The organism is Lacticaseibacillus jixiensis, from assembly GCF_042847315.1.
Classification (GTDB): Bacteria; Bacillota; Bacilli; order Lactobacillales; family Lactobacillaceae; genus Lacticaseibacillus; species Lacticaseibacillus jixiensis.
In genome coordinates, this window is sequence record NZ_BAAFPR010000010.1 from 57,672 (window position 1) to 100,679 (window position 43,008).

34 protein-coding genes (1 of these 34 cut by a window edge) are annotated in these 43,008 nt (G+C 53.1%); 23 read left to right on the forward strand and 11 right to left on the reverse strand.

Features of this window, described 5'->3' with window-relative positions; translation table 11 throughout:
- Both purB and ACGG90_RS08270 read left to right on the forward strand, forming a co-directional pair.
- Positions 1–280, forward strand: the end of a protein-coding gene (purB, locus tag ACGG90_RS08265; protein ID WP_390408151.1) for an adenylosuccinate lyase. Its footprint begins 1,019 nt before the window's first position; 280 of the gene's 1,299 nt are visible here — the last part of the coding sequence; its start codon lies beyond the left edge, outside the window; the stop codon is at positions 278–280.
- 206 nt (positions 281–486) lie between these two features.
- Positions 487–1,788, forward strand: coding sequence for a 3'-5' exonuclease (locus ACGG90_RS08270; protein WP_390408153.1), 1,302 nt, complete (start codon positions 487–489; stop codon positions 1,786–1,788).
- 197 nt (positions 1,789–1,985) lie between these two features.
- Here ACGG90_RS08270 and ACGG90_RS08275 read toward each other — a convergent pair whose 3' ends face one another.
- The 4 genes from ACGG90_RS08275 to ACGG90_RS08290 all read right to left on the reverse strand — a co-directional run bounded on the left by ACGG90_RS08275 (position 1,986) and on the right by ACGG90_RS08290 (position 5,800).
- Entirely contained in the window at positions 1,986–2,825 is an 840-nt protein-coding gene (locus tag ACGG90_RS08275) for an alpha/beta hydrolase (protein ID WP_390408246.1), read from the reverse strand.
- A gap of 37 nt (positions 2,826–2,862) precedes the next feature.
- Positions 2,863–4,029 (reverse strand): PTS transporter subunit EIIC, encoded by a 1,167-nt coding sequence (locus ACGG90_RS08280; RefSeq protein WP_390408156.1) that lies wholly within the window; start codon positions 4,027–4,029, stop codon positions 2,863–2,865.
- Between the two features lie 144 nt (positions 4,030–4,173).
- Positions 4,174–4,494 carry a hypothetical protein gene (locus ACGG90_RS08285; RefSeq protein WP_390408158.1) on the reverse strand — a complete coding sequence of 107 codons (321 nt, stop codon included), beginning with the start codon at positions 4,492–4,494 and terminating at the stop codon, positions 4,174–4,176.
- A gap of 67 nt (positions 4,495–4,561) precedes the next feature.
- Entirely contained in the window at positions 4,562–5,800 is a 1,239-nt protein-coding gene (locus ACGG90_RS08290) for an MFS transporter (protein ID WP_390408161.1), read from the reverse strand.
- A gap of 855 nt (positions 5,801–6,655) precedes the next feature.
- Here ACGG90_RS08290 and pcrA point away from each other — a divergent pair.
- From pcrA to msrA, 11 genes are all read left to right on the forward strand, one after another.
- Positions 6,656–8,902 (forward strand): DNA helicase PcrA, encoded by a 2,247-nt coding sequence (pcrA, locus tag ACGG90_RS08295; protein WP_390408164.1) that lies wholly within the window; start codon positions 6,656–6,658, stop codon positions 8,900–8,902.
- A gap of 826 nt (positions 8,903–9,728) precedes the next feature.
- Positions 9,729–11,756 (forward strand): NAD-dependent DNA ligase LigA, encoded by a 2,028-nt coding sequence (gene ligA, locus ACGG90_RS08300; protein WP_390408167.1) that lies wholly within the window; start codon positions 9,729–9,731, stop codon positions 11,754–11,756.
- A gap of 6 nt (positions 11,757–11,762) precedes the next feature.
- Positions 11,763–12,965 carry a CamS family sex pheromone protein gene (locus ACGG90_RS08305; protein ID WP_390408170.1) on the forward strand — a complete coding sequence of 401 codons (1,203 nt, stop codon included), beginning with the start codon at positions 11,763–11,765 and terminating at the stop codon, positions 12,963–12,965.
- 1,103 nt (positions 12,966–14,068) lie between these two features.
- The gene (gatC, locus tag ACGG90_RS08310; RefSeq protein WP_390408173.1) at positions 14,069–14,365 is read left to right on the forward strand and encodes an Asp-tRNA(Asn)/Glu-tRNA(Gln) amidotransferase subunit GatC; all 297 of its coding nucleotides are present in this window, start codon (positions 14,069–14,071) and stop codon (positions 14,363–14,365) included.
- Between the two features lies 1 nt (position 14,366).
- A complete protein-coding gene (gatA, locus tag ACGG90_RS08315; RefSeq protein WP_390408175.1) occupies positions 14,367–15,815 on the forward strand; it encodes an Asp-tRNA(Asn)/Glu-tRNA(Gln) amidotransferase subunit GatA in 1,449 nt (482 codons plus the stop codon).
- Positions 15,812–17,242, forward strand: coding sequence for an Asp-tRNA(Asn)/Glu-tRNA(Gln) amidotransferase subunit GatB (gene gatB, locus ACGG90_RS08320; protein ID WP_390408178.1), 1,431 nt, complete (start codon positions 15,812–15,814; stop codon positions 17,240–17,242). The genes gatA and gatB overlap by 4 nt, the downstream gene beginning before the upstream one ends.
- A gap of 1,256 nt (positions 17,243–18,498) precedes the next feature.
- Positions 18,499–19,515: a diacylglycerol kinase gene (locus ACGG90_RS08325; protein WP_390408180.1), complete on the forward strand. Its 1,017-nt coding sequence runs from the start codon at positions 18,499–18,501 to the stop codon at positions 19,513–19,515.
- 209 nt (positions 19,516–19,724) lie between these two features.
- A complete protein-coding gene (locus ACGG90_RS08330) occupies positions 19,725–20,081 on the forward strand; it encodes a hypothetical protein (protein ID WP_390408183.1) in 357 nt (118 codons plus the stop codon).
- Positions 20,074–21,159 (forward strand): HigA family addiction module antitoxin, encoded by a 1,086-nt coding sequence (locus ACGG90_RS08335; RefSeq protein ID WP_390408185.1) that lies wholly within the window; start codon positions 20,074–20,076, stop codon positions 21,157–21,159. Before ACGG90_RS08330 ends, ACGG90_RS08335 begins: the two co-directional genes overlap by 8 nt.
- A gap of 180 nt (positions 21,160–21,339) precedes the next feature.
- Positions 21,340–22,701, forward strand: coding sequence for a 23S rRNA (uracil(1939)-C(5))-methyltransferase RlmD (gene rlmD, locus ACGG90_RS08340; RefSeq protein ID WP_390408188.1), 1,362 nt, complete (start codon positions 21,340–21,342; stop codon positions 22,699–22,701).
- Positions 22,702–22,936: 235 nt separating this feature from the next.
- Complete coding sequence (msrA, locus tag ACGG90_RS08345) at positions 22,937–23,746, forward strand: peptide-methionine (S)-S-oxide reductase MsrA (protein WP_390408191.1); 810 nt, start codon at positions 22,937–22,939, stop codon at positions 23,744–23,746.
- Positions 23,747–23,749: 3 nt separating this feature from the next.
- On the opposite strand, the gene ACGG90_RS08350 is transcribed toward msrA, so the two are convergent.
- A complete protein-coding gene (locus ACGG90_RS08350; RefSeq protein WP_390408194.1) occupies positions 23,750–24,202 on the reverse strand; it encodes a hypothetical protein in 453 nt (150 codons plus the stop codon).
- A gap of 130 nt (positions 24,203–24,332) precedes the next feature.
- The gene (locus tag ACGG90_RS08355; RefSeq protein ID WP_390408196.1) at positions 24,333–25,181 is read right to left on the reverse strand and encodes an aldo/keto reductase; all 849 of its coding nucleotides are present in this window, start codon (positions 25,179–25,181) and stop codon (positions 24,333–24,335) included.
- Between the two features lie 212 nt (positions 25,182–25,393).
- Here ACGG90_RS08355 and ACGG90_RS08360 point away from each other — a divergent pair, with 212 nt between their 5' ends.
- From ACGG90_RS08360 to ACGG90_RS08370, 3 genes are all read left to right on the forward strand, one after another.
- Entirely contained in the window at positions 25,394–25,912 is a 519-nt protein-coding gene (locus tag ACGG90_RS08360; RefSeq protein ID WP_390408199.1) for a nitroreductase family protein, read from the forward strand.
- 229 nt (positions 25,913–26,141) lie between these two features.
- Positions 26,142–26,291, forward strand: a complete 150-nt coding sequence (locus ACGG90_RS08365; RefSeq protein WP_390408202.1) for a hypothetical protein — start codon at positions 26,142–26,144, stop codon at positions 26,289–26,291.
- Between the two features lie 214 nt (positions 26,292–26,505).
- Positions 26,506–26,715: a hypothetical protein gene (locus ACGG90_RS08370; RefSeq protein ID WP_390408205.1), complete on the forward strand. Its 210-nt coding sequence runs from the start codon at positions 26,506–26,508 to the stop codon at positions 26,713–26,715.
- A gap of 524 nt (positions 26,716–27,239) precedes the next feature.
- On the opposite strand, the gene ACGG90_RS08375 is transcribed toward ACGG90_RS08370, so the two are convergent.
- Genes ACGG90_RS08375 through ACGG90_RS08390 form a run of 4 tightly spaced genes read right to left on the reverse strand, consistent with a single transcriptional unit; the run spans position 27,240 to position 33,886 of the window.
- Positions 27,240–28,067 (reverse strand): class C sortase, encoded by an 828-nt coding sequence (locus tag ACGG90_RS08375; protein ID WP_390408207.1) that lies wholly within the window; start codon positions 28,065–28,067, stop codon positions 27,240–27,242.
- Positions 28,068–28,117: 50 nt separating this feature from the next.
- Positions 28,118–29,713, reverse strand: coding sequence for a SpaH/EbpB family LPXTG-anchored major pilin (locus tag ACGG90_RS08380; RefSeq protein WP_390408210.1), 1,596 nt, complete (start codon positions 29,711–29,713; stop codon positions 28,118–28,120).
- A 25-nt stretch (positions 29,714–29,738) separates the two neighbouring features.
- Entirely contained in the window at positions 29,739–30,947 is a 1,209-nt protein-coding gene (locus tag ACGG90_RS08385; protein WP_390408213.1) for a pilin N-terminal domain-containing protein, read from the reverse strand.
- A complete protein-coding gene (locus ACGG90_RS08390) occupies positions 30,944–33,886 on the reverse strand; it encodes an MSCRAMM family protein (RefSeq protein ID WP_390408216.1) in 2,943 nt (980 codons plus the stop codon). Before ACGG90_RS08390 ends, ACGG90_RS08385 begins: the two co-directional genes overlap by 4 nt.
- 570 nt (positions 33,887–34,456) lie before the next feature.
- Here ACGG90_RS08390 and ACGG90_RS08395 point away from each other — a divergent pair.
- Together ACGG90_RS08395 and ACGG90_RS08400 are read left to right on the forward strand one after the other, a co-directional pair.
- Positions 34,457–34,606 (forward strand): hypothetical protein, encoded by a 150-nt coding sequence (locus ACGG90_RS08395; RefSeq protein WP_390408219.1) that lies wholly within the window; start codon positions 34,457–34,459, stop codon positions 34,604–34,606.
- A 229-nt stretch (positions 34,607–34,835) separates the two neighbouring features.
- Entirely contained in the window at positions 34,836–35,045 is a 210-nt protein-coding gene (locus ACGG90_RS08400; RefSeq protein WP_390408222.1) for a hypothetical protein, read from the forward strand.
- A 520-nt stretch (positions 35,046–35,565) separates the two neighbouring features.
- Here the strand turns inward: ACGG90_RS08400 and ACGG90_RS08405 are convergent.
- Positions 35,566–36,783, reverse strand: coding sequence for an MFS transporter (locus ACGG90_RS08405; protein ID WP_390408225.1), 1,218 nt, complete (start codon positions 36,781–36,783; stop codon positions 35,566–35,568).
- 263 nt (positions 36,784–37,046) lie between these two features.
- On the opposite strand from ACGG90_RS08405, the gene ACGG90_RS08410 reads away from it, so the two are divergent.
- The 5 genes from ACGG90_RS08410 (at position 37,047) to pelF (ending at position 42,901) form a co-directional block, all read left to right on the forward strand.
- Positions 37,047–37,829 (forward strand): endo alpha-1,4 polygalactosaminidase, encoded by a 783-nt coding sequence (locus ACGG90_RS08410; protein ID WP_390408228.1) that lies wholly within the window; start codon positions 37,047–37,049, stop codon positions 37,827–37,829.
- Between the two features lie 430 nt (positions 37,830–38,259).
- A complete protein-coding gene (locus ACGG90_RS08415; protein ID WP_390408231.1) occupies positions 38,260–39,204 on the forward strand; it encodes a hypothetical protein in 945 nt (314 codons plus the stop codon).
- A gap of 3 nt (positions 39,205–39,207) precedes the next feature.
- A complete protein-coding gene (locus tag ACGG90_RS08420; protein ID WP_390408234.1) occupies positions 39,208–40,122 on the forward strand; it encodes a hypothetical protein in 915 nt (304 codons plus the stop codon).
- Positions 40,109–41,938, forward strand: coding sequence for a DUF2194 domain-containing protein (locus ACGG90_RS08425; protein ID WP_390408237.1), 1,830 nt, complete (start codon positions 40,109–40,111; stop codon positions 41,936–41,938). Before ACGG90_RS08420 ends, ACGG90_RS08425 begins: the two co-directional genes overlap by 14 nt.
- Before the next feature lie 12 nt (positions 41,939–41,950).
- Positions 41,951–42,901 carry a GT4 family glycosyltransferase PelF gene (gene pelF, locus ACGG90_RS08430; protein WP_390408240.1) on the forward strand — a complete coding sequence of 317 codons (951 nt, stop codon included), beginning with the start codon at positions 41,951–41,953 and terminating at the stop codon, positions 42,899–42,901.
- Positions 42,902–43,008: the final 107 nt, after the last annotated feature.

Here is a 43,008-nt window from a genome sequence, read left to right on the forward strand (position 1 = left end):
GATGATCGCCAACATGAACAAGACCCATGGCTTGATCTTCTCCCAGCGCGTGATGTTAAAGCTGATCGAATCCGGCTTGTCGCGTGAAGCCGCTTATGATCTGGTGCAGCCAAAAACTGCGCAAGCTTGGGATGAACATCGCGACTTCCGCGCTTTGTTGGAAGCTGATCCCAAAGTCACCGACCGTTTGGACAAAGCGGCCATTGATGACGCCTTTGATTATCATTACCACCTGCGCCATGTCGACGAGATCTTCGACCGCATCGGCTTAGGCGATTAAGGAACCAGGCTGGGACATAAAGCGGTTGCGCCAATAACGCAAACGGCTCTACTCCACGATTCTGCACTTTGAATCGCGGAGTAGAGCCGTTTGCGTTACTTGGCGTTGCTTTATGGCGCGCGACTATGCGAATGGTGTCCCAGCACTATTTGTATGGGCTGGTGATTATGCGGTAGAATGGAGCCATTGGGAAACTGGAGGATAACATGGATCACTTGGCACAAGCGCTACAAGCAAAATATTCAACGGACTGGCAGACTGAACTCACCAACGCCTTAGTCGACTTGGCCCAAGTGGCCGGCGGCACCCCCAAGCAAGTGGCGGTGGTGGACTTGGCTGTCGACTTGCGCGGCTTGTGGCCGCAAACCTTGACCCTGGACGGCGTGGCCCATGTCACCGCCAGTTTGTGGCCGGCGATCACCGCCACGGCGGCGCTTGAAGCCATCCCACCAGTGGGCAAACCAGTGGATTGGCTGATCCGTAAATTTATCCGCGCCTATACCGTGGCCTTGCGCGATCCGGCACAATTGCCGCAAAGCGTCTTCGTGCGCTGGCCTGTGGTGCGGGCGTTAGCCAATCATTTTGCCGCGTTAGGCGCGGTGGTGCATGCCTTGCATCTGGATGAAGAGGCCAAGCCGGTGCAAGTGACGTTGTATGGGCCGCTGGCTGATGAAACCAAAATGCTGATGGACAGGTTTGGCGTCGCGTATCACGAAGCGGCGATGACGCCGCCTTGGCAGCGTGCTTTTGGCACCAAGACGCATATGGACCCGCTGGCGATCGTGACGGCGCGTCCGCGCATGGGTCAAGCCGAAGCCGGTTTAGCCAACGATGTCACCAGCCGTGCACGGCATCTCATCAAGCGCCATTGGACGCGCACCCCGGCGCCGGCTTTCACCAAGCAAAAGCCGCAGCTGATCCAAGTGTCCGGCCGCCCGGATGCCTATACCGTGTTTGATTTGGAATTCTCCAGCGGCAACAAGCAAGAAGGCCAGTTTGCCACGGAAATCGGCGCGTTAAAAGTGCGCAATGGCCAAATCGTCGATACCTTCGATTGCTTCGTGCAAGTGCCGCAAGGGTCGCATCTCAACCGCCGCTCGCAAGCGTTAACCGGCATTCACGCCGGGTTGTTGGCGCGCTTTGGCCGCCCGGCGACCACGGCGTTAAACGAGTTTCAGAATTTCATCGGCAAAGATCCCGTGTTAGGCTTTGCCGTTAAAGGCGGCGACTTGTTGGTGATGCAGCGTCAGTTTGGCTTGTATGCCACGCCAGGGCGGCTGTTGGATGTGTCTGATTTGGCCAAAGCCGGCGGGCCGATGCCTGGCTTGCCTGATGTAGGCTTGGCCAAGTATCGCCGGTATTTGGGATTGGATATCTTGGCCCATGGGGCGGTGTATGATGCCGTGACCACGTATGCGCTGTATGCGTATTTGCAAGGCACGCCGCTTGAGCCGACAGCGTTAATGGCTGATTTCAACCGGGTGTTTGCGCAGACGTCTTTGCGTTAGTCGCGGCAGCTGGCGGGGCCCGCAACGGCGCAAGGCGGCGGCGAGTCGGCGCAGGCGGTGCTGCACCTCTCCTAAGCGGTGTGATTTAGGTGATATTATCTGCAATCACCAATCTTTACTCAATTGTTGCTTAATAATCAGTTTAGTTAATAAAAGCGCGCAAACTCAGTGCCTCACCGAGTTTGCGCGCTTTACTTTTAAGGTGCAGTCGTCGTTATCTGGCGCTGGCTGTCAGCCGGGTGACTGTTGCCAGGCGTTTGGTTGGGCGCTGGCAACATGTATTGTTGAATGTAGTTGATAATTTCGCGGTTTTGCGGCAGCTGGCTGTGGCTGGCGTTATCGCCAGAAACGGTGATCTGGGTGTAGTGCGCGACATGATTTTGATAGATGTATTTGCCGCATTCGACACTATCAAGCGGCACGGTGCCGTCGCCATCATAAGTTTCCGTGCCAGCCAGCGAATACACGGTCAGCGCTTTTGGTAAAGCCTTGCGTTGGGCGATCAAGTCGTTGAGCATTTGGGTGCGGTTTTGCGGATTGCTTTCTTCAAGATTATATGGCGTCCCGATCGTCATCAGCCGGTCGATCGAGACATCGGCGCTTTGGTAATATTTCTCCAAGAACAGACTCAACACTAAGCCGCCGTTACTGTGGCCGATCGCGCGGAAACGGTTGAAATGATAAGTCGCAGTGAGGTGAGTCAGTGCCTGGTCAAACCAGCGGGCTTGTTTTTTGATGTTGTGATAGCCATCGTGATTGTTCTCAAAAGCGATCACGATATACGGTTCGTTATCTCGTGCGGCGATTTTGCCGGATTTGACCAAAGTGCCATTGGTTTTGACCGTGATCTTTAATAAACTGTGGCCGGTTGTTTGGTGATTCAAGGTCGTGATGAGGCTATTGAAGCGCTCTTGGGTCGCAGAACTTCCAGGCACAAAGATAAGCGGCTGCATCTGCGAATTGTGCACCACTTTTGCATCGCGGACTTGCTGACGCATCCAAATGGTCGATGTGACAAAAACACCGATCCCAGCCATGACCAGTATTGCGTCTAACACGAAGAATTTAAGCCACTTAGGCATGAGCGCCACCTCCTGTCAGCTTCTTGACAAAAGGCACATAAATAGCGACAGCAACCGCCAAACCCAGCAATGAAACCAATAAAGCTGGCCAATTGCCATTGGTGGTGAGCCAGGCGAGCAAGGGCCCAGGCGTCGTCGGTGGCACTTGATAAACCGCCGGCGTCATCAAATGTAAATGCAAAGCCAGCCAAGCAATGCTGGTTGCGGCCAATGGGGCCAAGACAAACGGCACCAGCAATAGCGGCTCAAGCACCACTGAGTACCCTAACATTAGCGGCCAATTCAGGTTGACTAAGCTGGGCCCCAGGCTGATATATGCCAGCCGACGCTTAGCTGCGCGATGGTCGACCAATAAGATCGCAATCACCAAGGCCAGCGTCATCCCCACGCCGCCCATCAGCGCAAAGGGCCGATACAAAGTCCCTAGGGTGTCGAGATGCGGTAACGTTTTGTTCGCCAAAGCGGCGTTTAAGTTAGCCTCAGCAGTGGCGCTGGTCAGCATTGGAGTTGATGCAGAAATCGGCGTCGGCAGGCCTAGCCAGCCTAAGCCGCTGTTAATCAAAGCCACCAGGCCAATGTGCAGTGTCCAGTGGTTGGTATTGCCGGGTAATACCGTCGGCCATGTGGTCGCCAACAGCGTGCTGCTGGTTTTGGCCAAGGTGGTCATCCCGACGCGAATGGCCGCCATTAACGCCAACCACCCTGTGGCCAGAAACTGCGGCTTGTGAACGCGGGCAAACAGCCAACCGCATAGTGCGCCAAATAAGAGCCCAGTCAATAACCCGTCTAACCCCAAAGCAGGTCCAAAGCTGATCAGCGGGGAAGTGTTTAAGATCAACCAGCCGGCGCCGCTGCTTAAAGCGGCCCAATGCGCCATGGTTGCACCGGCAGCGCGGGCGGCAAATACCGCCGCCAACAGCCCAGTTAAGCCCAAGGTGTAAGTGACGATCAAGCCTAAGCCAATATGGATCTGCGTAAAGCCTGGCCACCAGTGGGCGAGTTGAAAAATCACTGCGAAGAACCCGTCGCGGCTGAAGACACTCAGCAACAATGCTTGCGCCCAAGTACCCACAATAATCAGCGGCATCAATGCGGCAAAAGTTGCAGTCACAATTTGGTAAAAGCCGCTATGATAATAAAGCTGGCAAAATTTGCGCACAACGACCGCCTCCATCAATTCAGCCATTTTACCAGAAGAAGTAATATATTGTTTACGCCAAGGCAAAGGTGTTAAGGATAAACAAGCCCGGCACCTGAGAATTCACTGATTCTCAAGGGCCGGGCTTGTTTGATTGCCGTCATGTTAACGCAGCTTGCCAGTATCGAACAACTTGCGGATCTGGGTTTGAATCGCCAGCATTGTCGCGTGCGGCTCGTGTTCAAAGCGCGTCGTCAAACTGGTGGTTTGTAACGCCTCCACCGTTAACATCAACTTGTGATCGATGTCATAGATATTCAAACCCGTATCGGTGAGTTCAGCGGTTAAATACCCGCCTTCGACACCTTCATCCAACAGCTGTTGCGCCCAGTTCTGCAAGCCCTTGTGGATCACTTGTGACACTGGTTGATGAAGTTGCACAGCCAAGGTTTGCGCTTGGCTCATTGTTTCAGGAATCTCATGCATGATCAAACACCGCCTTTGTGCCTTAAATGTACGCCGCAAAGCAGAATTTGTCACGCATTAACCGGGCCTAATTCACCGCTTTGTGCCGCAGCCAACCGGCAATCATTTGCCGATTCAAGATGATGACTGGAATCAACAAGGCCAATGCCACAAAGCCCCCTGATGGAAAGCCCCACACGCCGCCAGCCACATCCATCACGCCGCCGACCAGCAAGCTGCCTAAAGGTGTGGTGCCTTGATTGAGCAGCACATATACGCTCATCACCCGGCCGCGCAAGTTAGCCGGAATGCCGAATTGAAAGCCGGCGTTGGATTGATTCAAGAAGATCATATTGCAAAAGCCCACCAGCACCATGATCGCCATGGCCAGCCAATATTGATGAATCACCAGCATCAGCGCCTGCAAGCTGGCGGTGCTTAAGGCAAAAATCAAACAAAAGTCCCGCCGCAAGCCAAAGCGCGACAAATAACTCATCAAGAATGCCGCCACCAACGAACCGATCCCGGTGGCTGACAACAAATTGGCGTAGACCTGCGCGCCGGCGTGCAGCACTTCTTTGGCGTAAATGGGGATGATGACGTTGTTGTTATAATTCAAGGTGCACACGATCAGCATCAACACCGCACTTAAGCGAATATCCGGATGCGACCACACATAACGCAAGCCTTCCACGACGTCTTGCCACACGCGCTGCTTAGAAGGGGTGGCCACCACATGATCGAGCTTGATCAAGAACAACCCAGCCAGTACGGCCAAATACGACACCGCGTCGATCAAGAAACAGATGCCCACGGAAAACTGCACCATTAACAATCCAGCCAGACTTGGGCCAGCAATTTTGGCCAGGTTAAAAATCGTCGAGTTCAAGGAGATGCCGTTGATCAAATCCTTGGGGCCGACCAGTTCCACCACAAACGATTGGCGCGTGGGGGTATCGATACTTTGCAAGACCCCATGGGCCAAAGCGATCACCAATACTTGCCAATACTGGACGATGCCGGTCATCACCAACACCGTCATGATCACGCCTAAGAGGCAATAGCCGCTTTGGGTGATGATCAAGATGGTGCGCTTGGGGATGCGGTCAACGAAAGTGCCTGCCACCAAAGTCAGAAACAAGATCGGCAGAAATTGACAAGCCGTCAGCAACCCTACCAGCATCGCCGAATCGGTCATTTGATACACCAACCAAGTCTGCGCGGTGCGCTGGATCCACGTGCCCATGGTGGAGATGCACTGGCCGATCCAGAAATTGCGGAAATTGCGATTATGTAAGGAACTAAACGTGCGTGACAACACTTGCATAGGCGCCAACTCTTTTCTATGCAGACCCAAACTTAATGATAACGTTTTCCTATTAATAAATTACCGCACTGGCCAAGAAAGTCAACCGGCGAAGTGCACAAGAATGGGGATGAGGAACTTCGGCATAAACCAATCCGAGGTGGTTTGCCACTCAAATGGATGAAACATATACCAGCTTTAAATTGTCCGCAGCTTAAGCGTAGGATATAATGGCATAAAAGCTTTGCTGGCAGATTTTACGCGTATTTTTCTAACAATTAAGGTGAGTAAAATGAAATATACCAAAGCTATCAAGCAGATGCTTAAATCGCTGATCGTCACGTGTGTATTCGCCGCCTTAGCATGGATCGTACTATGTTTCATTCTTAAGAAAGACGTCCTATTTACCCCAGCAGTCGTCGGATTTAGCTGTGCGCAAATCTATATCCTCTACGTCCAATTGACCCCTGCAAAGAAACACTGAGGATAGACCAGAACAAGCGCACAGGCCCTTGTTCCCGTTATTAGGTTCAGCATAGAAATAGTCTCTGCCTCCACGGCCACAACCGTGGGGGTATTTTTTTCGGCTAAGTACGTGTCATGCCGCGCTTTCGTTAAGTTCAGGTGCTTCGCTCGTCAGACAAAAAAACCGTTCCCCCACAACAGGTAACGGTTTTTGGTGACAGTATGTCCTAATTTGATATCGCCTAATTATTGCATGTTCGCCCAAAGGTTACCATCAAATCTGATCGTCCGGCTGGTTGTTGTCAAGCCTGTGCCGAACGGGTGTTTTGTGATATAATTTTCAGAGGTTTCCGCTGGCATTTTCACAGCGGAGTTTGACGCAATGCGCTCACGAAAGGACGATAGAATTCCATGGCGACTCCCTTACTCAAAGGCATGAATGACAAACAATCAGAGGCGGTGTTGGCGACTGAAGGGCCAGTGCTGATCATGGCCGGCGCCGGCTCCGGCAAGACGCGGGTGTTGACCCATCGCATCGCGTATTTGATCGAAGACAAAGGCATCAATCCCTGGCGCATCTTGGCCATCACCTTCACCAATAAAGCCGCGCGGGAAATGAAAGATCGCGTCGGCGCCTTGTTGGATGCAGAAGAGGCCCGCGACGTGTGGGTTTCGACGTTCCATGCCTTGTGCGTGCGCATCTTGCGGCGCGACATCGAGAAGCTCGGTTACAATCGGGCGTTCACCATCGCCGATCCTGGGGAACAATTGACCTTGATCAAGCATATTGTGGCGGACTTGAACCTTGATCCCAAACAATATGACCCTAAGACCATTCTTGGTACGATTTCCAACGCCAAGAACGACTTGATCAAGCCTAAAGACTATGCCGCCACAGCCGCCAGTCCTTTTGAGAAGGCGGTCGCGCAGGTTTATCCGGAATATCAGAAGCGCTTGCGCGGGGATGCGGCGCTGGACTTCGATGATTTGATCATGATGACGATCGAATTGTTCCAGCAAGACCAAGAAACGCTTGAATTCTATCAGCGCAAGTTCCAATACATCCACGTCGATGAATACCAGGATACCAACGAGGCCCAATACCAGCTGGTGCACATGCTGGCAGAAGGCTATCGCAACTTGTGTGTCGTCGGCGATGCTGATCAGAGTATCTACGGCTGGCGTGGTGCCAACATGCAAAACATCTTGGACTTCAAGAAAGACTACCAAGACGCACAAGTGATCCTCTTGGAACAGAACTACCGCTCCACCAAGAACATCTTGGCCGCCGCCAATGACGTGATCAAGAACAACAAGACCCGCCAAGTGAAAACGTTGTGGACAGAAAATCAAACTGGCGACAAGATCACCTATTATCGCGCCCAATCCGAACAAGACGAAGCGTACTTCATCATTCGCCAAATCGAGGCCCAAACCGCCAAAAGCAAGCGCCAGTATGGCGACTTTGCCATTCTGTACCGCACCAACGCTCAAAGCCGGGCGATTGAAGAGGCTTTTGTCAAATCCAACATCCCGTACAAAATGATCGGCGGTCACAAATTCTACGACCGCAAAGAGATCCGCGACGCCTTGGCGTATTTCCGCCTGCTGGTCAACCCAGCCGACGACATGAGCTTCGCACGCATCGTCAACGAACCTAAGCGTGGCATCGGTGCCACGTCGGTAGAAAAGCTGCAGGACTTTGCCAACCAGAATGGCTGGGACATGTTAGAAGCCGCCGCCAACGCCGAATTATCGCCAGTTAGTGGCAAGGCGCGCAAGTCTTTGGCCGAGTTTGGCATGCTGATGCAAAAGCTCACCTTGCAGAAAAAAGACTTGTCCATCACCGAAATGATGAAGCGCCTGCTGGAGCAAACCGGCTACTTGCCGGCCTTGCAAGCGGCCAACAACATTGAAGCCGAAGCGCGTATCGATAACTTGAACGAATTGCTGTCAGTGACCAAGCAGTTTGAAGCGCGCTATGAACCTGAAGAAGAAGACAGCGACATTTACGTCGACTTCTTAGCCGACTTGTCGCTGCTGTCTGATCAAGACGATGTCGATGATGACGCGCAAGAAGTGACCTTGATGACCTTGCATGCCGCCAAAGGGCTGGAATTTCCGGTCGTGTTCTTGGTGGGGATGGAAGAAGGCTTGTTCCCGCTGAGCCGCGCGGCAATGGATGAAACCCAGCTGGAAGAAGAGCGCCGCTTGGCCTATGTGGGCATCACCCGCGCTCAACAGCAGCTGTATCTCACCAACGCCTATGGCCGCATGCTATATGGCCAGCGTCAGAACAATCCGGAAAGCCGCTTTATTGATGAGATCTCGCCGGAGTTGTTGGAAACTGCTGGCCAGACTCAAGTGAAGTCGGATATTCCATTTATCAACCGCACCCAGCGCGCCGTGACCCCGACTTACAGCAAGCATCCCACCGGTACCAAGGCCAAAGTCGTGGCCAACCATAGCGCTGCGCCAAGCAGTGCCGCTGGTAAAGTCAGCTGGACGGCTGGCGACAAGGTCGAACACCGCAAATGGGGTGTGGGCACTGTGGTCAAGGTCAACGGTTCTGGTGATGATCAAGAGCTCGACATTGCCTTTGCATCCCAAGGCGTCAAGCGTTTGCTTGCGGCTTTTGCGCCGATCAAGAAAGCGTAAAAGGTTTGCGTTTTTGGCTGGGGCCGGGCTGGTGGTGCTGCGCGGCGTGAAGCCAGCAAGCCGGCGCAGGCGGCGCGGCCGGTTCCAACCACGCCAAGTGCGCGTGTTTTCCACCTAAGTTCTGAGCCCGCATTGCTGCGCTCAGCGCGGTCTCAGAACTTGCCGCAATCAGCAAAGCGAGCCAAGCATAAACCGCTTGTCTCACTATGCTGATTGTTTCGCGGCCTGACCGGCTTGCTGGCTTCACGCCGCTTCGCGCCACCAGCCCTACGTTGTGGGTAACGGCTGATATTTTGGTGGCGCAACACTTGCCCGTTCGCTAAGGGAACGATTATCTTGGTAACAGCAATGGTGAGGTAAAACGATACGGTGTCCAATAGGTAAAATCAGCAGATGTGTTGCATAGACGTTGACTGATTTGGACAATTAACCATTTGCTCGCGGCAGAATTGAACAGTACTTCACTGATCGTCTTGATATAGGTAAAATTACCGATGTTGTCGCTAATGATGGTTATCGCAAGTTTTGCAAATTCGGATGCAAGTAAGTATTCTGGAGGAAACGGTAACCGAGGGCAGCTGGGGCGGAGGCGCCTAGAACAAGGCGCGCGGCAGAGATCCACTTTGCGTACGGAGCGAAGCGCAGACGCAAAGTTAGCTCTGCCGCCGCCCACCACGTTCCACGCCATTTGGCCGTAGCGCCAGCTGCCCTCGGGTACCGTTTCCGGCCGCACCGCCTGCGCCACCGAACTAGCCCCACGCCGCGCAGCAGCCCTGGCCCGGCCTTTAGAACTTTTTGTGAGTCATATCTCAAGGAGGAATTCCCTGTGGCACAACAACCTGTAACAGCCTACACGCAAGAACAAGCCGCACCAGTCGTGGCTGATTTGGTACGCCAGCTCAACCAGTGGCGCGAAGAATATTACACCAATGACGCGCCAAGTGTCGAAGATCACGAATACGATATCCAATATCGCCGCCTGCAAGAATTCGAAGCGGCGTTTCCGGCACTGGTGCAAAGCGACTCGCCCACCCAAAACGTTGGCGGCGACTTAAACGCCGACTTGCCCAAAGTCCCGCATCCGATCCCGATGCTGTCAATGGGCGACGTGTTCTCGCTGGCAGAACTGCAAGCGTGGGCTGCGCGGCTGCAAGCCGATCAAGCCGAGCCTTTGGCCTACAACGTTGAACTTAAAATCGACGGGCTGTCCTTGTCGCTGGTTTACGAACAAGGCAAGCTGGTGCAAGCTTCCACCCGCGGCGATGGCAACATCGGCGAAGACGTGACCAAGAATGCCCGCACCATTCCAGACATTCCGCAAACGCTAAGCCGGCCCCTGGACATCGAAGTGCGCGGCGAGTGTTACATGCCTAAAGCCGCTTTTGCCAAGCTCAATGCCCAACAAGAACTTGCCGGCGGGAACCTTTTTGCCAATCCGCGCAACGCCGCAGCCGGCAGCTTGCGCCAGTTGGATGTGCAAGTAACCAAAAAGCGCGAATTGGCGACATTCATGTACACCGTGATTGAACCTGAGCGTTACAACTTAACCACCCAGCACGATGCGATCAACTTCTTAAGCGAACTGGGCTTTGCCACCAATCCTTCCAGTGTGCATCTCACGGATATCAACGCCATTGATGATTACATCACCACCCAAACCGCCGACCGCGACCAATTGGCTTATGGTATTGACGGCATCGTCGTTAAAATCGATGACTTGGCTTTGCAACAAGCGCTAGGCAACACAGTGAAAGTGCCGCGGTGGGAAATTGCTTATAAGTTCCCGCCGGAAGAAGCGGCGACGGTGGTGCGCGACATTGAATGGACCATCGGCCGCACCGGTGTGGTGACGCCTACTGCTGTGATGGATCCGGTGCAATTGGCCGGGACCACCGTCAGTCGGGCGACGCTGCACAATGAAGCGCAGATCCAAGCCAAAGACATCCGCATTGGCGATACGGTGATGCTGCACAAAGCCGGCGACATCATCCCAGAAGTGTCGCGGGTGGTGGTCGACTTGCGGCCGCAAGGAACCAAGCCGGCGCCGATCCCAACGGCGTGCCCGTCTTGTGGTGAGCAATTGGTGCATTTGGATGAAGAAGTCGCTTTGCGCTGCATCAACCCGCGCTGCCCGGCGCAAGTGGCGTCGCAGCTGACGCATTTTGCATCGCGCAACGCAATGAACATTGATGGGTTGGGGCCGAAGATCATTGCGCAGCTGATGAGTCATGATTTGGTACATGATGTGGCGGATCTGTATCGGCTGACTGCTGATCAATTGGCACAGTTGGACAAGTTCAAAGCCAAAGCGATTAATAATCTGTTAAATGCGATCGATAACAGTCGGCAAAACTCGGCAGAACGCCTAGTATTTGGGTTAGGGATCCGCCATGTCGGCGCCAAAGCTGCCACATTGTTGCTGCAGCGCTTCGGCTCAGTTGATGCATTAGCCAAAGCTGATGCTGAGGAGGTGGCGGCAGTTGACGGCATCGGCCCGATCATCGCCGATTCGCTGGTGGCGTGGCTGGCGACGCCTGGCGCAAAGTTATTACTTGACGAATTGCGCCAAGCTGGCGTTAACTTGAAGTACACCAGCGGCGTGGTGCAAGCCACCAGTGGGCCTTTTGTGGGCAAAACAGTGGTGATCACCGGCAAGTTTGACGCGTTCTCGCGGCCGGAATTAGCCAAGCGCTTGACGGCTTTAGGCGCCAAAGTCACCGGCTCGGTGTCAAAGAAAACCGATCTCTTAGCGGCAGGTGAAGCCGCCGGCAGTAAGTTGGCCAAGGCGCAAAGTTTAGGCATTGAAATTGCAAACGAAGCGCAACTAATCGAAATGATGCAAAGTGAGGATTAACACGCAATGAAGAAAGTATTGGCAATAGTGGCGGTGGCGGCATTCACCGTCGCCTTGGCTGGGTGCGGCAAGCTGAGTTTCAGCTCGGATCAAACCAGTTCCACCACCCAAACCGGGACCAGCACCAGCAAATATCAAACCACCGGCACGGTGGATGCCAACATGTACCAAGGCGTGATCAAAAACGGCCGTTATCAAACCAGTTCCGCGCGCGGCTTAACGATCAGTGAAAACACCCAAGGGTCCAATACTTACAACATCAAGTCCATGGAAAGCGGCTTGCAAAGCATTGCCATGAGCCATTTTCCCACCAACAAGTATTCATTCGAAGAAGGCCAATACCTGTCTACCGCCACGGCACAAGACTGGCTGATGCGCAAAGCCGCCAAACAAGACGAGAAAGGCACCGAAGGCCCAGACGGCTTGAACCCGTCGAAGTATCAAAACGGCGAATCCGGCAAAACCATTGCCAATTACCAAACCGCGGCGCCGAAGTATTTGGCCACAATGCTGGAACAAGACTACATGCAAACTTCCGGCAACACCATGAAACTCGGCGGCATCACTTTGGCCTTGGGGCTTAACCAGTATTATTACTACCAAAAGCAAACTTATGGCGCAACGTATTCCACCAAGATCCCAGACGCCACTTTGGAAAAGCAAGGCAAAGCCATTGCGGCCAAAGTGATCGCACGCTTCCGCAAGCTTTCCGGCGTGGGCAACAATGTGCCGATCGTGATCGCTTTGTATAAGAATGCCGATCGCGATTCGCTGGTTGGCGGCACGTTCTTTGCCAGTGCCACCAGCAATTCCGGCACCAGCTTAGACGCTTGGAAGAATATCGACGAGAAGAATCAAGTCCTGCCGGTAGTTGAAAACGAAAAGGCGATCAACTCCACGGTAGCCAACGACTTCACCAACTTCACCGACCAAATCGAGAACTTCTTCCCAACCTTGGCCGGGGTGACGGCGCAAACGCATTATAAGTCTGGCGAATTGTCAGGGATGAACATCACCATCAACACCCAATTCTATGGCGAAACCGAAATCGCGTCCTTTACGCAATACGTGGCCACCAGCGCCCAGAAGTATTTGCCAAGCGGCGCCAAAATCGAGATCCAGATCCAATCCACTGCCGGCATTCAGTCTTTCGTGGCGCGTGAAGCAGGCGAAAAGAGCTTCTACACCCATGTGTTTGGCAGCTACTAACTCGTAATTGAGCAGGGACTCCGTGTGAGTTCCTGTTTTTGTGTGTTAGGGAAAGGCCGGGTCAGGGCTGCTGCGCGGCGTTGGAGGAGGCCGGAAATGGTAACCAGGGGCAGCTGGGGCTACGGCCAAATGGCGTGGAACGTGGTGGGCGGTGGGCGAGCTAACTCGACAACTTCGCTGCGCTGCGCCTGTCGAGTGGATCTCGCCCGCGCGCCTTGTTCTAGGCGCCTCCGCGCTTTGCGCTCCGTTGCCAAGAACAACGACACCACTGACGCCATTTGGCCTCCGCCCCAGCTGCCCCCGGTTGCCATTTCCTTCTGAAGTCGGCTCAGGTTACCTCTATATCACGATTGCACCAGGATCTGCCTAGGAAGCCGTGCATGAGTCCAGCCCACACCGCTGCGCAGCCCTTGTCCGATGTTATCTGAGAGGGGTTAAGCGTTAGTCAGGTCAATCATTGACTGCGCGATGGGCAGGGGTCTGCACAGCCAATCAACCGCGCGGTTATCGCGGTTTGTGGGCTGGTTCTGCATACGCTTCTCCGCGCGATTCTGAAAGGTGTGAAAACTGTATGATCGATGGTTAACTCATCTGATCAATCGAAAAATATTAGCTGTGCGAGGTCATTTGCACTTGATGTTTCGTGACATTGGATTAATCGTTTTCGTGGCAGTTACTGTTGATCACATATCGATGCGCCAGTGCATCTTTTGATACGAACAACCTAGGACAGGTGTTGCGAAGCGGCGTGGGGCCAGCAGGTCGGTCAGGCCGTGAAACGATCAACGCAGTGAGACAAGCGATTTGTGCTTGGCTTGCTGCGTTGTTCGCGGCAATTTCAGAGACGGGCAAGTGAGCGCAGCGAACGCCTGGCTCTGAAATTAGGTAGAAAACGCGCGCTTCTCAGCGCGGTTGGAACCGGCCGCACCGCCTGCGCCGACCTGCTGGCCCCACGCTGCGCAGCGACATCTGTCCGGCCTGCTGCCAATTTTTATTATGGTCACTGTCAACAACTTTTGGCAGGCAAGCTGACATGGCCGCTACCCGCAGTGGACAAACAATGGTAAACTAATGAGTAGTTTAAGTAAGAAAGCGGGGATTCGATGATTACGAAGCAAAGCGTCGCCCATGTCGCAGAACTGGCGCGGCTGTCTTTTACCGAAGACGAACTGCAACAATTCACAGCGCAACTCGACGACATCTTGAACATGGTGGATCAGCTTGAAGAAGTGGACACCACAGGCGTTGCACCAACGACGCAAAGCATTCACCTGCAAAACGTCATGCGCCAAGACGTGGCCCACAACGACACACCAACTGAAGACTTATTCAAGAACGTCCCAACCAAGAAAGGGACTTTGATCCAAGTACCAGCCATCATCGACAAGGAGGAAGACTAGCGTGGATTATTTTGCAACGGATATCGACACGCTGCACCAACAGCTTGTTGACGGCACGATCACAGCCAGCGACTTGACCAAAGCGACCTTGGCCAACATCAAGCGCATCGATCCTGAAATCGAAGCGTTTCTGACCTTGAACCCTAACGCCCAAGCCCAAGCTGATGCGGCGGACATCGATGCGGATCAGCCATTGTCTGGGATTCCGATCGGGATCAAAGACAACATCGTCACCAAAGACCTCACCACGACCGCCGCTTCTAAGATGCTGGAGAACTTCGTGCCAGTGTATGACGCCACAGTGGTCGAAAAGCTCAACGCTGCCGGCGCCATTGATGTCGGCAAGTTGAACATGGATGAATTTGCCATGGGGTCTTCCACGGAAAACTCCGCCATGCAAACCACCAAGAACGCTTGGGATCACACTAAAGTCCCTGGCGGCTCCTCAGGCGGCTCAGCAGCTGCCGTGGCTTCTGGCCAAGTCTTAGTCGCTTTAGGTACCGATACTGGCGGCTCGATCCGCCAGCCAGCGGCATTTAACGGCATTGTGGGCTTCAAGCCAACGTATGGCCGCGTTTCTCGCTGGGGCTTGATCGCTTTTGGCTCCAGCTTAGACGCCATCGGCACCTTGAGCCGCTCAGTTAAAGATTCCGCGCGTGTGTTGAACGTCATCGCCGGCCACGACGAGAAGGATTCGACTAGTGCAGAATTGGCTGTGCCTGACTTCACCGAGAAAATCGGCCAAAGCATCAAAGGCATGAAAATCGCTTTGCCGCAAGAATACTTAGGCGAAGGCGTTGACCCGAAAGTCGCTGCGGCGATTCAACAAGCTGCTGACCAATTCCGCGCGCTTGGCGCCACGGTGGACACGGTATCCTTGCCGCACACCAAATATGCGGTGCCAGCTTATTACATCATTGCCAGTTCCGAAGCCAGCTCCAACTTGCAGCGCTTTGACGGGATCCGCTATGGCTTCCGCGCCAAAGATGTGAAGAACTTAACGGATGTTTATGTGCGTTCGCGTTCTGAAGGCTTTGGGCCGGAAGTCAAGCGCCGCATCATGTTAGGGACCTTCTCCTTGAGTGCCGGCTTTTATGACGCGTACTTCAAGAAGGCCGCGCAGGTGCGCACGTTGATCTCAGATGACTTCAACAAAGTCTTTGAAGATTACGATTTGGTGATGGGTCCAACCACGCCAACCACTGCGTTTGGCATTGGCGAGAATGTCACCGATCCGTTGACCATGTACATGAACGACATCTTGACCATTCCGGTGAACTTGGCAGGCTTGCCTGCTGCATCGATTCCGGCGGGCTTTGTCGATGGCATGCCAGTGGGCTTGCAATTGATCGGCAAGCATTTTGACGAAAGCACGATTTATCAAGCTGCGGATGCATTCGAAGCGCAGAATGATTATCTCGATCAGATCCCGGGAGGTGCCCAAGCATGAATTTTGAAACAACGATTGGGCTAGAAGTCCATGTTGAATTAAAAACCAAGTCCAAAATGTTCTCCCCGTCGCCGGTATCTTATGGCGCCGAGCCTAACACCATGACCAACGTGATCGACTGGGGCTTTCCTGGCGTCTTGCCTTCCATCAACAAAGGTGCTTACAGCTATGGCATCATGGTGGCGTTAGCGCTGCATGCCAAAATCAGCGAGTATACGCATTTTGATCGGAAGAACTACTTCTATCCGGATAACCCGAAAGCTTATCAAATCACGCAGTCTGAACAGCCGCTGGCCACTGATGGCTGGGTGGAAATCGAAGTTGATGGCAAGAAGAAGAAAATCGGCATTGCCGAATTGCACGTCGAAGAAGATGCCGGTAAGAACCAGCATGAACCAGACGGCTATTCTTACGTTGACTTGAACCGCCAAGGCACACCATTGGTCGAAATCGTCTCCAAGCCTGATATCACCAGCCCGGAAGAGGCTTATCAATACCTCGAACAACTGCGCCAAATCGTGCAGTTCACCGGCGCGTCTGATGTCAAGATGGAAGAAGGTTCCATGCGGGTGGATACCAACTTGTCTGTGGCGCCGATCGGCAGCGACAAGTGGGGCACCAAGACTGAAATCAAGAACTTGAACTCTTTCAACCACGTGCGCGACGGCTTGGCCTATGAACAAAAGCGCCAGCAGGAAGTCTTGCGTGCTGGCGGTGTGATCCAGCAAGAAACCCGCCGTTGGGATGTGGATAAGAAAGAAACCATCTTGATGCGGGTCAAGGAAGGCGCAGATGATTACCGCTACTTCCCAGAACCAGACTTGCCGCCAGTCCATGTGTCGCAGTCGTGGATCGACGAAGTCAAAAACAGCCTGCCGGAAGCACCGGCACAGCGGCGTGCCCGTTACGTTAGCGACTGGGGCATTCCCGAATATGATGCCGGCGTGTTGACGCAGACGCTTGAAATGTCTGACTTCTTTGAAGCCACCGTGAAAGCCGGCGCTGATGCCAAGCAGGCGTCTAACTGGTTGATGGGCGAAGTGTCCGGCTACTTGAACAGCGAACACTTGGAACTTAAAGACGTCGCCTTGACGCCGGAACATTTGGCAGGGATGATCAACTTGATCGCTGATGGCACGATTTCCAGCAAGATCGCCAAGAAGGTCTTCCAAGAGATCATCAAGAATGACACCGATCCTAAGGCCTTTGTTGAGAAGAAGGGCATGGTGCAGTTGTCTGATCCTGCCGTACTGACACCAATCGTTACTGAGATCTTGGATAACAATCAGCAAAGTATCGATGACTTCAAGGCCGGCAAAGACCGAGCAATCGGCTTCTTGGTGGGTAACATCATGAAGCAAACGCGCGGCAAAGCCAACCCGAAAGTCGTTAACCAGATCTTGATGACTGAAATTAAAAAGCGTTAGTTAAATGCTGGGCCTGCCGGCACCACCGGCGGCCACAGCTACGACTACAGCCCCAAGGACCAGCCATATAGGGGGTGCTCGACCAAGCTAACTCGCAAAAAGCGCGAGTGGATCTTGGCTGCGCCTCGCTGTAAGCGACAAGTCGCTAACAGCGATCCCAATATGGTTGGTCCTTGGGGCTTTCGTCTCCGCCGTGGCCGCCGGTGGTACCTGCTGTGTGGCGGATTTCATGGTTACGAACCGGTCAAGTTAGTCAAGACGAGCAGGGTAAGCGTTGCGCCACGCAGCTCGACGATCATCAACGCAACGTCACGGTTCTCATACTGTGGCGTTGTTTTTTTGGTTAGTGCCGGACTGATGAGGCTCCGGCGCGTGGGGGCAGCCAGACGGCGCAGGCGGTGCGGCCGGCTTCAACCACGCCAAGTACGCGTGTTTTACGCCTAACTTTTGAGCTTTGCACTCGCCTGCGGCTCGCCTTGCAAATCTCAAAAGTTGCCGCGAAGCGTACAACAAGCCAAGCACCACCCGCTTGTCTCACTGTGCGCTTCGTTTCACGGCCTGACCGTCTGGCTGCCCCCACGCGCCTGCGCCTCACCAGTCCTCCTGCTTTCGGGATCGGATAGGTTGTCCGCACTGGCAGTAACAGAGTGTTGGGCAGTTGACGTTACCATTTGAAACCGGGTTTGTCTAAATCATGTGGTTAGCTGCCGTAAAAGCCGACGCAGCGACTTTTACGGCTATTTGCTTTACCCACGTTTTCCATATTTGGATGTTTCACGTGAAACATTTGCTCAGAAGTCACAGTAGTCAGATGTCGTTAACGTTACCAGTAGAAATAGCAGGTTATGCACGTTATGTGGCAAGCGGCGTGCCTTGCTGGCTTTGCTAGTTTCAGGATAAGTAGGACACTAACGCAAACCACGTTTATGGACAGTTGTCCAACGCGGCGCCAATTACAAGCGACTAAGGTAAGCTTAGCAACGGTGATGGCCACAGCGCAGACGCAAGCCGCCAGGGCCAGCCATATTGGGATCGCTGTTAGCGACTTGTCGCATACAGCGAAGCGCAGACCAAGATCCACCCGCGGGCTTTGCGGGTTAGCTTGGTCGAGCACCCCCTATATGGCTGGCCCTTGTGGCTGAAGGCGAAGCTGTGGCTATCACCGTTGCGTTGCGCACGTGCGGTTATTGTGGATTTTATAGTTCGTTTGACGCATAATAAATAGCGTATGATTACGCTTGAAAGGACGTGCCCTATTGACTCAACGTGCACGATTGATCTATAACCCAACTTCTGGTAACGAAGGCATGAAGCGCAGCGTTGCCGACATTTTGAATATTTTGGAACAAGCCGGCTATGAAGCCAGTGCGTTTCAAACCACGCCGGAGCATTTTTCCGCCAAAACTGAGGCTTCGCGGGCCACGCTGGACGGTTTCGACTTGATCGTCGCGGCAGGCGGCGATGGCACCATCAACGAAGTGGTCAACGGCATTGCGCCGCATCGCCACCGGCCGAAGATGGCGATCATTCCTGCCGGCACCACTAATGACTACGCGCGCGCCTTGGCGATTCCGCGCGAAGATCCGGTGGCCGCGGCGAAGGTCATTCTCAAAGACCAAACCATCCGCATGGACATCGGCAAGGCCAATAACCATTATTTCATGAACATCGCCGCTGGCGGTTTGCTGACAGAGCTGACTTATGGTGTGCCCAGCGAATTCAAGTCGATTTTTGGCTATTTTGCTTATTTGATCAAAGGCGCGGAGATGCTGCCGGCGATCAAGCAATTCCCGATTCACTTGGAATATGATGATGGCGTGTATGATGGCCCGGCGTCGATGTTCTTGCTGGCGATGACCAACTCCATCGGCGGCTTCGAGCAAATCGTGCCGGATTCAAGCCTAGGCGATGGCAAGTTCTCCTTGATCGTGGTCAAAACGGCCAAGCTGCCGGAATACTTAGTCTTGATGGGTAAAGTCTTAAACGGCGGGCGCCATGTTGACGACCCGAATGTCATTTACACCAAGACCCAGAACTTGGTGGCGACGCGCGAAGATGGCGAAGAGCTCAAGATCAATCTGGATGGCGAATACGGCGGCAGTGCGCCGATGACTTTCCAGAACTTGCGCCAACATATCGAAATGTTTGCCAATGTTTCGGAGATCCCATCGCAGAAAATCGCTGACAGCGCCACGAAACAAAACGATTACTTGCAAGAAGTTGAATCGATTTCCGAAACGGACCTGAATGGGAACGGGAAGATCGGCAAGTAAACACAATGGATATACACTGCGCTTAAGTTAACGCCGCGTCATCAAAGTTTGCACGAGTTGCAAACCTTGATGACGCGGCGTTTTCTGTGCTTAGGGGTCATATTGAGTTGCGATGGTTTGTGATGACAACTTGCTTTTATTTTATAAGTAAGTTGACGCAGAATTCAGTATCACGTATACTTAAGTTACCGATATGGTAATTTGACTTCATGGCGGTGACAGAACGCATGCACGTATCGTACAAGAATAAGCGCATCGAGAAACAGTGCACGAGCCTCCGAGAAGCCAAGAAAGCCTATTCGGAGAAGGTTGCGGTCAAGTTATTGCAACGTGTCAATTTTTTGGTGGCAGCGGATAACCTTGCGTCGGTAATTGATAACCCAGTCCTGCATTTCCATGATCTGAAGGGGAATCGTGAAGGCATTTATGCAATCGATATTGACGGTCGCAGAGGGTCATATCGGTTACTGATCAGAATCGATGGTTTTAGCAAGGAAGAGGTTTTTGCCATCGCAAACGTCATTGAAATCATCGAAATAACGGAGGTAAGCAATCATTATGAGTAATGTAGTTGAATATCAAGATCTGATTGCTTTTCATCCGGGATCCTATCTTGAAGAGATCATCGATGAATGGAATGTTACGCAAGCTGATTTTGCCAAGCGTATTGGCGTGTCGAGCAAGACGATTAGTAAGATCGTCAGTGGACAGGATAATGTTAGTGCTGCGACAGCTGACAAGTTGGCTAAAGCGACCGGGATTTCGATGGCGACTTGGCTTCGACTGCAGGCGCAATATGATACCAAGCTGGCCGAGATCCAGGATGCGCAACAAATCGCAGATGAGGCACAAGTCGCTAAGCTGCTTGATTTGAAGTATCTGAAAAACAATCAATTCATCGAAAATAAGCGCTATTCGACTGTTGAGAAGATCCATGTGCTGCGCAAACTCTTTAAGATCTCCTCATTGACCCAGTTGCGGATCTTTGATTCTGCGGTCAGCTATCGCAGATCGGCTTCAGATAGCGAAGAGAAGTCGATCGTGTGCTCTAATGCGATGCTTAACCTGGCGACGAATTTGGCACGTCATGCAACAGATAACAAGTACAGTAAAGAGAAGCTTGAACAAGCACTTCCGAAAATCAAGCAAATGAGTTTAGATTCGCCGGAGCATTTCTATCCTAAACTGGTGGCAGTACTGGCCGCATGCGGCATCGTATTAGAAGCCTTGCCGATGCTGCCAGGAGCCAGGTTGAATGGCGCAACCAAACGATTCAAGAATGGCAGCGTATTGTTGCTGGTGACGGATAAGAATCGCTATGCGGATATTTTCTGGTTCTCGCTCATGCATGAATTAGGGCATATCTACTATCAAGATTTTCATTCTGATTATGAGGATAAAACGGCATACTTTAAGAAAGAGGAACAAGCTGATAGGTTTGCTTCAGAATTCTACGTGCCGTCGGTGAAGTTTACAGAATTTGTGTCGAAGCACGAGTTTACTAGGCAATCAATTAGTGCCTTCTCACGTGAGCTGAATATCGATCCAGGAATGCTGGTTGGCCGTTTGCAGAAGCATGAGTTGATCGATTATTCTCACTTCAATGAGCTAAGAACGAAATATGAGATGCAGATTGTTGGCTGATTTAAAGCGATAAGTAGTGAATTTAACGCATCACGCAATCGTCAGCGTGGTGCGTTTTGTTTGTACGCAACGCTAAAAAGACTGGTTGTGAGCCGCTGCCTGCTATTGCTTTGGCCGTCGTTTTCTGGTAACGTCAAGTGTTGAGACAATATTGCAACATCGTATATAAGGAGATTTAATTTGGCTAAAACGCCTGTCACCAAGAATGAGAAACTCACTGTTACTATCGAAGATTTGACCTATGAAGGCATGGGGGTCGCCAAAGTCGACGGCTATCCGCTGTTTATCGAAGGCGCCTTGCCCGAAGAAGTGGCTGAAGTCGTTGTGGTCAAAGCCGAGAAGAAATACGCTTTTGCGCGCTTGTTGAACCTTGTACAAACTTCGCCTGACCGCGTGGCACCTAAGGCCAAAGCCTATGCGCAAACCGGCATCGCGCCGCTGCAGCATTTGGCTTACCCGGCGCAGTTGCGCTTCAAGCAAAATCAAGTGGCTCAACTCTTCAAGAAGGCCCATTTGGATATCGATGTGTTGCCAACGTTAGGGATGGACAAGGCTTATGGTTACCGCAACAAGGCGCAGATCCCGGTGCGCAATGTTGATGGCCAATTGACCACCGGCTTCTACAAGCGCCGCAGCCATGAATTGCTGCCGCTGGAGGATTTCTACATCCAAGACCCAGCCATCGACCAAGCCATCATTGTGGTGCGTGACTTACTGCGCAAATATCAGATCCCAGCATACAACGAAGCCCAAAACACCGGCGTGATCCGCCACATCATGGTGCGCCGCGGGTATTTCTCCCATGAATTAATGATCGTGTTGGTATCAACCACTTGGGCGGTGGAACACCTGGAAGAATTGGTGGCTGACATTTCCAAGGCTTTACCAGAAACGGCCAGCATCATGTTGAACTTGAACAACCGCAAAACCAACGTGATTTTAGGCAAGAAAACGCGCACGCTTTTTGGCCATGACTACTTGGAAGACAAGCTGCTGGGCTTGACTTTCCGCATCAGCCCGCTGTCGTTCTACCAAGTCAACCCGCAACAAACTGAGGTCTTGTACCAAACAGCCATTGACGCTGCCGGCTTGACCGGGGATGAAACGGTGATCGATGCGTATTCCGGTATCGGGACGATTTCACTTTCGATGGCCAAACACGCCAAGCGCGTGATCGGCGTCGAAGTGGTGCCTGAAGCCGTGCATGATGCCGCCGTCAACGCGCAGTTAAACAACATCAAAAACGCCGATTTCGTGATCGGCAAAGCCGAAGAAGTCATGACTAAGTGGGCCGAAGAAGGCCAACACGCCGACGTTTTGATGGTGGACCCGCCGCGCAAAGGCTTGGCACCAGAGTTCACTGCTGCTGTGGGCAAGATCTTGCCAGACAAAATTGTTTACGTGTCTTGCAACCCGGCGACCTTGGCGCGCGACATCGCGGCCTTAGGCGAGTTTGGTTATGTGGCCAAGCAGACTCAGCCAGTGGATATGTTCCCGCAAACCACTAGTATTGAAAGTGTTACGGTACTGACCAAAGCGTAGCAAAGCGCATTTAGCGGTGGATATAAGGCGGAATGACGCAAAGGCGGTTTGTGCCTTGGCGGCGTCACGACTTATATCACGCCGCGTTGCTTTGCGTAGCTCGACGATGACCAAAGCGTAGCAAGTCAGCAACAGGCACCACACTCTAGAAACGAGTGTGGTGCCTGTTTGTGTTTCAGCGCTGGCTTGTGTGCCTTTGCTGAGCTTGAGATAATAAGTCAAGGAGGTGTGTGCCATGCCAACTACAACGATCCAGTTGACCATCGAGAATTTATTGACTAGCCTTGGCATTCGCGACTTTGAGCGCATGCAGCTGCAGACTGCTCACACAGCGTTGCAACAAGGCCAACGTGCCAAGACAGTATTCGCCAAGCTTGAAGCAGCCCTGCGGCCGTTAGCGCTGCGGGATAATTTGACGCCTGATGTGGCTGATTTGTATGACTTGTTGCAAGGGCAGACGCCGGCGCGTTATGACTTGAGCATTTTCCATGCGGCAGACGGCGTGCACCAAGCGCGGGCGATTTTTGCCGGCGGGTGCTTCTGGTGCATGGTGAAACCCTTCGATGAGTTGCCGGGGATCCAAGCGGTGGTTTCAGGCTACACTGGCGGACGCACGGCTCAGCCCACGACTGTGGGGATGCAAGTAGATCCTGCCGGTCATGTGGAAGCCGTAGAGATCATTTACGACTCGCGCCAGACAAGCTATGCGCAGCTGCTGGCAATTTATTGGCAACTAATCGACCCATTAGATGGCAATGGGCAATTCCAAGACCGCGGGCCGCGCTATCGGCCGGTGATTTTCTGGCTTGATGATCAACAGCGCCGCCAAGCTGAGCAGTCTGTCGCTGAGGCTTCGGCGCGCTTAGGCCAAGCGGTGGCAGTTACCGTGGCAGCGGCGACGACTTTCTGGCCGGCGGAGAATCGCCAACAAGCGTTCTATAAGCATCAACCCAAGCGATATCGCGCCGTGATGCAAGCCCGTCGGCGGCTGTTGCGTTGGCAGAAGCTGAAGCGTTGGTTGAGACAGATCAATCAGCGGCTGTGAAAGCTATTTTTTCCAGCCATAGAAATTCGTGTCTTCCAAATGCCAGAAGTTGAACTCTTGCGTGAATGGGTCTGCTTCGTTGATATAAAGGTAGTAGTATCGAGGAAACCCAATTGATTGTAACCGCAAATACTTGTCTTGGAATGAAGCACCGACTTGGAAGCTGCGAAGAGTGCTTTGATCGATGACTTGGATGCCTTTAGCCATTAACGAAATATCTGGCAAAGCAGGAAAATTGGTGAGCGTCGGCATTGTGTAAATAATGATCTGAGTTTCCGTGAAGACAACGATACAGCATCTTGCGATAAGGGTTTCGTACAATGGGTTCCAAGGAAAACCGAGCAGAAACTTTAAGACCGGATTTGGGCCTGAATGACAAATCAGAAAATTATGATTTCCGTTCAGTTGATTTCGCGCCATGAACGCCAAGATCATTGCTCGCTCATAGGGTGTCATGATTGTCACCTCAGATCAGTTTTGCACGCCAGTTAAAAAAACAGTACACTCGTCAGTGTACTGTAAGCGCTTATAATTGCCAAGCGAAAATAATTGCTTGGCATTTTTTTGTGGTGCTTCGCGATCTGTTTTAACGCTGGGTGATGTTGTGTTTGCTTGCCGGCATTACATCAGGCATGGCGTTGAGCGTGGCCATATCGGCATCATCAATGGTGAAGTCCAGCTTGGTGTTGGCTTGAATGTGGTCTAAGCTGGTGGCTTTAGGCAGCGGCAAGACGCCATTTTGCAAGACGAAGCGCAGTGCCAATTGCGGTACGGAAACGCCGTACTTCTCAGCTAACGGCCGCATCTGGTCGTTATCCAACAAGCCGCCGGTTGCCAGTGGTGAGTAGGCTTCGACCAAGATGTCATGGGCTTGGGCAAAGGCGGTGTTTTCAGGTTCCGTGGCGCCGATGTAATATTGGATCTGGTTAACAGCAGGCACGACATCGGCGTTATCCAGAAGGTTTTGCATGTCGTGGACGTCGAAGTTGGAGATCCCGATGTTGCGCGCCGTTTGGTCTTTGTAGAATTGCTCCATGGTTTGCCACGCTTCCAAGTTCTCCTTGTCATAGCGCGTGCCAGCTTCTCCCCATGGCCACGGTGCATGGATCAAATACAGATCCAAGTAATCGAGCCCTAAGTTCTCCAAGGTCTTGGCAAAATGGTCCTTGACGCCAGCTGCATCTTTGATTTGCGCTGGCAGTTTAGAGGTGACGAACAGTTCGTCGCGACGTACGCCGGAATCGGCGATCGCTTTGCCGACGCTCTTCTCATTGCCATAAACGAAGGCGGTATCGATGTGGCGATAGCCGGCTTCTAAAGCCATGGTCACAGCGCGGTAGGCCACGTCGCCATCTGGGATCTGCCAGGTACCAAAGCCTACTTGCGGGATCTTGTTGCCATTGTTTAAGGTGAACGTATCAGTCAATACAGACATATGTGATCCTTCCTTCTGTTAGCGATTTCATACTATTTAAGCTTATCATCTGTAAGTGTAATTGTCGAGGCTTACAACAGCATAATGTTACCGCTTGCGCACAATCGATCTCGCGGTACAATAAGGATGTAACCGTAAGCATATCAGAGTTGAGGAACCCACACGTCTATCACGCCGCGTTGGGGAACGCAGCTCGCCAAGGAGGAATCATCATGGAATTCGCATCTGTCTTAAAGAATCGTCGTTCCATTCGCAGCTATACCGGCGCGCCACTATCTGACGAACAGCTCAATGCCGTTTTAGCCGCCGCTGAGCAGGCCCCTGTGGCGATGGGCCAATATCAGAACTACCATCTGACAGTTGTCCAAGACCCTGCTGTCTTGGATGCCATCGAAGAAGCCTGTGCCACGGTTTTCCATCGTCATGGCAGCAAGATGTTATACGGGGCACCAACTTTAGTAATCGTGTCGGCGACTGGCAACGGTAACGCCGATTACGCCAGTGCCGGAATCATCGCGCACACCATGGCGCTGGAAGCTGTTAACCAACAGGTGGGCTATTGCTACATCTGGGGCGCGATCGCTGGTTTGGATCAAAGCCCAGCAACCTTGGCCAAACTCAACTTGCCAGCCGGCTTCACCCCAGCTTGTGCGGTGGTGCTTGGCCAAAGCGATGACACATACGCGCCGCGCGATGTTGACCAAACCCGCATCGGCGTCACGAAATTGTAAGGTACGTAAAAAGCTGGCCCATGATGGGACAGCCTTTTTTATAAAAATATTTAATTTATCGTGAAAATATTACCAGCAATAGCAATGGTGGGCTTAGATAATGTCATATGTTATAATAAAACTTGCAGAAAAGTTTAATGAGCGGCGGTACTAACTCTGAAAGAGGGTGGGGCTTATGGTGTAATAACCTTAGCGTCGTATTCTGAAAGAAGGGAGTACAGCAAGGCTTGTGATTGGTGCGATTGCATCAGTTGCGGCCATCATCGGGGCGCTGGTAGTTTTGACCAATGTGGTAACACATTGGGTCAAGGCGATGATCCGCCTGCTAGAAGCAGTGCGCAAGCTGATGGTGGCGTTCGGAAAAATCCGAAAAAAATGAGCAAGCAAAAAGCCGCTTCTAACTTTTGCGAGATTTTAGCGGCTTAATGCTTGTGTAAAATTGACCACCGTTCTTAAAACGGTTCTGCCTCGGAGCGCGGCCTGTGCAAAGGTCGCGCTCTTTGTGTCTATATTATATCACGCGACCAGATTGTCGCCAAGATGTATCAGAGCGGAACAAATTGCACTTGTGCAGCTCGACGCCAGCAAAGCTTGTGATTGGTGCGATTGCACCAGTTGCGGCCATCATCAGTGCGCTGGTAGTTTTGACCAATGTGGTAACACGTTGGGTCAAGGCGATGACCTGCCTGCTAGAAGCAAAGCACTTGCTGATGGTGACGTTCGGAAGAATCCGAAAAAATGAGCAAGCAAAAAAAGCCGCTTCAAAACTTTTTGGGAAGTATAGCGGCTTAATGCTTGTCTAACTGACCACCGTTCTTAAAACGGTTCTGCCTCAGAGCGCGGCCTACGCAAAGGTCGCGCTCTTTGTGTCTGTATTATATCACGCAACCAGACTGTCGCCAAGACGTACCAGAGTGCAGCAAGCTAATTGTACCCGCGTTGCCTTGTGCAGCTCGATGCCAGCGAGGCTTGTGATCGGTGCGATTGCATCAGTTGCGGCCATCATCGGGGCGCTGGTAGTCTTGGTCAATGTGGCAACACGTTTAATCAAGGCGATGACCTGCCTGCTAGAAGCGAAGCACTTGCTGATGATGGCGTTCGGGAAAATCCGAAAAAAATGAGCAAGCAAAAAAGCCGCTTCTAACTTTTGCGAGATTTTAGCGGCTTAATGCTTGTCTAAAATTGACCACCGTTCTTAAAACGGTTCTGCCTCAAAGCGTGACCTGTGCAAAGGTCGCGCTCTTTGTGTCCATATTATATCACGCGACCAGACTGTCACCAAGACAGTTTGCGCCTGATGAGCGTCGCCCACTTGAATTGCCAGTCATCACGCCGCTTTTGGCTTGTGCTTCCCGCGCCTAAACATCCGCACCAGCCACACTAACGCTACGATTGCCGCCAGTGCCGCGCCAATCAGCCAATACCAGGCGTGATGCAGCTGCTTGGTGGCGGCGTTATCACGGGCACTAGCGGTTTTGGCAGAATATGGGACGCGGTGGCCGGTGACAAGCAGGCGATGCGAGTTGACCCCATACGGCGTGCAAGTCATCAGCGTTGCCAAATCGCGGCCGGATTCGATTTTCAACGCGTTGATGTCAGTCGGCAAGATGGTTTGAATACGGTCGACTTGATAGGCGAGGTGGCGCTTGCCCACGGTTAAGATGAATTGCTGGCCGCGCTTGAGCTTGGGCAAATCGGTGAACAGTTCCTTGGTGGGCAAGCCGCTGTGCGCAGAAATCACGGTGTGCGTGTTCTTGCCGCCGCTGGGAAAAGAGGTGTTGGCCAGCACTGTCGCGCCAGATTCAAGCAAGGTGGCGTTGGTGGTGTCATATAACGGAATGGAAACGTTGATGTCAGGGATCGTCACAGCGCCGATGAGGTGTTGGTTCAGGTAAGCTTGCGCACTGTTGCCGGTTGCGTCACGTTTGAAGACATCCCCGCTGGGGCGAATGCCGTTAGCGGCGAGATCCGCATTGGCCTGCTTGCGCGCTGTCGCAGCTTGCTCGGCATTGCGCTTGGCAACTGCTTGGCGGCGCTGGGTTTGGATATGGGTATGCACGGTGTGGTAGGCGTTGGCGACAAAAGGGTAGGCGAAGATCCCCAAGCCCAGACAGAAAATCGCCCATACCAGCAAGTCTTTGAGTTTGTTCGACATGGCGCACCTCCAGGATATGTATGATGACGGCCAAGCCGTCATCAAAAGCGTTAAGCTTTGCGCTTCTTGAGATAAACCGCGCCGCCCATTGCCGCTGCCCCGATAGCCAGGAAGGAGATGATCCCCACGCCACCAGTGATCGGCAAGATGTCCGGGTTCGGATCGTTGGTGATGGTTTTGCCGGCGATGTCCGTTGCACCTTGTTCGGCCTTGTTGATGGTGAAAGCCGTCTCGGCGTTCTCAAAAGTGTAGCCGGCTGGCGCTTTGGTTTCGACTAATTCATAATCACCAGCAGCCAACCCCATCACAGACAACTTACCGCCGGTGCCGGAAATCAGGTCCGTGCCTTCTTCTTGAGTAGGCTTCCATTCGATCAGTTCCGGATCATAGACACCGCTGCCGGCAACGAATTCTTTGTCGGTCAGCTTCAGCCATTCAAAGCCGCCATCAGCGGTTGCCCGGCGGATTTTAAAATGGGCCCCAGATAAACCTTTATTGGTTTCGGAATCCACCTTGGTGAAGTCGTGACCACCGGTTTCCACTAATGGTGAGTTGTCAGTGGTGGTGTCATCCCCATGTTGGTTGGTCAACGTGGTATAGAAGTCGTTGCCGATTTCCACATAGGCCTCAGCGTCATCATTGATGGCCATGGTGTAGTGGAATTCCAACTTGCGGCCAGCTAATTTGTTTAATAACGCTTCCATATCGGCGTTCATGTCAGCCCAATTCCAAGCAAAGTCATAGCTGAAGCCGGCATGCTTGTCGCTAGGCCAGCCAGCATCGTTAGACGACAGCGGGCTGCCTAAGCGGTCAAATTCGGGTTTCACATCCACGAAGTCCTCGCCGTCGTAGTAGCCGATGCGATCGATGCTCACCAGATCCGTGCCTTTGGTGGTCATTTCATCCAAGAACTTCAAGGCTTTGTAGCCGGCTTCAGGATCGGTGATCGCCATTGGGATCGGGGAGCTTGACGTGTAATGCAGCGCTTTGCCGACGTCTTTGGAATAGTAGCCGTCTGGCAAGGCCACGTTGTTGTCGTCTAGCAAGTCTTTTTGCGTGGCGTAGTTCTTGGCGTACAAGTCCACCGTGCCTTGGTCAGCTAGCTGTTGGTTCATCCCCAATAAGAACGGCTGAGCGGGCAGGTAGTCTTGGTTGACCCCGCCATCTGGATAGCGTTCCACGAACACGAATACGCTGTTGACAGCGTTGCCGTCTAAGGTCGTGGTTTTCGGCAAGTTCATTGACGCCACGCCGTTGGCACCAGTGGTGATGTCAGCGATGAAAGTCGCATCAGCACTTAAGGTCGCCCAGTTGTCGGTGACGTGCTTAGCCACGGCTTTAGCGTCTGCAAAGTTGCCGCTGGCGTTCAAATCGCTGTAAAGCTTAGTCACGTTATACACGCCGAAGTCGATGTCGCTTAACGCCTCAAGGCCGTCTACCGGCAAGGCGCTGCCGGTGTTTTCAAACTGGCGGCCGTCAAGTACCTTGAACTTGTGCAAGTTCAACTTGAAGTCGCCAGCGTCTTTGGTTGCCGCTTGCGTCACTTGCGGCGCCACAGTCATCGCCGTGGCCGCCACGGTCGTTAAAGCCAGCGAGCAGGTCATCATCCCAGAAACTAGGGTGCGGGTGAGCTTGGTGGTTTTCATCTAAAAAATTCCCCCTGAATAATTGTCATTGTCTGCGACGTAAACGTAACGCGGCTAAGCCCATTAAGGCTAAGCCGATCAATAAAGCCCCAATGCTTGCGGCTTGGCCCATTGCCGGCAGCAGGCCGGCAGCCAGCGGCGGCTTGCTAGGCGTGGTGGGCACCAATGGCCGTTTCTGGTAGTTGTACACCCGCGGCTTGCCAATTTGGCGCACCTCAGGCGATACCACGCCAGCCACGGTTTCCGGCAGCGCTTGGTCGTTGATCAATACCGGCAAGAAGTTGCCTTTGGCGTCGTACCAAGCGTTTGGCACGGTCACTTTCACCGGCTGGTCTTTGAGATTGTTGGTGTAGCCATCTAAAGCTTTGAGTTCTTCGAAGTAATACGTGCCGCTGGCCACGAAGCGCTCGCCGGTATCCACCAGCCCGTCAGCATCTGAGGTAAAATGCGCCACGCGCGAGTCGTTTAACGCATCTGTGCTGGGCAGCCATGCATTGGCAAGGTTCACTGCGGGCGCATTGGCCAAGTACAGCTTGTTGCCTGAAGCATCCAAGCGATACATGGCAAACACCACGCCGGCCAGCGGTTGTTCGCTGCCATCAAGCTGCCTGCCGTATTTGAAGAAGAACGGATCGCGCACATAGCCGACGTTTTTGGGATACAAATGCACCGTCGCCAAAGCCGTACCATTCACGCGCGCCGGCAGTTGCAAATACAGCGGGGCAGCTTTCTTGGTGAGGTCGATGTTGATGGCCGTTTGCGGCGTGACACCGGTTTCCACCAGCAGATAAGCCGCATATTGCCCGGCGTGGTAAGTTGGCACCGTGATGTTGGCGATGCCGTCTTCGCCGTTTACCGTCGCCGTGGTGACTTCGGTGATCAGCGGCAAGTCGTGTTCTTTAGCCAGCGTTTGTGCGCCGGCAAGCGCCATTTTGCCCAGGCGCTTGGCAAAATCCTCCTGTGATTCATCAACGAGCTTGGCGCTGTCATACAAAGTGCTGGCGTCATATACGGCAAATTGTGCGCCGTTAAGGCCAAAAGATTCATCCCCCAGCGTCAAGGCTTCACCGGTGTTGGTGTATTGCCATTGGTCGACGTTGCTTAAGCGCGCATCGCGATAGGCGCGCTTATGAATCGTCAAGGTGGTGGTATCATCTGCTGCTGCCACCGGGCGGGCCGCAAAAGCCAGCAGCATGGCGACTCCCGCTAAGCAAAGCGTGAGCAATTTTCTCATCGGGAGTCCTCCTTTCGAAAGTGCCAGCCTAACGCCGCAGCCAAGCCGATCAACAAGGCGGCCACTGCCCATAAGGCGTGATTGCCGTTGCCGCCAGTCACCGGCAATACCGTCTCATAAGGCTGGTTTTCGATGGTGATCGTCAGCTGGTGGTCCTTGCCGCTAAATTGATACTGATCGGCACTTAAGTCACTTGCTGAATAGTCATCCAAAACGGTGGTACCGTCGAGTTTCACCGTGAAGGTAAATTCCCCTTCAAGCTGCAAGAAGCCGCTTGGTGCCTTGGTTTCTTTGAGTTTATAGGTGCCAGGCATAAGTTTGTAATCTCCAAACGTCAACAAGCCTGAACTGTTGGTGGTGCCGCTTTGTAAGACCTTGCCGTTTGCGTCTTGCAGCGCAAACTCGGCGCCGCGCAACTGTCGACCATCTGGATCGGTTTTCTTCAAGCCGATGGTGGTTGGCTTGCGCGGGTTGACGACGGTGTTGCCATGTTGCCAATCCTTCGGCCAAGTGATCGTGCCGTCTTTGTTCACCGTGATTTGAATGCGTTCAGCCAGCGGCACATAACCTGCCGGCGTGCTAATTTCGCCCAGCCAGTATTGGCCGGGATCGATTTGCGTGAAAGCAACTTGGCCTTGGGCGCTGCTTTCTGCGGTGTGCAAGGCGTCACCGCCAGTGGCATTGGCGAATAATCCAAAGCGTACGCCGGAGATCCCTTGGCCCAAGTCGTCATGCTTGGCAAAAGCAATGTTAACCGGCTTCACGACTGGCGTGACTTCAACCGTGACCGGGTTGGTGGTTTGCGAATAGCGCACCGCTTCTTTGTGATCAAACATTTCCACCGTGGCAGTGTTGGTCATGACGTGCTTTTGGGTGATCGTTTCTGGATCATGATCCGTCTTGACCATCAGCTGAGCGCTGAAGAAGCCGCCTTTGAATGGAATCTTCATGACCTCGTCAGCTTCAATGGTGATGGTCACTTGCTGGCGGCCGTTAATGGTTTGAACGGCAACTTGATGCGCCAGTTCGCGCTCGCGAGAATTTAAGGCGTCGCGTTCATTGAAGACCTTGACGTTGTCTGCATACCGATCGCTGGCAAGCTTCATGCCTGCAGGCAATAAGTCGCTGATCACGATTTTCGTTGGACGCCCGAGCACATCTTCCACCACCGAGTAGGTTTTCTGATTGATGTAATAGTACATCGTGGCCTTATCGCTGGCTTGTTGGTTGATGTTTTGGCCGTCTAAGTCATTCTTGGTGTAGATGTCGCCGACAGCCGCTTGGGCGTCACCGCCGCCGCTGACCGGTGTGCTGGAAATCGACTTGTTGTTGGTCAAGTCTGCGGGGATGTTCAAGTCCGCTTCCCCAGAGGCATTGGCCAGCCAAGTCGAGTTGGCTTGCGAGTAAGTGCCGCGCGTAAAGCCAAAAGTCGTTCCAATCAGCGTGAAGCCCACTGCGCCGTTACCAAAAGTCGGCGTGCCCAAGCGATCTTGCCAAGTGTTCTGGACGTCGATGTCTTGAGGATTGGCCGTGTCCCAATCCCCCCACTTATGGGCGGTATAGCCGCTGATTGGGTTATTGCCTTGTGGCCAACCGTTTGCGACCCAAGCTTCAAAGGCCCGGCGGTTGTCAGGGGCCAGCTGCGATTCGCTTAACTTGGTTTCTTTGACGAAGTTGGGATCGGCCACATCGGCTTTGAGGCCGTTGTCGCTGCGCACGAACTCCCCAGGGTTCAAAGAGGTGAAAGTCAGCTTCGCCGTAGAGTCACTGGCAAAGTTGATCGGCTGGCGCGTGTCGGCCCGAAAGAACGTGACTTCCCAATCAAAATGACGAATGTTGGCAATCGAGATCCCCGAGTAGAAGTTGCTGGAGAAGTCGATGCCGACATTGTTCTGATTGTTCCATTCCACAGCCCGGTGGGTGATGTTGGAAACTTTGACATAAGCGCCGACTGGCACGTTGGTACCGTTGGCCGCTTGCACATAACCCACATTGGTGTAGCTCAGCTCGATGGTGGCTTTGTTGACTTGATTGTCGCGGTAATGGTCAAAGATCACCGCTCGCGCCGATGAGCCTGCAATATAATCAGTCGACACATCGTTTTCCATGTTGCCGCGGCTGCCGTATTTGTTGCGATTGCTGTTGGCAGATTTGGTGTAGATGTGCGCGGTGCCGGCATTACCGGTGACATTCAAGGCAACGGTGGCATTGGCGGTTAACGACAACACCAGGTTATGCGCGGTGAATGGGTCACCAGTGGGTTGCAGGACTGCTTCAAGCGGGGCGACAGCCGGTTGTGCTTCTGCAGCCTCTGCAGCATTTTGAGAAACGCTTGCTTCTGGCGTTGCGTCTGCTTCTGGTGCACTGGCTTCTTCTGGATCTTCTTTGGCTTCTGCCTCTGGCGCTGCTTCTGCATCAACAGCCGGGGCTTGCGGCGCTTCTTCAGTTGCTTGCGGCAAGGTCACCGTATGCGGCCCCGCCGTGTCATCGTGCAAAAGGCCAAGTCCCTTGGTGAGATCTGGCGTTTCGTCTAATTGCGCGTGAAGCGTTAAGCTGCGTTGGGCAGCGTCAGTTTCGAAGTGCAAGCTGCCTTTGGCTTCTGTTGAGAAGGCGGCTTCTTGCCACCAGTCGGCGTCTTGGACAACGACAGCTTGCCAATCCTTGGCCTCAACTGGGTTCAAGGGCAGATCTTGGGCCGTGACTTGTAAACGCAAGGCGCGGTCGGTGGCACTTAATTGGCGCTGGTAGTTGATCGTCCAAGCGATGTGTTCACCGTTAGGGACACCCGTCACGCTGACGGTGAGATCGTCGGTGTCGATCACGGTTTCGTGAACCGTGGGCTTGCTGACGGCGTGCACAGTCGTGGCTGTGAACACCGCGCACAACTGCGTGACCATCAACAAGGCCGCCAAGAAACCGTGGATCAGTTGGCGTTGCATCGACATTCCTCCTTTCGTGGCTGAATTACGTGGTATTGTTCAATCATTAACACCCCCAAAGCTAATGGTTTTGATTCGCTGGTACAATTTAAGCATAGCAAAACGCCGCGCTGACCTGGTAATCAAAAGTGAAGAATTGATGAACTATTTTTATAAAAGTGAATATGGCGCGGCCTGGTGATAATGTTGGTGCCTGATTTCACAAACATATCATCGCTGTGCTGATGAAGACCTAAGCTGATGCACACAAAAAAAGGGCCGCGTCGATGAGGACGCGGCCGTGAGTTGCGATGGTATCAAGTTGTTTGTACCGAGGGGATGAAGCGATGAGCTAATGGAAACTGCGCAATTGGTGCACAGTAATGGCGCGGTTTATGCCTTGGCAAGCCATGTAATTATTCTGAAAATACTGTTAACTCGCGTCGACGGTAGGCTTGATCAATGCCATATGCTATAATCAAATTTGCAGAAAAGTTTAATGAGCGGTGGTACTAACTCTGAAAGAGGGTGGGGCTTATGGTGTAAAAACCTTAGCGTCGTATTCTGGAAGAAGGGAGTACAGCAGGGCTTGTGATTGGTGCAATTGCATCGGTTGCGGCCATCATCGGTGCGCTGGTAGTCTTGGTCAATGTGGCAACACGTTTAATCAAGGCGATGACCTGCCTGCTAGAAGCAGTGCACAAGCTGATGATGGCGTTCGGGAAAATCCGAAAAAAATGAGCAAGCAAAAAGCCGCTTCCAACTTTGGCGAGTGCTAGCGGCTTAATGCTTGTTTAGTAATCGACCACCGCTCTTAAAGCGGTTCTGCCTTGGAGCGTGACCTCTGCAAAGGTCGCGCTCTTTGTGTCTCTATTATATCACGCGACCAGACTGTCGCCAAGACGTAGCAGAAGTGCAGCGAGGTAATTGCACCCACGTTGCTTTGTGCAGCTCGACACCAGCAAGGCTTGTGATTGGTGCGATTGCATCAGTTGCGGCCATCATCGGGGCGCTGGTAGTCTTGGTCAATGTGGCAACACGGTTGGTCAAGGCGATGACCCGCCTGCTTTACGCAGTGCGCAAACTGATGGTGGCGTTCGGAAAAATCCGAAAAAATGAGCAAGCAAAAAGCCGCTTCCATATTCTTTGGCAAGATTTTAGCGGCTTGATGCTTATCTAAAATTGACCACCGTTCTTAAAACGGTTCTGCCTCGGAGCGCGGCCTGTGCAAAGGTCGCGCTCTTTGTGTCTCTATTATATCACGCGACCAGACTGTCGCCAAGACGTACCCGAGCGGAACAAATTGCACCTGGGCAGCTCGACGACAGCAAGGCTTGTGATTGGTGCGATTGCATCAGTTGCGGCCATCATCGGTGCGCTGGTAGTCTTGGTCAATGTGGCAACACGGTTAATCAAGGCGATGACCTGCCTGCTAGAAGCGAAGCACTTGCTGATGGTGGCGTTCGGAAGAATCCGAAAAAAATGAGCAAGCAAAAAGCCGCTCCATATTCTTTTGCGAGATTTGCTAGCGGCTTAATGCTTGCTTAGTATTCGACCACCGTTCTTAAAACGGTTTTGCCTCAGAGCGTGGCCTGTGCAAAGGTCGCGCTCTTTGTGTTTCCATTATATCACGTGTACAGATCATCATCAGGTGATTTGTCCCTTTGCGCCACTCAAGCTGTGACCAGTATCTACTATATTTACGCTGCTTGCCGCCGCAGTTGCGGGGCAGTGAACCACAGGATCAAGAAATTGGTCAACAACAATGCCGCAGTGGAAATAAACACCACATTATAATCAAAGACCCCAGCCAAGGTCCCACCTAATAGTGACCCGAACATGTTACCCAGCGCTTGGAAGGACTGATTCCACGAGAAGATCAAAGAAGTCGCGGAACTCGGCGAATTTTTCGTCAATAAGGTTTGAATCGTCGGGAACAACGCGCCATCAGAGATCCCGACCATCAAGCGCAAGAAGCCTAATGCGACGACCCCTGGTACGAAACCTTGCGGCAAATAAACCAGTACCGCGAAAATGTACCCGGCAATCAACACTCGGCCGCTGCCATGCTTGTCGCCATATGCGCCAAGCCGCGGGGCAGCCATGATATTGGAGATCCCAGGCAATGCCGCGATGATGCCGGCAACCAACGCCACTGGGCCGGCGTTATGCATCAATTCTTTCACATATAAGGAAATAATCGGCGCGATGGATGTGTTGCCTAACTGCACAAACATGGTAGAAATCAGCAACACGATGATTAGCTTGGGACTGGCGAACTGTGATAGGAAGCCTCGCTCTCGCGCTTGCTTGGAGTGCTCAACAGGCACAAAGTCTTCTTTGACGAAGAACGCCGACATGATCCCGGTGATGAACAACAGCGTGGCGGTGATGAAGAAGGTGTTGCGAATCGAGAAGAACTGCGCCAAAGCGCCGCCTAACACCGGACCCATTAAGGTGCCGGAAGTTGAGCCGGTGACCAAAGTCCCCAGCGCTTTGCCGGCATTCTCCCGCGGGGTTTGGCTGGCGATCAAGGCTTGGGCATTGGAGATGTAGCCGGAAAACAGGCCTTGCAAGGCGCGCAAGCCGATTAATTGCCAGATATTAGTGACCAAGCCCATCAACAGCATCGCCACCGCCATCCCGAAGGCCGCGCGGATCAACATGATCTTGCGCCCTTTGCGATCGGCTAACGCGCCCCATAACGGGCTGACAATGGCCGTCATCAGAAAAGTGGCGGCGTAAACAATGCCGGAATAGAAGCTGACTTGCGACTTGGTGAAATCTCCCAGCTGGCCGACATACAGCGACATGAACGGCATGATCTCGGAGAAAGCGATCCCTGCCACGAAGGTACAACCCCACAAGATCGTTAAGTTGCTTTTCCACGGCGAATGCCGGCGCTGTTCCTCATCCATGTTGCCTATCATCCTCTCTGCTGTCTAATTTACTCACAAGGGACCATTTTGCGCCTTAATTGTGAACAAAATGTGAACGTTGCAGTTGTCGAATTGTCCGCTCAGCTGCTTTTGCCTCGGTTAACGGTGACGGCAAAATGCTGATGCGGCGCCATCTGGATGGATGAAAATTAGAAATTGATGATATTAACGATCATCCACAGGTTCTTGCGTGCAATCGTTTACTTCATTCTGCTAACCTTAAATTACAGGGGAGGTAAGCCATGCGCAAGGGGTTATTGGTGGTATGGCTGGTTATCTTGGCAGGGCTGATGACAGGAGGTGAGTGGATGCAGCGCAGTGACTTCAAGATCTACTATGGACAGGCCAGTGCACAAGTTGTGCAGCAACTAAGCGCCTACCCCTTGGTGATCGTGGAACCAAATGCGTGGTCAACGCCGCAACTGCAAACGTTGACAGCGACCAGTGCCGTATATGGCTATGTGAATGTGATGGAAATGGAACCCGCTTACGAATTACCAACCAAAGCGCGCCTGCAAGTCGCCGGCAAACCCGTGGCGATTCCGGCATGGGACACGTACATGTTGGATCTCACCCGCGACGACGTGCAACAGGCGCTTACGGCTAAAGTCGAGCGCTTGGCTCATGGCGGCTACACCGGGGTGTTCTTGGATACGGTAGGCGATATTGACGACTATCTCGCCGACCACCCGCAAGTGCAAGCCAGCCAGCGCGAAGCATTGCGCGAGTGGTTAGGCCGCATGCAGGCGCGGTTTCCCGACTTGGATTGGTTGCAAAACCGCGGCTTTGCCACGTATATCGACACCAGCCAAGCTTTCGTCAAGCGCGTCTTATGGGAAGATTTTCGCGCCAAAGAAATTCGCGAAGACCAATGGAGCCGCGATTGGCTGAAACGGCTGCAAGCAACTGACGCCAAATTGTATGCCGTGTGCGCCGATTCCGCGTCGCTAGCAGAAGCCAAGCGGCAAGGGATGCTGGTGACATACAATCCCAACGATGTGTACGACGTGGTACAAGGGCGGTAAGGGAAAAATTTGAGAAAAGCGGAGACCCTCCGCTTTGGTTTATCGTCGAGCTGCGCAAAGCAACGCGATTGTGGGTAAGCTGTCCCAAGCTTATGGCAAAGAGCGCCATAAACTCAGGCCATCTTACCCACATCGCGCACCCGCTTTGCTCCGCTCTGGTTTATCGTCGAGCTGCGTGGCGCAACGCGGGTGCAGCTAGCTACGCCATTGTGTTTGGGGCAAAAAGCGCCCCAAGCACGATGGCTAGGCTACCTGACCCGCTAACAGCGCGCCACTTCGCTCTGGTTTATCGTCGAGCTGCGCAGCCCAACGCGATTGCGGATAAGCCGTGACGCCGCCAAGGCAAAGAACGCCTTTGCGTCATCCCGTCTTATCCACATCGCTAAGATCGGGCTGCTGCGCTCTGGGTGTTTGAAAGGAGTAACTTTTCATGGCTAAGACCAACCAGACACGGACCATTCTGAAGTTCGTGGAACCGCTTGTGGGGGTATTTCTGATCGGCCTGTTAATGGCCGAGACTAACTGGATGACGACCACGCATGCGGCTATGCTTGGGGCATTCGTAGTAGCGGGATTCGCTGCTTATTATGGCATCAGCGTCGGGCTGTACAGCTGGGGCGCGTTGTTCGTGGGTAACATGTTGTATACCGGTGGGTTATTGCAAGAAGATATTCTCTTACAACTTTGGCAATTTGATGCGCTGCTGTATTGGAGCGGGATGCTGCTGGCTGCGGCGCTGATCGGCGGGATCACCAGCGCGCGCCGGGAACGCTTGGAAGACCAACGTTATCAGAACGCGTCATTGCACAAAGATATCATTGAATTAGAAAGCACGGTTGATACGGTGGTCGCCGCCAAAGACGAATTGAAAACCAATTTATTGGCGACTGACAACCAAACCGCAGAACTGGTTGAATTGTTCCAAGTGTTAGACCATGTGGCGCCGCGTTTTGTCCCAGCCACGGTGGTGCAGCAGCTTGAACGCCACCTTGGCGCCACCAATGTCGTGGTGCATGAATGCGGAGGCGACAATGCTTTGAAGCCGATTGCCGCATCTGCGGGCACCACGGTGCAAACGCTCACTTGCCAAGCGCCGATGATCCAGCGCACCATCGAATCCGGCGCGCCGATCTTGCGTGGGCAAGCCGATAGTCAAGATGCGCCAAGCTTGGCTGGGGCGGTGTTGGTCAATGATCAGCTGGCTTATGTGATCACGCTGGATCTGCCTTTTGAACAGCTTAGCCAACAACAATTGAACTTGTTTGGCTGGTTCACGCAGATCTTAGGCATGCGTATGGAAACCGAAGCCTTGCGCGAAGCCGCTTATCCGGTGGCGCCAAGTGCTAACGTCTTAGCCAATGTGCTGGAAGGGTAGGGTATGATGATCCTCATTCTATATGCAGCCTATTTATTGCTTTGTGTGTTGCTGTTTAAGGCGTTATGGCACAGCTCATGGCCGATGCTGGATACGTTGTGTCTGATCGTTTCGGCAGTGTTTCCCATTGTGGGTTTGGTCGCGGCGATTTGGTGGCGCGGGCATTATCAGCCAAGCCAAAACGCCGGGCAAGCAGTGATCGACGAACACGCCGCCAACCGCTTTGAACCAGTGGTGAACTACGCCAACTTGCGCGCGCAAGCCCAACAAGACGCCCAAGCCGAAGCCTTGCGCCCGGCGCTGTTGGCCAAGCGCGAAGCCGGCCATACCAATGTTGTGGTGCAATTGCAGAATGCCCAGGTCCCGGCAGTTGGCCGCTTGTTAGAACAAGCGCTTGATACCGGCCATGTGGACACGGTGCATTATGCCGCCACCACTTGGCAAAAGCTCACCAATCGCCATCAACAAGCCATCGCCCAAGCCAAAGACGCTTATGCCAAGCTGCACACTGCCGATGCTGGCAAGGCATGGTTAGATGCGCAGCGCGCCTTGATCGATGCGGCTTTGCTGGATCAAACCAGCGCCAAGCGTGCTTGGCAGCAATTGGAAGCTGACGCCGCTAAGCTGGCCAAGCGTTATCCAGGGGTGTGGCAATTCTGGGCGGCACTGGTGGATGCGCAATTGCACGCGCACCGCTTTGCCGACGCCGCCAAGACTTTAGACGATGCGGTCCAAGCCGGCGTGGCCAATGCGCCGATGCAATATCGCCGCTTGCACCTGGCTTATGCGACCAGTGATTGGCAACAAGTGGCCCAGCGTCTGCAGAACCTTGGGGCGGCGCCTTTGGTGGAACTCAACCGCAACGAGCGCCAACGCATCAATTTATTAAGAAGGAGGACGCTGAATGAAACGGGCTAAACTAGCCCTCGCGATCGGCATCACCGTCTTGACCAGCTTGATCGTGACGGGCATTCTATTGATCCGCAGCGACGTATTGCACCTGCGCGTTTTCCCAGCGATCGCCGCTGAAGAAACGGTTTCGGTGCACCACACCCCGAAGAAAACGACCCTCACCGGCAAAAACCGCGTCTACTATGTTCAACCGCGCGAAGCCGAAGCCGCCCAGCTGCAACAATCCACCAAAGTCGGGCTAAGTTATGCCAAAGTGGAGTTTCAAGACCTCACCGCAGATCAAATCGCCACGGTTGAACCAGATGCGAATTCCACCTTGTTAGTCGCCGACGCTGATGTCGCAGACTACGAAGCGGCTTTATTGGCGTTCATTGAAAATGGCGGCAATGTGGTGTTTATGGCGCCGCTAGATGAACCGTCTAAAGCACTGCAAGCGGCCATCGGGGTGCAGGAATTCGGCAAAGACGAGAAAGTCACCGGTTTGCACTTCGATCAAGAAGTGTATCCCGGCTACCCGAATGTGATCGAGAACGACTCTGATGCTTTTGCGCATAACGTCAACGCTTTGACGCTGGTGCCACAAGCCGAAACGTTGATCTCGGCGCAAGAGCAGCCGCTGTTAGTCAGCCACGACACCAAAGGCGGTACGGTGCAATATTGGAACACGCATTATCTGGCGGATAAGCTGGCGCGCGGCTTGTTTGTGCAAAGCTTGACGCGCTTGCAACCGGTGAGTGTCACCGCCCAAGCCGGCATTCAAGTGATGCATATCGACGATTTCCCAGCGCCGGTGCCAGAAGCCACCACCACTGTGGCCACGGCAGCAGGCGACACCACCACGGTTGCGGATTTCTATGCGCATTACTGGTGGCCGGACATGGCCAAGCTGGCCAAGCAATACCACCTTAAGTACACCGGGGCGCTGATCGGCACGTATGGCAACGATGTGTCAGGCCAAACCGTCGACTTGTATGCGGCAATGCGCAAAACGGGTCAGAAATACACCCGCGAATTAATGCAACTTGGCGGCGAATTGTCGATGCACGGCTTTAACCACCAGCCATTGCTGTTGGCTGAAGATCCAGTGGACGCCAAGCTCAAATACAAGGCTTGGCCTGATCAAGCCACAATGGAACAAAGCCTCACCCAAGTCGCAAACTTAGTCGACACCTTGGATTCGCGCGCGAAGGTGACCACTTATGTGCCGCCTTCTAACTTGTTATCAGACACCGGTATCCAGGCGTTAGGCAATGTTTTTGAAGATTTGGACACGGTGGCGGCGCTGTATTTCGGGGATCAAACCAGTTCGCGTTATGTCACCGAATACGGTGAGAATCAAGCCGACTCGGCGTTGTTCAACTTTCCGCGCAATGTCTCCGGTTACGCCAACACGCCGAAGAACCGCTATGAAATCGCCGAAGTGGCGGCGACGTTCAGCGTGGTGTCGCACTTCATCCATCCTGATGACGTGTTTGACCAAGCCCGCGGCAACGGCGCCAACTGGCCGACGCTTGCTGAAGGCTATGCTGAACAGCTGGAATTCATTGCCACAAATTTCCCACAAATCACGCCGATGACCCAGCGCTTGGCGACAGCCACTTTGAAGCAATATTTCAAAGGCGCCGTGGATGTGGCTTATAGCGACAAGCAAATTGAAGTCATGGCGCGCCACTTGCCGACTAACGCCAGTGTCAATGTGCGCTTGCAAGACGGCCGCTTGGCGACAGGCGACTTCAAAAACCGCAAAGTCACCCAACTGTCAGACGGCTTGTACAGCGTGCAGTTGAAACAAGCGGCAGTGACGATTCCCGTCGTGCATTAACGGAGGAAAATAATGAGAATTGCATTGATCGCAGAAGGTTGTTACCCATATGTCACCGGCGGGGTGTCCAGTTGGGTGCAGAACTTGATCCAAGAACTGCCTGATGCTGAATTTGACGTGTTGGCCATCACCGCTTCGAGTGACCCGCGCCAATCCCGCTATGAACTGCCAAAGAACTTAAACCAAGTAATCGATTATCCGCTAGCCGGCCAGCGCGCCAAAGCGCAGCCGGTGAACCTAACGGATGAAGACCTCGCCGTGATCAGCCACTGGCTGGAAATGGACACGGTGGTGGAAGACGCGTTGGGGTTGTTTGCCGATGCGTCAAAGCTGGGGGATGCCGACACGTTCTTGGCCAGTGAGGAATTCTACACGCTGATCCGCGAACAATATGCCCGCAATCACGAAGCCGTGGCCTTCTTGAGTTATTACTGGTCATGGCGCAACATGTTGACGCCGCTGTTGCGCTTGTTGCAACAACCGGTCGGCCAATATGACTTGATCCAAACCACTGCCACCGGTTATGCCGGGGTGTTGGCGGCAACCATGCATGCTAAGGCCAAGACTCCAGTGATTTTAACGGAACACGGCATTTATGCCCGGGAACGTGAAGAAGATATCTTGCAAACCGACTGGCTGGATTTGACCTTCAAGCCGCAGTGGATCAAGTTCTTCCGCTATTTGGCCAAGTTAGCTTATCACGCAGCCGAAGAAGTGATCACTTTGTCATTAGGCAACCAAGCCCATCAGCGGCAAGGCGGCGCCGACGAAAAGAAGCTGGCTTTGGTGCCAAACGGGGTGCGGGTCAACGAATTAATGAGCCTGCCTCGGCACACTTTCGACGAAGGCGCGCTGCAAATCGGGGCGATCATTCGCATGGTGCCGATCAAAGACATCAAGACGCTGCTATATGCGTGTGCCGAATTGGTGACGCTGAAGATCCGTAAGCACCCAGCCAAATGACGGATTCTCACCGAAAATCCAGCGCGTTATACTTGCCTCATCAATATATTTGGTGAGGTGATTTTTTTGGAAGATAAACCTGATGTTGTCCACTTTCAGCTGGATCA

Excerpts from the sequence above, each read along its gene's own strand:
- ACGG90_RS08270 (WP_390408153.1), top strand. The coding sequence starts at position 487 with ATGGATCACTTGGCACAAGCGCTACAAGCAAAATATTCAACGGACTGG.
- ACGG90_RS08275 (WP_390408246.1), bottom strand. The coding sequence starts at position 2,825 with ATGGCTGGGATCGGTGTTTTTGTCACATCGACCATTTGGATGCGTCAG.
- ACGG90_RS08285 (WP_390408158.1), bottom strand. The coding sequence starts at position 4,494 with ATGCATGAGATTCCTGAAACAATGAGCCAAGCGCAAACCTTGGCTGTG.
- ACGG90_RS08290 (WP_390408161.1), bottom strand. The coding sequence starts at position 5,800 with ATGCAAGTGTTGTCACGCACGTTTAGTTCCTTACATAATCGCAATTTC.
- pcrA (WP_390408164.1), top strand. The coding sequence starts at position 6,656 with ATGGCGACTCCCTTACTCAAAGGCATGAATGACAAACAATCAGAGGCG.
- ACGG90_RS08305 (WP_390408170.1), top strand. The coding sequence starts at position 11,763 with ATGAAGAAAGTATTGGCAATAGTGGCGGTGGCGGCATTCACCGTCGCC.
- gatC (WP_390408173.1), top strand. The coding sequence starts at position 14,069 with ATGATTACGAAGCAAAGCGTCGCCCATGTCGCAGAACTGGCGCGGCTG.
- gatB (WP_390408178.1), top strand. The coding sequence starts at position 15,812 with ATGAATTTTGAAACAACGATTGGGCTAGAAGTCCATGTTGAATTAAAA.
- ACGG90_RS08330 (WP_390408183.1), top strand. The coding sequence starts at position 19,725 with ATGGCGGTGACAGAACGCATGCACGTATCGTACAAGAATAAGCGCATC.
- ACGG90_RS08335 (WP_390408185.1), top strand. The coding sequence starts at position 20,074 with ATGAGTAATGTAGTTGAATATCAAGATCTGATTGCTTTTCATCCGGGA.
- msrA (WP_390408191.1), top strand. The coding sequence starts at position 22,937 with ATGCCAACTACAACGATCCAGTTGACCATCGAGAATTTATTGACTAGC.
- ACGG90_RS08350 (WP_390408194.1), bottom strand. The coding sequence starts at position 24,202 with ATGACACCCTATGAGCGAGCAATGATCTTGGCGTTCATGGCGCGAAAT.
- ACGG90_RS08355 (WP_390408196.1), bottom strand. The coding sequence starts at position 25,181 with ATGTCTGTATTGACTGATACGTTCACCTTAAACAATGGCAACAAGATC.
- ACGG90_RS08360 (WP_390408199.1), top strand. The coding sequence starts at position 25,394 with ATGGAATTCGCATCTGTCTTAAAGAATCGTCGTTCCATTCGCAGCTAT.
- ACGG90_RS08375 (WP_390408207.1), bottom strand. The coding sequence starts at position 28,067 with ATGTCGAACAAACTCAAAGACTTGCTGGTATGGGCGATTTTCTGTCTG.
- ACGG90_RS08380 (WP_390408210.1), bottom strand. The coding sequence starts at position 29,713 with ATGAAAACCACCAAGCTCACCCGCACCCTAGTTTCTGGGATGATGACC.
- ACGG90_RS08385 (WP_390408213.1), bottom strand. The coding sequence starts at position 30,947 with ATGAGAAAATTGCTCACGCTTTGCTTAGCGGGAGTCGCCATGCTGCTG.
- ACGG90_RS08390 (WP_390408216.1), bottom strand. The coding sequence starts at position 33,886 with ATGCAACGCCAACTGATCCACGGTTTCTTGGCGGCCTTGTTGATGGTC.
- ACGG90_RS08405 (WP_390408225.1), bottom strand. The coding sequence starts at position 36,783 with ATGGATGAGGAACAGCGCCGGCATTCGCCGTGGAAAAGCAACTTAACG.
- ACGG90_RS08410 (WP_390408228.1), top strand. The coding sequence starts at position 37,047 with ATGCGCAAGGGGTTATTGGTGGTATGGCTGGTTATCTTGGCAGGGCTG.
- ACGG90_RS08415 (WP_390408231.1), top strand. The coding sequence starts at position 38,260 with ATGGCTAAGACCAACCAGACACGGACCATTCTGAAGTTCGTGGAACCG.
- ACGG90_RS08420 (WP_390408234.1), top strand. The coding sequence starts at position 39,208 with ATGATGATCCTCATTCTATATGCAGCCTATTTATTGCTTTGTGTGTTG.
- ACGG90_RS08425 (WP_390408237.1), top strand. The coding sequence starts at position 40,109 with ATGAAACGGGCTAAACTAGCCCTCGCGATCGGCATCACCGTCTTGACC.
- pelF (WP_390408240.1), top strand. The coding sequence starts at position 41,951 with ATGAGAATTGCATTGATCGCAGAAGGTTGTTACCCATATGTCACCGGC.